The organism is Pseudovibrio japonicus (genome assembly GCF_014651595.1).
GTDB lineage: Bacteria > Pseudomonadota > Alphaproteobacteria > Rhizobiales > Stappiaceae > Pseudovibrio > Pseudovibrio japonicus.
The window spans coordinates 115,344-173,014 of record NZ_BMXE01000001.1 but is presented as its reverse complement, the minus strand read 5'-3'; the positions used below and the strand labels follow the sequence as shown (position 1 = coordinate 173,014).

At 53.1% G+C, this 57,671-nt stretch carries 54 protein-coding genes and 1 riboswitch (2 of these 55 cut by a window edge); of the genes, 33 read left to right on the top strand and 21 right to left on the bottom strand.

What is annotated here, in order from left to right; translation table 11 throughout:
- Positions 1–22: the start of a formate--tetrahydrofolate ligase gene (locus IE076_RS00710; RefSeq protein ID WP_189434458.1), read on the bottom strand. 1,646 nt of this gene lie to the left of the window's left edge; the window shows 22 of its 1,668 coding nt (coding positions 1–22); its start codon is at positions 20–22; its stop codon lies beyond the left edge, outside the window.
- 330 nt (positions 23–352) lie between these two features.
- Here IE076_RS00710 and IE076_RS00705 point away from each other — a divergent pair, with 330 nt between their 5' ends.
- From IE076_RS00705 to IE076_RS00685, 5 genes are all read left to right on the top strand, one after another.
- Positions 353–1,246: a DMT family transporter gene (locus IE076_RS00705; protein WP_189434456.1), complete on the top strand. Its 894-nt coding sequence runs from the start codon at positions 353–355 to the stop codon at positions 1,244–1,246.
- 166 nt (positions 1,247–1,412) lie between these two features.
- A riboswitch (cobalamin riboswitch) is annotated at positions 1,413–1,625 on the top strand.
- Positions 1,626–1,802: 177 nt separating this feature from the next.
- On the top strand, positions 1,803–3,617 hold the full coding sequence (locus IE076_RS00700) for a TonB-dependent receptor plug domain-containing protein (RefSeq protein WP_189434453.1): 1,815 nt from the start codon (positions 1,803–1,805) through the stop codon (positions 3,615–3,617).
- A gap of 99 nt (positions 3,618–3,716) precedes the next feature.
- Positions 3,717–4,583 (top strand): ABC transporter substrate-binding protein, encoded by an 867-nt coding sequence (locus IE076_RS00695; RefSeq protein WP_189434450.1) that lies wholly within the window; start codon positions 3,717–3,719, stop codon positions 4,581–4,583.
- A complete protein-coding gene (locus IE076_RS00690; protein WP_189434447.1) occupies positions 4,580–5,578 on the top strand; it encodes a FecCD family ABC transporter permease in 999 nt (332 codons plus the stop codon). The genes IE076_RS00695 and IE076_RS00690 overlap by 4 nt, the downstream gene beginning before the upstream one ends.
- On the top strand, positions 5,578–6,339 hold the full coding sequence (locus IE076_RS00685) for an ABC transporter ATP-binding protein (protein WP_189434444.1): 762 nt from the start codon (positions 5,578–5,580) through the stop codon (positions 6,337–6,339). Before IE076_RS00690 ends, IE076_RS00685 begins: the two co-directional genes overlap by 1 nt.
- A gap of 9 nt (positions 6,340–6,348) precedes the next feature.
- Here IE076_RS00685 and IE076_RS00680 read toward each other — a convergent pair whose 3' ends face one another.
- The 8 genes from IE076_RS00680 to cofG all read right to left on the bottom strand — a co-directional run bounded on the left by IE076_RS00680 (position 6,349) and on the right by cofG (position 13,759).
- Positions 6,349–6,978 carry a TetR family transcriptional regulator C-terminal domain-containing protein gene (locus IE076_RS00680; RefSeq protein ID WP_189434442.1) on the bottom strand — a complete coding sequence of 210 codons (630 nt, stop codon included), beginning with the start codon at positions 6,976–6,978 and terminating at the stop codon, positions 6,349–6,351.
- A gap of 203 nt (positions 6,979–7,181) precedes the next feature.
- Positions 7,182–8,216, bottom strand: a complete 1,035-nt coding sequence (locus IE076_RS00675; protein WP_189434437.1) for a TIGR03842 family LLM class F420-dependent oxidoreductase — start codon at positions 8,214–8,216, stop codon at positions 7,182–7,184.
- 94 nt (positions 8,217–8,310) lie between these two features.
- Complete coding sequence (gene npdG, locus IE076_RS00670; RefSeq protein ID WP_189434435.1) at positions 8,311–8,979, bottom strand: NADPH-dependent F420 reductase; 669 nt, start codon at positions 8,977–8,979, stop codon at positions 8,311–8,313.
- On the bottom strand, positions 8,976–9,746 hold the full coding sequence (cofE, locus tag IE076_RS00665; RefSeq protein ID WP_189434433.1) for a coenzyme F420-0:L-glutamate ligase: 771 nt from the start codon (positions 9,744–9,746) through the stop codon (positions 8,976–8,978). The genes npdG and cofE overlap by 4 nt, the downstream gene beginning before the upstream one ends.
- A complete protein-coding gene (cofC, locus tag IE076_RS00660; RefSeq protein WP_189434430.1) occupies positions 9,746–10,396 on the bottom strand; it encodes a 2-phospho-L-lactate guanylyltransferase in 651 nt (216 codons plus the stop codon). Before cofC ends, cofE begins: the two co-directional genes overlap by 1 nt.
- On the bottom strand, positions 10,393–11,376 hold the full coding sequence (cofD, locus tag IE076_RS00655) for a 2-phospho-L-lactate transferase (RefSeq protein ID WP_189434428.1): 984 nt from the start codon (positions 11,374–11,376) through the stop codon (positions 10,393–10,395). The genes cofC and cofD overlap by 4 nt, the downstream gene beginning before the upstream one ends.
- Complete coding sequence (gene cofH / locus IE076_RS00650) at positions 11,373–12,623, bottom strand: 5-amino-6-(D-ribitylamino)uracil--L-tyrosine 4-hydroxyphenyl transferase CofH (protein WP_189434425.1); 1,251 nt, start codon at positions 12,621–12,623, stop codon at positions 11,373–11,375. Before cofH ends, cofD begins: the two co-directional genes overlap by 4 nt.
- Entirely contained in the window at positions 12,620–13,759 is a 1,140-nt protein-coding gene (cofG, locus tag IE076_RS00645) for a 7,8-didemethyl-8-hydroxy-5-deazariboflavin synthase CofG (RefSeq protein WP_189434422.1), read from the bottom strand. The genes cofH and cofG overlap by 4 nt, the downstream gene beginning before the upstream one ends.
- An 839-nt stretch (positions 13,760–14,598) precedes the next feature.
- On the opposite strand from cofG, the gene IE076_RS00640 reads away from it, so the two are divergent.
- The 4 genes from IE076_RS00640 (at position 14,599) to IE076_RS00625 (ending at position 19,446) form a co-directional block, all read left to right on the top strand.
- Entirely contained in the window at positions 14,599–15,870 is a 1,272-nt protein-coding gene (locus IE076_RS00640; protein WP_189434419.1) for a Zn-dependent hydrolase, read from the top strand.
- 41 nt (positions 15,871–15,911) lie between these two features.
- Complete coding sequence (hydA, locus tag IE076_RS00635; protein ID WP_189434416.1) at positions 15,912–17,366, top strand: dihydropyrimidinase; 1,455 nt, start codon at positions 15,912–15,914, stop codon at positions 17,364–17,366.
- Between the two features lie 214 nt (positions 17,367–17,580).
- Positions 17,581–19,080, top strand: a complete 1,500-nt coding sequence (locus IE076_RS00630; RefSeq protein WP_189434413.1) for an NCS1 family nucleobase:cation symporter-1 — start codon at positions 17,581–17,583, stop codon at positions 19,078–19,080.
- Between the two features lie 78 nt (positions 19,081–19,158).
- Entirely contained in the window at positions 19,159–19,446 is a 288-nt protein-coding gene (locus tag IE076_RS00625) for a DUF1330 domain-containing protein (RefSeq protein ID WP_189434411.1), read from the top strand.
- 76 nt (positions 19,447–19,522) lie between these two features.
- On the opposite strand, the gene IE076_RS00620 is transcribed toward IE076_RS00625, so the two are convergent.
- Both IE076_RS00620 and IE076_RS00615 read right to left on the bottom strand, forming a co-directional pair.
- Complete coding sequence (locus IE076_RS00620) at positions 19,523–21,157, bottom strand: AMP-binding protein (protein ID WP_189434406.1); 1,635 nt, start codon at positions 21,155–21,157, stop codon at positions 19,523–19,525.
- Between the two features lie 59 nt (positions 21,158–21,216).
- On the bottom strand, positions 21,217–21,885 hold the full coding sequence (locus IE076_RS00615) for a TetR/AcrR family transcriptional regulator (protein ID WP_189434402.1): 669 nt from the start codon (positions 21,883–21,885) through the stop codon (positions 21,217–21,219).
- 130 nt (positions 21,886–22,015) lie between these two features.
- Here IE076_RS00615 and dctP point away from each other — a divergent pair, with 130 nt between their 5' ends.
- From dctP to IE076_RS00595, 4 genes are all read left to right on the top strand, one after another.
- Positions 22,016–23,014 carry a TRAP transporter substrate-binding protein DctP gene (dctP, locus tag IE076_RS00610; RefSeq protein ID WP_189434399.1) on the top strand — a complete coding sequence of 333 codons (999 nt, stop codon included), beginning with the start codon at positions 22,016–22,018 and terminating at the stop codon, positions 23,012–23,014.
- Between the two features lie 57 nt (positions 23,015–23,071).
- A complete protein-coding gene (locus IE076_RS00605; RefSeq protein WP_189434396.1) occupies positions 23,072–23,560 on the top strand; it encodes a TRAP transporter small permease in 489 nt (162 codons plus the stop codon).
- Positions 23,557–24,819, top strand: coding sequence for a TRAP transporter large permease (locus IE076_RS00600; protein WP_189434392.1), 1,263 nt, complete (start codon positions 23,557–23,559; stop codon positions 24,817–24,819). Before IE076_RS00605 ends, IE076_RS00600 begins: the two co-directional genes overlap by 4 nt.
- A gap of 191 nt (positions 24,820–25,010) precedes the next feature.
- Positions 25,011–25,712 (top strand): HD domain-containing protein, encoded by a 702-nt coding sequence (locus IE076_RS00595; RefSeq protein ID WP_189434389.1) that lies wholly within the window; start codon positions 25,011–25,013, stop codon positions 25,710–25,712.
- A 3-nt stretch (positions 25,713–25,715) separates the two neighbouring features.
- Here IE076_RS00595 and IE076_RS00590 read toward each other — a convergent pair whose 3' ends face one another.
- A complete protein-coding gene (locus tag IE076_RS00590; protein ID WP_244649576.1) occupies positions 25,716–26,864 on the bottom strand; it encodes a LacI family DNA-binding transcriptional regulator in 1,149 nt (382 codons plus the stop codon).
- 110 nt (positions 26,865–26,974) lie between these two features.
- Between IE076_RS00590 and IE076_RS00585 the strand changes: the two genes are divergently transcribed.
- The 17 genes from IE076_RS00585 to rbsK all read left to right on the top strand — a co-directional run bounded on the left by IE076_RS00585 (position 26,975) and on the right by rbsK (position 47,973).
- On the top strand, positions 26,975–28,225 hold the full coding sequence (locus IE076_RS00585) for an ABC transporter substrate-binding protein (RefSeq protein ID WP_189434386.1): 1,251 nt from the start codon (positions 26,975–26,977) through the stop codon (positions 28,223–28,225).
- 96 nt (positions 28,226–28,321) lie between these two features.
- On the top strand, positions 28,322–29,233 hold the full coding sequence (locus IE076_RS00580) for a carbohydrate ABC transporter permease (protein WP_189435562.1): 912 nt from the start codon (positions 28,322–28,324) through the stop codon (positions 29,231–29,233).
- On the top strand, positions 29,233–30,114 hold the full coding sequence (locus IE076_RS00575; protein ID WP_189434383.1) for a carbohydrate ABC transporter permease: 882 nt from the start codon (positions 29,233–29,235) through the stop codon (positions 30,112–30,114). The genes IE076_RS00580 and IE076_RS00575 overlap by 1 nt, the downstream gene beginning before the upstream one ends.
- A 5-nt stretch (positions 30,115–30,119) precedes the next feature.
- Positions 30,120–31,235, top strand: a complete 1,116-nt coding sequence (locus IE076_RS00570; protein WP_189434380.1) for an ABC transporter ATP-binding protein — start codon at positions 30,120–30,122, stop codon at positions 31,233–31,235.
- Between the two features lie 787 nt (positions 31,236–32,022).
- Complete coding sequence (locus IE076_RS00565) at positions 32,023–32,655, top strand: TolB-like translocation protein (protein WP_189434377.1); 633 nt, start codon at positions 32,023–32,025, stop codon at positions 32,653–32,655.
- 288 nt (positions 32,656–32,943) lie between these two features.
- Complete coding sequence (locus tag IE076_RS00560; RefSeq protein ID WP_189434375.1) at positions 32,944–33,465, top strand: MarR family winged helix-turn-helix transcriptional regulator; 522 nt, start codon at positions 32,944–32,946, stop codon at positions 33,463–33,465.
- 63 nt (positions 33,466–33,528) lie between these two features.
- Positions 33,529–35,679: a thiamine pyrophosphate-dependent enzyme gene (locus tag IE076_RS00555; RefSeq protein WP_189434374.1), complete on the top strand. Its 2,151-nt coding sequence runs from the start codon at positions 33,529–33,531 to the stop codon at positions 35,677–35,679.
- Positions 35,680–35,681: 2 nt separating this feature from the next.
- Entirely contained in the window at positions 35,682–37,244 is a 1,563-nt protein-coding gene (locus IE076_RS00550; protein WP_189434372.1) for an indolepyruvate oxidoreductase subunit beta family protein, read from the top strand.
- A gap of 581 nt (positions 37,245–37,825) precedes the next feature.
- Complete coding sequence (locus IE076_RS00545; RefSeq protein WP_189434370.1) at positions 37,826–39,103, top strand: aromatic amino acid transport family protein; 1,278 nt, start codon at positions 37,826–37,828, stop codon at positions 39,101–39,103.
- A gap of 70 nt (positions 39,104–39,173) precedes the next feature.
- A complete protein-coding gene (locus IE076_RS00540; RefSeq protein WP_189434369.1) occupies positions 39,174–40,544 on the top strand; it encodes an L-serine ammonia-lyase in 1,371 nt (456 codons plus the stop codon).
- Between the two features lie 150 nt (positions 40,545–40,694).
- Positions 40,695–41,783 (top strand): endonuclease/exonuclease/phosphatase family protein, encoded by a 1,089-nt coding sequence (locus tag IE076_RS00535; RefSeq protein WP_189434368.1) that lies wholly within the window; start codon positions 40,695–40,697, stop codon positions 41,781–41,783.
- A 380-nt stretch (positions 41,784–42,163) separates the two neighbouring features.
- Positions 42,164–42,583 (top strand): D-ribose pyranase, encoded by a 420-nt coding sequence (gene rbsD / locus IE076_RS00530; RefSeq protein WP_189434366.1) that lies wholly within the window; start codon positions 42,164–42,166, stop codon positions 42,581–42,583.
- 42 nt (positions 42,584–42,625) lie between these two features.
- The gene (locus IE076_RS00525; protein ID WP_189434364.1) at positions 42,626–44,119 is read left to right on the top strand and encodes a sugar ABC transporter ATP-binding protein; all 1,494 of its coding nucleotides are present in this window, start codon (positions 42,626–42,628) and stop codon (positions 44,117–44,119) included.
- A gap of 5 nt (positions 44,120–44,124) precedes the next feature.
- Positions 44,125–45,069: a ribose ABC transporter permease gene (rbsC, locus tag IE076_RS00520; RefSeq protein ID WP_189434362.1), complete on the top strand. Its 945-nt coding sequence runs from the start codon at positions 44,125–44,127 to the stop codon at positions 45,067–45,069.
- Between the two features lie 28 nt (positions 45,070–45,097).
- Entirely contained in the window at positions 45,098–45,979 is an 882-nt protein-coding gene (gene rbsB / locus IE076_RS00515; protein WP_189434361.1) for a ribose ABC transporter substrate-binding protein RbsB, read from the top strand.
- 71 nt (positions 45,980–46,050) lie between these two features.
- On the top strand, positions 46,051–47,052 hold the full coding sequence (locus IE076_RS00510; RefSeq protein WP_189434359.1) for a LacI family DNA-binding transcriptional regulator: 1,002 nt from the start codon (positions 46,051–46,053) through the stop codon (positions 47,050–47,052).
- Between the two features lie 3 nt (positions 47,053–47,055).
- Positions 47,056–47,973, top strand: coding sequence for a ribokinase (gene rbsK, locus IE076_RS00505; RefSeq protein ID WP_189434357.1), 918 nt, complete (start codon positions 47,056–47,058; stop codon positions 47,971–47,973).
- 61 nt (positions 47,974–48,034) lie between these two features.
- Here the strand turns inward: rbsK and queF are convergent, their stop codons facing one another.
- The 4 genes from queF to queC form a co-directional block, all read right to left on the bottom strand.
- Complete coding sequence (queF, locus tag IE076_RS00500; protein WP_189434355.1) at positions 48,035–48,502, bottom strand: preQ(1) synthase; 468 nt, start codon at positions 48,500–48,502, stop codon at positions 48,035–48,037.
- Between the two features lie 71 nt (positions 48,503–48,573).
- Positions 48,574–49,296, bottom strand: a complete 723-nt coding sequence (gene queE / locus IE076_RS00495; protein WP_189434353.1) for a 7-carboxy-7-deazaguanine synthase QueE — start codon at positions 49,294–49,296, stop codon at positions 48,574–48,576.
- The gene (queD, locus tag IE076_RS00490; protein ID WP_189434351.1) at positions 49,293–49,649 is read right to left on the bottom strand and encodes a 6-carboxytetrahydropterin synthase QueD; all 357 of its coding nucleotides are present in this window, start codon (positions 49,647–49,649) and stop codon (positions 49,293–49,295) included. Before queD ends, queE begins: the two co-directional genes overlap by 4 nt.
- Entirely contained in the window at positions 49,649–50,347 is a 699-nt protein-coding gene (gene queC, locus IE076_RS00485) for a 7-cyano-7-deazaguanine synthase QueC (protein ID WP_189434349.1), read from the bottom strand. Before queC ends, queD begins: the two co-directional genes overlap by 1 nt.
- Before the next feature lie 329 nt (positions 50,348–50,676).
- On the opposite strand from queC, the gene IE076_RS00480 reads away from it, so the two are divergent.
- A complete protein-coding gene (locus IE076_RS00480) occupies positions 50,677–51,663 on the top strand; it encodes a zinc-dependent alcohol dehydrogenase family protein (RefSeq protein WP_189434348.1) in 987 nt (328 codons plus the stop codon).
- Here IE076_RS00480 and IE076_RS00475 read toward each other — a convergent pair.
- From IE076_RS00475 to IE076_RS00455, 5 genes are all read right to left on the bottom strand, one after another.
- Positions 51,653–52,531: an urea carboxylase-associated family protein gene (locus IE076_RS00475; RefSeq protein WP_189434347.1), complete on the bottom strand. Its 879-nt coding sequence runs from the start codon at positions 52,529–52,531 to the stop codon at positions 51,653–51,655. The two genes, IE076_RS00480 and IE076_RS00475, sit on opposite strands and share 11 nt — an antisense overlap.
- A gap of 84 nt (positions 52,532–52,615) precedes the next feature.
- On the bottom strand, positions 52,616–54,058 hold the full coding sequence (locus IE076_RS00470) for a ferredoxin reductase family protein (RefSeq protein ID WP_189434346.1): 1,443 nt from the start codon (positions 54,056–54,058) through the stop codon (positions 52,616–52,618).
- Between the two features lie 125 nt (positions 54,059–54,183).
- The gene (locus tag IE076_RS00465; RefSeq protein WP_189434345.1) at positions 54,184–55,497 is read right to left on the bottom strand and encodes an ATP-binding protein; all 1,314 of its coding nucleotides are present in this window, start codon (positions 55,495–55,497) and stop codon (positions 54,184–54,186) included.
- The gene (locus IE076_RS00460; protein WP_189434344.1) at positions 55,494–56,162 is read right to left on the bottom strand and encodes a response regulator transcription factor; all 669 of its coding nucleotides are present in this window, start codon (positions 56,160–56,162) and stop codon (positions 55,494–55,496) included. The genes IE076_RS00465 and IE076_RS00460 overlap by 4 nt, the downstream gene beginning before the upstream one ends.
- A gap of 188 nt (positions 56,163–56,350) precedes the next feature.
- The gene (locus tag IE076_RS00455; protein ID WP_189434343.1) at positions 56,351–56,878 is read right to left on the bottom strand and encodes a P-loop nucleotide/nucleoside kinase family protein; all 528 of its coding nucleotides are present in this window, start codon (positions 56,876–56,878) and stop codon (positions 56,351–56,353) included.
- A gap of 213 nt (positions 56,879–57,091) precedes the next feature.
- Here IE076_RS00455 and IE076_RS00450 point away from each other — a divergent pair, with 213 nt between their 5' ends.
- Entirely contained in the window at positions 57,092–57,553 is a 462-nt protein-coding gene (locus IE076_RS00450; protein ID WP_189434342.1) for a (2Fe-2S)-binding protein, read from the top strand.
- Position 57,554: 1 nt separating this feature from the next.
- Positions 57,555–57,671: the beginning of a xanthine dehydrogenase family protein molybdopterin-binding subunit gene (locus IE076_RS00445; RefSeq protein WP_189434341.1), read on the top strand. 2,073 nt of this gene lie beyond the right edge of the window; 117 of the gene's 2,190 nt are visible here — the first part of the coding sequence; its start codon is at positions 57,555–57,557; the stop codon falls past the right edge of the window.

The following is a 57,671-nucleotide window of genomic DNA, read 5'->3' as shown; positions in this document are numbered from 1 at the left end:
GGGCGATTTCAATATCATTCATGGAAAACCTCCAGATTGGAACACCTAATAAAATGAGCCGATAGGAGCGCCGAAACGCAAATCAGGCAGGGGCAGTAATACATTCTTCCCGTTGAAGATCTACCGACTGCGCGTAAAAAGTTCAAGGTTGCGCGGGGTCACCTGAAGAAAACTTAGTTAACGCTGGTTGTGATCTGTGACTGAAACGGGAAACATTATTGCGTGATTACCTGTTGGTCCGTTCCAGATATCACCACACTGAGCTTGCGCAGCACACACAAGAGAAGTAGATCTTTTCGGGTTTCATAATCTTTCTACGCCAATGCCGTAGTCTGCATGCATAGGCCACCCCATGTATTTATTCGAATTTGCCGCGCTCGGTGCAGCTGCCACCTGGGCCATCGGCGGCCTCATTTCTGCAAAACCCGCTGCGCATCTGGGAGCCATCGGCTTCAACTGCGTGCGCATGTTGTTTGTTGTGCTGTTTCTGGGCATCTATGTCTTCGCAGCAGGTACTTGGAGTACGGTTGACTCAGACCATGCATCCCTCATTTTCTTGTCAGGGTTTGTCGGAATTTTCATGGGGGACACCCTGCTGTTTCTCACCCTCAACCGCATGGGACCGCGCCGCACCGCCATTCTGTTTTCTATGAACGCCCCTATGTCTGCGCTTCTCGGCTGGCTGTTTCTCTCAGAGGAGCTATCGCTTCAGGCTGTGCTTGGCATCGCGAGTGTTTTGACAGGTGTTATTCTCGCCATCGCATTTGGCAAACGTAAAACGCAGCTCCACAGATGGGAGCAGATCAGAGGGCCTGTTGCTGTCGGAGTTCTATTTGGGACATTGGCTGCACTCTCACAGTCGGTCGGGTCTATTATCATTCGTCCGGTGATGGAAAGCGGAGCAGATCCCGTAGCCATCTCCCTGATGCGCTGTTCCATTGCTGCCGTTGGGTTGCTTGTGTTGTTTTATCTGCCTGGGCGCCCATTCAAACTGGCAAACCCAATCACCAAAGAAATCGCTGCAAGGGCGGCGTTCTCAGGAATGCTGGGCATGGGCGTTGGCATGACTCTGATCCTCTTTGCCCTCAGCGGAGGTGAAGTTGGAATCGTTTCAACGCTGTCAGCAACCACGCCCGTTATCTTGCTGCCGGTTCTTTGGTGGCAGACCAAAGAGTTCCCGGCCATAGGAGCATGGGTTGGTGCCTTCCTCGTTATCGTTGGTTGCTCACTCATTTTCACAAGCTAGGTGCAGCTTCGATTGAGCGGGCACAAGTAGGTGCGGCCATAAAAGGCCGCGCCACTAGATCTGGTAGTATGTTGCTCATCTGCAATTCCTGTGAGTTACATCAGAAATTCCCAAAATCCTGACCCGCTTCCCGCCTTAGGCTGTTGACGGAAGCCCCTTAAATCTGATCAATAGCCATGCATTTGGTATTTTTGTCGATCCGATGAAAATGAAAAGGGAACACGGTCCAATTGAATAAGCCGTGGCTGCCCCCGCAACTGTAAGCGTAGAGTTGTTGCCCACACATGCCACTGATGCCGTTGCTTAAAGCGGCGTTGGGAAGGCGGAGCACCAGTAAGGACGCGCAAGCCAGGAGACCTGCCAGATGCAGTCACTCACCCAAGGCGCGGGGCGTGCTAAGGGGCGGTATTCCGTTCAAGTGACATTCACAGTGCGCCTGAACGGCAGTAAAACGGCTTCCCCCTTAAGCGGCTAAGTCAGGAGCTCCCCAACGGCGCACAATGCATTCAACAGCATGGCATCTTAGATAGATGCTGTGAATGGTGGACTATAATTCGTGCGTAACACACCTTGGCTCACAGCTACCCTCAAATCCGGCGTAGCACTCTCAGCTCTCCTCGGCTCCACAATAGCCCCCTCTGCAAACGAGACCGAGCTGGGCGAAATCATCGTCATCGCCAGCAGAACAGAAACCGAAGCAGGCAAAGTCGGTTCCACAACACACGTGGTCACCGAAGAAGACCTTAAAAACGACGGTGCCATCTTCGTCTCCGAATACCTCACCAAACTCCCCGGCATCTCCTTCTCGCAAAGCGGTGGCGCAGGTAAGGTGAGTTCACTGCGCATGCGCGGGATGAATAACTACTACACCAAGGTTCTGGTGGATGGGATTGACATCTCTGATCCAAGTTCTCCTCAGGTGGAAGCTCGTTTGGAGCACATGCTGCTCAATGATGTGGAGCGCATAGAGGTTCTCAAAGGTTCCCAGAGCGCGCTGTATGGTGGCCAAGCGGTTGCTGGTGTGGTCAATATCATTACCAAACATGCAGAACCCGGCACAGTGCAGCACAATGCTACCCTGGAAGGGGGCAGTTACGGCACAGTCAATGCATCTTATGGCTTTAAAGCTGCATCTGATCGAGCTGATATTGCAGTGAATGTTGAGCGCTTTCATACCGATGGTTTTAGCGCAGTTGCGCCGAAAGGGCGTCCGGCGGATGACGATGGCTATGACAATATGACACTGTCCGCAAAAGGTTCTTTCGATTTCACCGACGAACTAAACTTCTATTTTTCTGCTCGTGGCCTGCAGGCTACAAATGAATATGATGGGACCGACGAACCTGCGGCAAAAAACAAATCCGATTCCGAGCAGTACTTCGGAAAGATCGGAGCGAACTACAGTTGGATTGATGATCGTATGACGACTGACGCGTCCATTCAGTTTTCAGATGTGACACGCGAATATACCGGTTACACCGCGAAAGGTAACCGCACCAAACTTGAGCTTTTGAATGATTTTGATCTCAGCGAGAACTTCCGATTGAATTTTGGTGGTGATTGGAGCCGTGAAAACGTAAAAGGTCAGTCTAAAGAGATTGAAGTTATTGGAGGTTTCGTTCAAGGGCTTTGGAATCCTACTGCGCCGCTTAACGTAAGTGGTGCTCTGAGGGTAGACCATCACAATGCCTATGGATACTACCTGACCGGCCGGGGTACCATATCCTATCAGGTTTCTCAGGGCACACGAATTCGTTCAAGCCTCGGAAATGGCTTCAGAGCGCCATCCTCCTACGAGCTTTATGACAGTTATGCTGGAAATCCGGACTTTGAGCCAGAAACCAGCCTAAGCTATGATGTTGGTATCGATCAGAACCTCTTCGCTGATAAACTCAGACTTTCCGTAAACTATTTTCAAATCCTAACTGAGGATCTAATCCTAAACGATCCTACTACCTATAAGTACGAACAAATCGACGGCCTATCCCGCAGCCAAGGCGCAGAGCTTTCTGTAAACTGGGATGCGCTAACCAATCTGAGCTTCAACGGTGCCTACACCTATACATGGGCTGTCGGACCAGACAAAAAGCGCCTGAAACGCGTGCCGCTGCATGATGTAAATGTCGGTGTTACCTACAAGCCGGTGGATGTGCTCTCACTTAACCTCAACAGCAGCTACGTTTCTGGTATTGAGGATGTAGGTGAGCTTGACGACTTCGTTCTAGTCAATGCAAAAGCGGCTTATCAGTACAACGAGAATTTGACGCTCTATGTCCGCGGTGAAAACCTGCTTGATCAGGATTATGAGCGGATCAGGGACTATCAGACGCCGGGCCTCTCCGTTTACGCTGGTCTGACCGCAAGTTTTTGATTAAGTATGCCGCTCGGTCACAGCTGAGCGGCATCGTTTTGCTGCAAAATCCGCTTCAGTAATGCGCCGCCAAGTGCTCTCGCCTCTCAAGAGGTCTAAATGCGAAATAAGATCAAAAAGCTCATGCAGATTGTTGCGCTGATGGCGCTGGCAATCAGTCCAGCTGTCACACACGCAGATGTGAGGAATAGTCCTAAACGGGTCGTCTCCATGAACCTGTGCACCGACCAGTTCTCCATGCTGCTTGCGCAAGAAGGGCAACTCCTTTCAGTTTCCAAACTGGCATCGGACCCAAACCTGTCAGTTATGAGCGAGCAGGCCAAGTCCTATCCAGTCAACTTCGGCGGCGCAGAAGAGATCTACATCATGAACCCGGATCTGGTGATCGCGGGGACCTACACAAACCAGACCACAGTGCAGATGCTGCGCGGGCTTGGGATTGAGGTTGTTCAGGTCCCCCCGGTGCGCACCATCCCGGATATCGCCAGAGAGCTTCGCCGCCTTGGTAAAGTCTTGGGCACACAGCAAAAGGCCGAAAAAATCGCAAGTCAGTTTGAAGCCGACGTGCAGCGCCGGATAGAAGCGCAGCCCAATGAGAAACCGAGGGCAGGGGTCTACTACGCCAACGGTTATACGGCAGGAGACGGTAGCCTCGTGCACGAGGTGATTACGACCGCTGGCCTGCAGAATATTGCCAGCAATCTCGGCCTGAAGGGCACAAGCAAACTTCCGCTGGAGCTGCTGGTTCTGGAAGCTCCTCAGTTGCTTGTTGAAGGAACAAAGTTCTCCGACAAACCTGCACTCGCCTTTGAACTGCTAGCTCACCCAGCGCTGACGCATACACTTGGCAACAGTGGCCGGGTACTGGTGGAAGACAAATACACCATCTGCGGACTGCCATTTGTGACCGAAGCGATCACAAAACTGGCGGATCAATCCAAAAAGCTAGGGGCGCAAGCCGAATGACTAAGCACCCTGATGCCCCGCTGATTGCGATCCTATGCCTGCTCGCTGTCGCATTGTTCTTCACATCCCTAATGATTGGCGCTGCAGATCTGACATTTGCGCAGTTGTTTGACGCTGTCATCTCTGCAGACGAAACACCAGTCTCCACTGTCTTTTGGGAAATCCGCATCCCACGCGCATTGCTGGGTCTCATCACCGGCGCCACGCTTGGCTTGTCTGGCGCCGTGTTGCAGGGACTTTTGCGCAACCCACTGGCCGAGCCCGGCCTGATCGGCGTCAGCTCCTCTGCAAGTCTGGGCGCGGTGATCGCAATCTATACGGGCCTGACCCTCACCGTGCCGTTTGCTCTCCCGGCATTTGCGCTGCTCGGAGCAGGAACAGCAGCAGTCCTCCTGCCAATGCTGGCGGGCGGTAGAGGCCAGACGTTGACGCTCATCCTCGCAGGTGTCGCCATTTCCAGCATTGCAACGGCGCTCACATCTCTCGCGCTCAACCTGTCGCCCAACCCGTTTGCGGCCATGGAGATTGTGTTCTGGATGTTGGGTTCTTTGAACGACAGATCCATGCAGCACCTTTACATCATTGCCCCGTTCATTCTCGTCGGCTGGAGCCTTTTGTTCATCACGGGAAGAGGTCTCAACGCTCTGTCTTTGGGTGAAGAAACGGCACACACCATGGGTGTCTCATTGCCGCGCCTGCGCTTTTGCGCAATCGCCGGAACCGCCGCCAGTGTTGGCGCTGTTACAGCTGTTACGGGCACCATCGGCTTCATCGGTCTGATTGTCCCTCATTTGCTTCGTAGGCTTGTGGGCGGAGAGCCGCAACGTCTGCTCCTTCCAAGCGCATTGGCCGGAGCGTGTTTGTTGACACTGGCAGACATTACCGTGAAGCTGTTTGGCCCCCAATCCAACCTGAAACTCGGCGTACTGACTGCTCTTGTTGGTGCACCGTTCTTCCTTTGGTTGATCATCAAACAAAGAAGGGCCCTGATCTGATGCTGCTCCAACTCAAAGACCTTAGCGTCAGGTATGGCCCCAAAACCATTCTTTCCTCTGTCAATCTGGAGATCGGGAAAGGCGAGATCGTCGGTTTGATCGGCCCTAACGGCTCGGGAAAATCCACACTGATGAAGGCCATGGTAGGCCTCATTCCATCCCGTGGCGCAATCAACTACAATAGCAAACCACTCAGGAGCATTTCCGCAAAACACCTCTCTAGGCATGTTGCTTACATGGCGCAGGAGCGAGATGTCGCTTGGGATCTGTCCGTAGAACGTGTTTTAGCCCTGGGTTGTGAAGCGGTCGGCGGATCAATACGCATGCCAAAACATAAAGCAGAGCTGGAAGAAACCATCGTCAGTTTGGGGCTGGAGGCCATCCGAAATGCCTCCATTCTAGAGGTTTCAGGCGGTGAGAAAGCTCGTGCTCTGCTTGGCCGCGCCCTCATGCAGAAAACATCACTGATCGTTGCAGATGAACCCACCGCAGGGCTGGACCCGGAACACCAGCTGGAACTTCAGGAGATCTTTCAGAACTTGCAACAGCAGGGCACATCAATGCTGGTTAGCCTGCATGACTGGACCTATGCAGCGCGACTGTGTACCCATCTGGCCTTGCTCAATGAAGGAAAGCTCGTCGCATACGGCACTCCGGCAGACGTGCTGACGCAAGCACGCGTTGAAGAGGTGTATCGCGTAAAAGCGCACATTCTGGAAACGGAGCAGGGACCCGTCATCACTCCAACAACACGCCTGTAGATTCAGACCCTACTCCGGAGCAAGGCTCTTGCGGAATAACCGGTCAAGATGAGCAACTGCCTCCTTAAACCGGTCCTTGGATTTATCAGCGGGAAGCAGGGTCTGCACCTGACTGTCAAAGTCGGCATAATGCTGCGTTGTTGCCCAGATGGAAAACAGCATGTGATACGGGTCGGTCTCCGCGATTTTGCCTGCATCGATCCAGCCTTGAATGACATTGGTTTTTTCATCTACCAGCGACTTCAAAGGTCCTGCAATGAGCGAACTGATACGCGGCGCACCCTGTAAAATCTCATTTGCAAAGAGCCGACTTTCCCGTGGATAGTCGCGCGCCATCTCCAGCTTGCGGTGCACATACGCACAGATTTCGTCAATCGGCTCCCCCTCAGGGTTGAGCTGATGGAGCGGATCAAGCCAAGTGTAAAGCAAACGCTCGATCAGCTCGGCGTGAATGGCATCCTTGCTGTCGTAATAGTAGAAAAGATTTGGCTTCGACAAACCGGCCTGCTGAGCAACCTGATCGATTGTGGAACCGCGAAAACCATAGGTGGAGAACACATCCAGCGCAGCGGCGAGGATCTTTTCGGTCTTCTCCATCTGTATTCGGGTTTTACCCTTTGCCTCAGAAGCTTTAGCCATACTCTTTTCCAAGTTACCTGAGTGCCGAACCATAAAAATCTGCCCGGCTCATGAGTTGGTTAGCACCTACGAAACCACAGGACCCAAATCAAGCTCGACACTTGTAGAAAGGCCGTTGTGTGCCAGCTCTCTGTGATGACTGTGTCGTTTCAGCAATAGACACCGAAAGGGCCGAGCTTGCGGTAAGCCCGGCCCGTGAGCAATCAGCTGACAGCTTCCGGTGTTTTTGCGTTGCCCGCATCGAAGACCGGAATGATCTTTTCGCCGTAATCCGCGATGATCTTTTCCTCATCACCACTGTCCAGATAGATGTTGAACTGAGTGATGCCTGCATCCTTCAGCTTGTTTAGCTTCTTGATGTGATTTTCAGGTGGCCCAAGAACCGCAAAGCTCTCGACAATATCATCGGTGATGAAGTCAAGGAACGGATTGTCGCTTTGACCGTGCTTGGAATAGTCATAGCCGCGGCGATTTTCGATGTAAGACGTCAAAGACGCAGGCACCTGATCCGTGTTGGAACCGTATTTCTCAACAATATCCGCCACGTGATTGCCGACCATGGCCGGGAACCACTTGGTCTTCTCGATGCCTTCTTCCAGAGTTCCAGTATGCGCAGGAGCAGCAGCCATGATGCCAAAGTTGCTCATGTCGCGGCCAGCCTCTTTCCCGGCTGCGATTGCCTGCTCGCCCAACCATTTACAAATTCCAGGATCGGCAATCTGCAAGATAAGACCATCACCAACACGCCCAGCTGAGTTCAGTGCTTTGGGACCATACGCAGCCACCCAGACAGGAAGCTCATAGCCTTCCGCCCACGGAAATTTCACTGGCTCCGGGCACTCGCCGTAGTGTGCTTCATCACCGCGTACGAGCGCTTTGACCACGTGGGTAAACTCTTCAAGACGCTTCAACGGAGCTGGCTTCTTACCCATCACTCGCACCGCACTGTCTCCGCGGCCCAGACCAATGTCGAAACGGCCACCGGACTGCTTGGCAAGGGACCCGAACAGGCTGGCCGCATGAGACCAGTCGCGAGTGTTAGGATTGGTCACACAGGGGCCAAAGCGCATGGTTTTTGTGTGTTCCATGCACATTGCCATGGCCACAAAGCTCTCACGCCACAGGATATGACTGTCATAAAACCAGCAGTACTTAAAGCCAGCATTCTCGGCCTGACGAACCAGTGCCCTTGCACGATCAGGTTCCACAAACCCTTTAAAGCAAATACCAAAATCCATGTGTCTCTCCTCCACATTAGATAGTTCTTAGATCCAGACGCTTCCCCGAAAAGTGACAAGTGGCTTTCGGATAAGGCCTTATTGCAAACGTGTGCTAGTGATCCGGCGCCCAGATGCGGATGCCCGCATGGGTGAACGGCACAGCTTTTGAAATGTTCTGTCGAATGAGAATTGGCGTGATGGCCTCGATACAGCGCGCAGCTTTTGCATTGCCGCTATTATAGGTTTTCACATCCAGCTTGCTTACCAGGTCCATCACCACTTTGCGCGCAGCAAGGCTATCACCACACACGAGGATGTCGCAGTTGATCGCCCAGTCCAGATTGTTCAGTGTTGTCGCAGATACATTGTGCAATGCACCGACAACCGGAATGTCCGGCCCAAGCAGGGCCTGTGCTGCCTCTGTCGCTGACCCTTCCGGCGGCATTTCCACGGTCTTCGGGTCGCCCGGCGCAAGTGGAACCACAATGTCAATTAGGATCTTACCAGCAAGATGCGGCTTCAACGCACTAAGTGTTGCATCGTGCGCAGAGTAGGGCACTGCAAGCATCACGCACTCATCTGAAGCTGCCACAGCATCTTCGTTGCCCATGCCCTCGATTTTTGCTGCCCCCACCGGAAGCTTTGTCATCAGCTCATCGGCAATACTCTTGCCGCGCGTAGCATCACGGGAGCCGAGAGCAACAGGCACACCTGCACGGGCAAACCTGAGTGCGAGCCCCTGACCCTGCGGGCCGGTTCCTCCGATAATCGCGAGTGTCATCGGAACATGTCCTCCTTCTTCGATCTTATTAAATCCTGTGCGGAGCTTTCCTCGAAGGACCAGTTGAGCCCACGAAACAGAACCACAGGGGTCTGTCCGGCTTTACTGATCACCAAACCGGAAGCAGCCGCTATTTCATCGGCAAAGGCCGGTTCCGTCACACTGAGTAGGCGCCCATGAGCATCCTCATTGCCTTGTTCTTTGATAGTGGCCGGTACACCGGCAAGACCGACAGCCACATTCACCTGACCAAGCCGCCAGGGCCGTCCGAACGTATCTGTGATGGCAAAGCCAATCCGTGCATTGAAACGAGCTGAAAGCGCCTTTTGCATGCGTGCTGCACTGGCATCGGGATCCTCGGGCAGCAAGATCAGTATTTCATCTGCGCCACTGTTGGATTCATCCACCGCAGCGTTGGCGGAGATGAACCCCAGCTTATGCTCACAGATCATCGTTCCTTCATTCTGTGTCGGACGCTTGAAATGTCGCACCACACGGCTGCTTTGCTGCAAAATTACTTCGACCTTGCGCGGATCCTTGTTCAGCTCCTGTGCGTAGCGCTGAGCGTCTTCGGAAGGCGTGACATCCGCCAACCTCACGATCCGGCCTTCCGCCTTGGAGAAAATCTTATGCGCGGAGGTCAGAACATCACCATCCTGCAAGGATAGCCCTGCCGCCTCAATCACATCGCCAAGAATGGCTGCAAGATCATCTCCCGGCTTAATCTCCGGAATATTCGGGATCGCGTGTAATGAAAGTGTATGCATCAAACGGCTCTCCGATGAGGATGTTTGCCAAGGAGCCGGTGCCGATGTGCACTCAGATCTTCCATGTAATCAATGTCTTTTGAAAATGAGGGGGAGGGGGCGATGATGCAGTCCAGCCCAAGTTCTGCCGCCTGTTTCTGGTGCTTCAAAAATGATCCTTCACCGAAACTAAAGGGAAGTGCATCCGGCGGCGTAGCAATCAGAACATTGGTGCCAAAGTCGTGTGCCGGACACAGCACCAAGGAGCGCGGCGATCCAGCAAGCCCAAGAAGGCGTTCGAACTCGTCAAAATCAGGTGCCGCGATGTCCGCAGGCAAAACGCAGAGCCTCTCATAGCCGTGCGTTTTCGCCCAGTCCGCTGCTGTAGTGAGCGCTGCGTTAAGCCCGTTCTCCTGATCTTCGAAAATTAAATGAACACGCTGGTCTTTCACCCGTCCCGCAATATCTTGCGAGCTGGTCACCACCGCAATATCAAATCCCGTCTGGCTGCGTGTCTGTGTGTCCAACAGAAAGCTGAGGGTCTGTTCAAACAGGTTCGCCGCAACGATTGCCCGCTCATGTACGCTAAGCTGCGGCCCAAGCCGGGACTTTGCCCGAGCAAAATTCTTGACCGGAACCACAACGAGCATTTTGTGAAGCGACTCTGTCATGTCTCTGGCTCCTGAGCCGGAGAAACCCAGCTTCCCATTACCCCGGAAACAGCAAGCACCTCAGAGGCAAGCCGCACCTTGTCTTCCCGGCTCTTCATCAATATCGCCTTCATAGAGGACATCATGCCAAGCTGGTTGATAGCAGACACATGCTGTTCATCTGCGTGATCAATGACAAAGCAGTCCAGAAACTCCGCATACATCTGCGCCACGCCAAGAGCAGTCGCCTCATGCCCCAGCGAGGCCAGCATCCGGTCCGCCGGGCCTTTCACAACGCCGCCATTGATGATCGGCGACACGCCAATCTTCACAGCATTCGAGGCTTTTATAGCTTCCAAAATGCCAGGGATTTGCAGGACCGGCAAAATGCTTACCAACGGATTGCTGGGAGCCATCACAATCACATCAGCCTCTGAAAGTGCGCTCAACGCCTCGTCCGTCGCATGCGCCTTTTCGATCCGGTCGTAGCGTAGCTCCCGAACATCAGGCGCACAGCGCTCCCTGACGAAATACTGCTGAAAACTCAGCCAGCCCGCATCGGTCTTCACACGTGTCTGAACCACATCGTCCGTGGGCAAGATTATCCGGCAGGTTAAGCCAAAGCTCTCCGCAATGTCCTGCGCAATGTGTGTTGGGCGGTGTCCTTTGCGGCGGCGGTGCGTGCGATAGATGTGCAGGCCAAAATCCCGGTCCCCCAGAGACATCCATGTATCATCACCAAGTATAGAGAGCGTTTCCAAAGCACGGTGGCTTTCATCCTTCACACCCCAGCCCTGCTGACGTTCAATCACATCCGCAAGCGTGTAGGTGAGGGTGTCGATGTCCGGTGAGACCCAAAGCCCGTGAAAGGCTTCATCATCCGCAATATTGCCGATGATAGAGAGCTCCACATTCTCCAGCTGGTAGAGCCCCTCCGCCATTTTGGCGCCGCCCACACCTCCGGCAATCAGCGTAACTTTAATGGGCGCAGTCTGTGTCATGCAGCACCTCCAACCACTTGAGTTGGCACATTTTCGCTCTCGTCAAGAAAGGTCAGGAGATCGGAGTTTACGCGCTCAACCAAGGGAGCCTGTTGCTCTGGCAGCCCCTTAGAGAAGTCGTCAATGACGCCGTAAATGGTGTTGCGTTGAACTGGCTGGCGTCCCGCCTCCTGAATTATCCGGCACATCTCATGGGCGGTGATCTCCTGTCCATGCGCCGCACCGGCAGAGCGGGAGATGCTCTCGTTCATCAAGGTGCCACCCAGATCATTAACACCGCATTGCAGCAGGTCCGAGGCAAACTCGGGCCCCAGCTTGGTCCAGGACACCTGAATGTTGTCGATCCAGCCATGCAACATGATCCGCGAAACCGCATGCATCTTGCGCACTTCCAGATCTGTCGGGCCGGGGCGCACCGTCGTCGGATCCATCGCATAAAGCGGGCTTTCCGAATGCACAAAGCTCAGGGGCACCAGCTCGGTAAAGCCGCCGGTTTCCTTCTGAATATCCCGCAGCAACGCAATGTGAGCAGCCCAATGCTCCGGCCCGTCTATATGGCCGTACATAATCGTTGCAGTGGTTGGAATTCCCACCTCGTGAGCCGTTTTGATGATCTCCACCCACTTGTCGGTGCTCAACTTGTTGCGAGTCAGTTGCTGGCGAATGTCCGTATCCAGAATCTCAGCAGCTGTGCCGGGCAAGGAGCCCAAACCGCAGTCCTTCAGATCCTGCAAGAAAGCCCTGTAGGATTGCTTGGTCTTCGCCGCGCCGTACCAGACTTCAAACGGGGAGAAGGCATGGATATGCATATCCGGAAGTGCTTTTTTGATCGCGAGCACAATCTCTCGGTAATAACTGCCTTCCATCCTCGGGTGCAGCCCGCCCTGAATGCAGACCTCCGTAGCTCCGCGGTCCCACGCCTCTTGCGCGCGGGCCACAATTTGTTCAGGCACCAGCCATTCAGCCTCCGGATCCTCGGTCCGCTTGGCAAAGCCGCAAAACTTGCAGCCCATGTAACAAACATTGGTGAAGTTGATATTCCGGTTGACCACGAAGCCAACGGTGTTGCCATTGGCGCGCTGACGAAGCGTATCGGCCACATGGGCAATTGCAGGAAATTCAGAGGCACTTGCGCGAAACAGTTGCTCACCCTCAGCCTGCGAAACTTCTTGACCAGCCAGTGCCTTATTCAGGATATCGCGCACGGAAGTGTCATTGGTCGATTGAGGGAAAGGGTGTAGGGTCATTGCGAGCCTCCAGAATGCAGCGCGGCAGAGGAACCCATCTGTTCCCAAAGCCCCTGAGATTTGGAAAGCACAGCCGGATCAACAAACTCGCTGTTCTCGCGCAGATAACTTGGATACACAGTCAGACGCTCCTCCAGCCTCTGTCCGGCCAGCCGAGTAGACGTGGCAAGCTCATCAATCACGGGCCAGCGATGCTGCGGGTTGATAAAGTCGATGGTGACAGGTGAAATCCCGCCCCAGTCGTTGATACCTGCACTCAGATATTCCATATGCCGCTCGCTCAGATTTGGCGGTGCCTGCAGACTGATGTCAGGGGAAAGGACAAGCCGCGCAACAGCCAGCGTGCGCAACATGTCGTCCAACGAAGGCTCAGGGTGGTTCTCCATCCCGATACCCGGTTTACGTTGAAAGTTTTGGATGATGACTTCCTGAATGTGCCCGTAACGAGCATGGCTTTCATTGATCGCCTCAAGCGCCTCAATCCGCTCTTTCCACGTCTCGCCAATGCCGATCAAAAGTCCTGTTGTGAACGGGATTTTCTTCTGTCCGGCCCGCTCAAGGGTGCGCAGGCGCTGGACTGGCGTTTTATCTGGGCACCCGTAATGTGGCTGGCCTTCTTTCATCAAACGGCGGCTGGTTGTCTCCAGCATCATGCCCATGGAAGCGGCGTAAGGGCGAAGCTGATCAATCTCTTCATCGCTCAAGGTCCCCGCATTCACATGGGGCAAAAGCTCAGTCTCCCGCAGCACCATCTTGCAGGCATCTGCCAGATAACTGGTCATGGACCCATAACCAAGCTCTCCGAGCGCAGCTTTTGCCTGCTCGTAGCGCAGCTCCGGCTTCTCACCCAAACTGAAAAGCAGTTCCTTGCAGCCGGTCTCTTCGCCTTGGCGCGCTGTCCGCATCACCTGCTCAGGTGTCATGATGTTTGCTTCAGGAGAACTGGGGTGTTTGACAAATGTGCAATAGGTACAGGTATCTCGGCACATATTCGTCAGTGGTACAAAAACTTTACGGGAGTAGGTGACAGTCTCGCCCCAATACTGAAGCTTTACTGCGGCAGCGGCTTGCATCAGATCCCGAAGGTCTGAGCCTTGCACTTTCCCCAGATGTCGCGCTTGCTCGGCAGTCAGCATATTTTTTACCTCTCGGTCAAAAAAATATCTGCAACTCGGAGTTAGTCAAGGGAGAAAGATATCTTGAATAGAATAAATCATGTGAGCTGCAAATAAACTGGCTACAATGAAAGGTTCACGTGAGCAATAAAAAGCTCTGTCTTACAAGGTACTTGGTAAATGCACTCTGCAATATTTATTTCAGTAAAGTTGATCTGCTTAAAAATTTAGCAGTATCAGAGAAAATATGCACATTTCCGGATTAACGTTTACAACTACAAGGAGATAGAACGACTTTGATTCTATTAATTTGAATTAATTCATCAAAAATCTTAGGAAACTGTGGAGCTTTCTCTTCTGGTCGGGACCCTTCTTAGGGATTTTAGGGGGCTCTCAGCTGCTTTACCCGTTGGGATGTCAAATGTTTTTCTGAAGTAACCGACGAATTTCATCCATTTTTGCAGGTGGGTTGACAGATAATTGACTGTTTGGTCCAATTTACCCCAAGTTTTGGGAGGGGAATTTCCAAGATTTAAGCTGACCTATTGTGTCGACTGAGTGAAACATCTCAACAATGTGCGACGATTTCTTCCAAATGGGAAAAATAACCCTGCGGGATATCTAGTAGATTGAATTTTTGACATATTTCGCCTGCACCCTGTTAGGGTGTGGTTGCAAACTGTTTGATATGTCAAAACATGAGATACAGCTTGAATTCTGTGAAAGTCCTCATCGGTTTTATCAGTTCTACCGCTCCTTCGGGAGGCCAGATAACTATGGCAAGTCCGCTGTAATTTTGAAGGATTTTGCATCGGTACGCCAAATAAAACGACGTTCAAAAAGCGTTATCGGAGAGACTTATGAGTAAACTTGGCTCAAATCATCGTATTAATGGTGACAGACTGTGGCGTAGCCTGATGGGTATGGCCCGGATCGGACCCGGTGTTCGTGGCGGCAACAACAGGCAGACACTGACCGATGAGGATGCCGAGGGCCGAAAGCTTTTCGCCAGTTGGTGCGAGGCGGAAGGCATGACAATGCACATCGATAGTATGGGCAACATGTTCGCCCGCCTTGAAGGGGAAGACCCGGATCTTGATCCGATCATGATCGGCTCTCACCTCGACACACAGCCAACCGGTGGCAAGTATGATGGTGTGCTCGGCGTACTCGCAGGTCTGGAAGTGATCCGCTCCATTCGGGAGCGCGGCATCAAAACAAAGCGCCCGATTGAAGTGGTCAACTGGACCAACGAAGAAGGCACCCGCTTTGCTCCGGCCATGCTCTCCTCTGGCGTATTTGCTGGCATGCACACACAGGACTGGGCATATGATCGCGAAGATGCAGAGGGCAAGAAGTTTGGCGATGAGCTCAAGCGCATCGGCTATGTTGGTGATGAGCCAGTCGGCAGCAGAAAACTCCACGCCATGTTTGAGCTTCACATCGAGCAGGGGCCAATCCTTGAAATCGAAGGCAAGGACATCGGGGTCGTCACCCACGGGCAGGGGCTTTGGTGGTTACAGGTCACGCTCACAGGCAAGGATAGCCACACCGGCTCCACCCCAATGCCAATGCGCAAGAACGCAGGCCTCGGAATGGCGCGCATCACCGAACTGGTGCACCAGATCGCTATGGAAAACCAGCCGGAAGCCGTCGGCGCCATTGGTCACTGCGACGTCTATCCAAACAGCCGCAATGTAATCCCGGGGAAATGCGTCTTTACGATAGATTTCCGCTCCCCACATCGGGAAGTTTTGGATGGTATGAAAGCAAAGCTGGAGGCGGAAGCGCCTAAGATTGCTGAGGACTTGGGTCTGGGTATCGAGATTGAAGCGGTCGGGCACTTCGATCCAGTCACTTTCAACGAGGACTGTGTCACCGCAGTGCGCAATGCCGCAGACCGTCTGAGCTACTCCCATCGCGACATTATCTCCGGAGCTGGCCACGATGCCTGCTGGATCAACCGTGTCGCCCCAACTGCCATGATCATGTGCCCCTGTGTGGATGGCTTAAGCCACAACGAAGACGAAGAAATTTCCAGAGAGTGGGCAACCGCAGGCGCCGACGTGCTCTTCCACGCCGTGCTGGAGTATGCCGAGATCGAGCAGGATACCACCGAGCCAGCCGAATAACCCGTTGACCCTATAGATCCAAAAGAGTTGAGAGCTTCGATATGTCTACAGTTATTAAAGGCGGCACAATCGTAACTGCCGATAGAACCTACAAGTCCGACGTCCTCATCGATGGTGGCAAGATCATCGAAATCGGCGAAAACCTTTCCGGTGATGAAACGCTTGACGCCGATGGCTGCTACGTCATGCCGGGCGGCATCGACCCGCACGTGCATCTGGAAATGCCGTTTATGGGAACCCATTCAGCAGATAACTTCGAGATTGGCACCAGAGCAGGCCTTGCTGGCGGAACCACCATGGTGGTTGACTTCTGCCTGCCATCTCCCGGTCAGTCCATGATGGAAGCTCTTGCCATCTGGCAGCAAAAATCAGGGGCAGCTTGCGCAGATTACTCCTACCACATGGCAGTCACGTGGTGGAGCGAGCAGGTCTTTAACGAGATGCAGGAAGTGGTGGACCGCGGTATCAACACCTTCAAGCACTTCATGGCCTACAAAGGCGCGCTTATGGTGGATGATGACGAAATGTTCGCCTCCTTCCAGCGCTGCGCCGCCCTTGGCGCAATGCCGCTCGTCCACGCAGAAAACGGCGACGTGGTCGCCACCATGCAACAAAAGCTGCTGGCAGAAGGCAACAATGGCCCTGAAGCCCATGCGTATTCCCGCCCGCCGGAAGTGGAGGGCGAAGCCGCCAACCGCGCCATCATGATCGCAGATATGGCAGGTGTGCCGCTCTACATCGTGCACACAAGCTGCGAGCAGGCCCATGAAGCCATTCGCCGGGCCCGCCAGAAAGGCATGCGCGTTTACGGCGAGCCGCTCATTCAGCACCTGACGCTGGATGAAAGCGAATATTCCAACCCGAGCTGGGACCACGCCGCACAGCGTGTCATGTCACCACCATTCCGCAACAAACAGCATCAGGACAGCCTTTGGGCTGGCTTACAATCCGGCTCCCTGCAGGTGGTGGCAACCGACCACTGCGCCTTTACATTGGAACAGAAGCGCCTCGGTGTCGGCGACTTTACAAAGATCCCAAATGGAACCGGCGGACTGGAGGACCGTATGCCAATGCTCTGGACAACAGGTGTACGCACTGGCCGCTTAACCATGAACGAGTTCGTAGCTGTCACTTCCACCAATATCGCGAAAATCCTGAACATGTATCCTAAAAAGGGTGCAATCTTAGAAGGAGCGGACGCAGACATCGTGGTCTGGGATCCAAACCGCTCCAAAACAATCACTGCCGCAAAACAGGAATCTTGTGTCGAATACAACGTGTTCGAAGGCAAGGAAGTGGTTGGTTTGCCACGCTTCACGCTCACTCGTGGCAAAGTCGCAATTGAGGAAAGCACGGTCAAAACTGAACCAGGACACGGTGAGTTTGTTGCCCGCGACCCAAATGCTCCGGTCGGCGCAGCTCTGTCCAAGTGGAAAGAAATCACAGCGCCGCGCAAAGTTGAGCGTAGGCCTGACCTGATGCCGGCAGGCGTTTAAGTCTGTCTGCATAGTACGAAGCACACCGTCGATAAGCAGGCTCTGGCTTTCGGAGAACGATGTGCTTGAGGGCAAGAATTAATTACCTGTCGCGGTGCTGCCAAGCGCTGCGAGAGGACGGGGCGCCCGCGTGGGGTACGTGGGCTGATCATTAAATGCAGCGGAGTTTTTTCTAGGGACTCTGCTGTCTTTAAGCTGAGGGGGGAATTTTTCAATGTCGGATTCGACTATAGGCTCCACCGCGACTTCTGTTGCGGATGAGTTTGGTATTATCCATCAAGAACTCGTCGGAATTGACGGCGAACTTTACAACGAAGACCAGTTACCTACCGCACCTATAGCCCGCACATGGAACTGGGTTTCCATCTCCGCGCTCTGGGTGGGTATGGTGGTCTGTATCCCAACCTATTTGTTGGCGTCCTATCTGATCGGCTCAGGCATGAGCTGGGATCAGGCAGTCATGACAATCCTGCTGGCAAACGTGATTGTTCTTGTGCCGATGGTCCTAATCGGCCACGCAGGCACCAAATACGGCATTCCGTTCCCGGTTCTGTTGCGTTCGTCCTTTGGTCCTGCCGGTGCAAAAATTCCGGCTGTTGCCCGTGGTATCGTGGCGTGTGGCTGGTTCGGTATTCAAACATGGGTTGGCGGGTTCGCCATCTACGTGATCTTGAACACGCTCACCAGTGGCGGACTTGCAGGAGACCCACTGCCAGTGCTTGGCATCAATGCGGGCCAGTTTGCCTGCTTCATGGCGTTCTGGGCCCTGCACCTGTACTTCATCAAAAATGGCACTGAATCCATCCGCTGGCTGGAAACTTACGCCGCTCCATTCCTGCTCGCAATGGGTCTGGCGCTCCTCGCATGGGCCTATGTTAATGCAGGCGGTTTTGGCGCAATGCTTTCCACGCCAAGCCAGTTCGCGGAAGGCCAGCCAAAAGAGGGGCAGTTCTGGTCTATCTTCTGGCCAAGCCTGACAGGTATGGTGGGCTTCTGGGCAACTCTTGCTTTGAACATTCCTGACTTTACCCGTTATGCAAAAAGCCAGAAAGACCAGCTCATGGGACAGGCCATTGGTCTTCCAATCCCAATGGCATTGTTTGCTTTCATTGCATCTGCAGTAACATCTGCAACCGTTGTGATCTTTGGCGAAGCTGTCTGGAACCCGATTGACCTAGCTGAAAAAATGGGCGGCACCAGCATCATCGTTGCTCTGTTTGCGCTCATTGTTGCAACGCTAACCACAAACCTCGCAGCAAACGTCGTCGCCCCAGCACACGGTTTCTCCAATCTGTCTCCTAAGGCCATCAACCTGAGGCAAGGTGGTTACATCACGGCCGCCATTGGTGTCTTGATGTTCCCCTGGATTCTGGTTGATCACATTCAGGGCTGGCTGATTGCGTATTCAGCGCTGCTGGGGCCTATCGCAGGCATCATGCTGGCAGACTACTACCTGCTGCGCAAAACCAAGCTCAACGTGGAAGATCTGTTCAAGCACAACGGCATCTATTCTGGCTCAAACGGTTGGAACTGGGCAGGCGTGCTGGCGCTGGTCATCGGCGTCCTGCCAAACCTTCCGGGCTTCCTTGCAAGTGTCGGTCTTACCGGTGAAACCCAGGAGGTTTTCCGGACGATCTATGACTATGCATGGTTCGTTGGTTTGTTTGTAGCAGGCATTGCTTACCTTGCTCTGGCCAAAATCCTGAATAAGTAACAGGTCAATACACCGTAACGACAAGATGAGGAGGCGGCGTATCACGCGCCGCTTTCTCCTGTTTTAAAGGAAGAGAAGATGCCAAAAGCCTACTGGGTCGCTCACGTAACAGTCAAAGATCCTGAGCTCTACAAGCTCTACGCGGAAGGCGCTACGGCTGCCTTCAAAAAATATGGTGCTAACGTCTTGGCCCGCGGCGGCAAATTTGAAGATCTGGAAGGCAACAATCGCCCACGTAATGTGGTGATTGAGTTTCCCGATATGGAAACAGCAAAGGCTTGCTACAACAGTGTGGAGTATCAGACCGCCAGAAAGTACCGGGAAGATGCTGGCATCGCAAACCTGATCATCGTGGAAGGCGCCTGATGCAAATCACTTGAACACGCAAAAAAAGCCGCAGCAATCAAACTGCGGCTTTTTTCATATCTTCTGGAGAGAGTGCTTACTTGTCCCGCAGTTCCCTGCGCAGGATCTTACCCACTGTGGATTTTGGCAGTTCCTCCAAAAACTCAACATGCTTGGGCACTTTGTATGCAGCCAGCGCATCATGGCAGTAGGCCTTCACCGCTTCTGACGTCACTTCTTCAGAATTGCGAACCACAAATGCCTTCACCGCTTCACCGGTTCGCTGATCAGGAGTACCTGCAACGGCCACTTCAACCACACCGGAAATCTCCGCAATCACGGCCTCGACTTCAGCAGGATAAACGTTGAAGCCGGACACAAGCACCATGTCCTTCTTACGGTCCACGATCTTGAAGTTGTTGCGTTTATCCATGATAGCGATGTCACCGGTCCGGAAGAACCCGTCTGCGGTCATCACACCAGCAGTAGCATCTGGTTTGCGCCAATACCCCTGCATAACCTGCGGACCGCGTGCGCAAAGCTCGCCCGGCTGGCCCATAGGTACTTCATTGTCGTCCGCATCCAACAGCTTGATCTCGGTCATTGGCACGACCTGACCAACGGTCTCCGTAAACTCCTTGCTATCAAACGGATTCACGGAAAGAATTGGAGAGGTCTCGCTGAGGCCATAACCTTCAATGATGTGGTGACCAGTCACCTGTTTCCACTTATCCGAAACTGCCCGCTGAATGGCAGAGCCTCCACCCATGGCGAACTTGTAATTGCTGAAGTCCAGCTCATCAAAGCCCGGCGTATGCAGCAGCCCATTAAACAGCGTGTTCACGCCGGTAATCACACTCAGCTTGTGCTTCTTCAGCTCAGCCACAAATCCAGGCATGTCGCGTGGATTAGTGATCAGCACATTCTGCGATCCCAGCCAATAGTAGGAAAGACAATTCACCATGAGCGCAAAGATATGGTAGAGCGGCAACGCCGTGATAACCACTTCCTCGCCAGCCTTCATGAACCCGTCAGTTGCTGCATCAAATTGCATGACGTTTGCAACCAGATTGCCATGGCTCAGCGCCGCGCCTTTGGAGAGCCCAGTGGTTCCGCCAGTATATTGCAGGTAGATTAAATCGCTACGATTGATCTGCGGCGGGTCAAACTCCAGTTTCTCGCCCTTCGCGATCACGTCATTCACCGTAATGCGATCCGCAAACATCTCGTGCGCAGGCGGGGAGGGCAGGTCCACACCTGAGGCATCCCCCACGTTGGCAATCACCACATTCTTCACGGGCGTGTCTGCAATCACCTCTGCTAACGTGTTGCTGGAACCGGAGAAGATAAAGATGGTTTCGGTGTCTGCATCATTCAGCTGATGCTTCAGCTCACGCGGCGTGTAAAGCGGGTTGACGTTGACCTGAACCAGTCCGGCACGCAAAATGCCAAACATCACTACCGGGAACGCCAGAATGTTTGGAAGCATAATGGCAACGCGGTCGCCTTTCTTTAGCCCCAGCTCATTTTGCAGATAAGCAGCAACGGCGCGGGACTTTTCGTCCACGTCTTTATATGTAAGCGACTGGCCAAAATTGGTGAACGCCACATTATCTGGGAACCGGCTATTTGCCTCCTCAAATATCTCGACCACAGATGTGTAGGCATTCACGTTGATTGGCTTGGTAAATACAGTAGGTGTCCATGTTGGAGCACTAAGTGTATCAGTCATAATTCCTCCCAAAATTAAAACCTCTACGGATATCTTAGTATATTCTTACAGCGTTTGCCTCAGGAATATCGATCATCCTCAAGGATTTGATGGATCTTTTCTTTTTCGTTTTCAAAGTCTAGCGGCGGTGCAAGGCCAAGCACACCCATTCCGGCCCTGAAACCCACATCAACCATTGCCTGCGACCCGAAATGGGCAGGGCCTGCATTGCGTATCGCCTGATTTGCCGCAAAGCTGCTTATGAGCTGAATTGCCTCCCGAACCGACATCTCCCAGTCATCAGAAGGAATTTCGTCCCTATAGGGCTCACATAGTATCAGAATACGTTCAGTCGCTTTGATTGTTATTTGTTGAAATCTCTTCCAAATTTCCGGTTCCCGAGCGGAGATCTCATGAGCAGCGCGGTAAAGGCCGATGTTGTTCTGAAGCACCTGATGGTTCAAGGCAGCCATAAAGTAGATGGTACTTGCCAATGACCCCAAAGGATCTTGTAGGTCTTTACGAAGAGCTTCCATCTGCTCCTCATAGATCTCAAACAACCGCTCGAACAGCATTTCCTTGTTCTTGAAACGAAAATAGAAATTACCGGTCGAGGAACCCGCAAGCTGAACAATGTCTGAAACCCGTGCCCGTGCCACGCCCTCCTTGGCAAAAATTGTTTTTGCAGCCTCCAGAAAATTCTGCTCAGCCTCATAGCCGCGTTTCTGCTTTGGCTTATAAGATTTCATTTTACACTCAAACTAAACGGTAGGTCCCACTCGGAACGCAATAATAGTGTTGCCAAACTATAACAACTCTTGGCATTGAGCTATAGATAATAGATGAATGTAGCTGTGAATTGGGAATATCGGGGGGACAATGAAACTACGTGGTTTTTTGCTCGGGGCAGTGCTGTCCCTCACTGTGCCCGCAGGCGCAGCTGAAGCTGCCAAAGAGCTGAGATTTGCAACCAGTGCACCTCTCGGCACCCCCTGGGTAAATCATGTAGAACGCATGATAGAAAAGATGTCCGACAATTCGGGCGGCACTCTGCAGGCAGAACTCTTTCATGCTGGCCAGCTCGGAACCGAGCCGGTGATGGTGCAAAAAACGGTTCGGGGACGCATTGATGTGCTTGGCTCTTCCCTGACCGCGTTCTCCACCGTGGTTCCTGAACTTGCTCTGTTGGGTGTCCCGTTCCTTTGGGACAATTACGCCCAGGTTGATTGCGCGATGGAGCAACACCTGATGCCGGTTTTTGAACCTCTCTTTGAAGAAAAGGGCCTCAAGTTCCTTCAATGGAGTGAGCTGGGCTGGGTTCACACCTTTGGCACAAAACCTTTTCTCTCTCCTGACGATGTAAAGGCGGTCAAAGTGCGCGCCGCACCCGCAAAATATTCCGTCAACTTCTGGACAGGGATGGGGGCCAACAGTGTGGTGCTCCCTCTAGCTGAAACGCCGTCTGCATTGCAAACCGGCATGGTGGAGGGGGGAACCTTGCCAGCCGTCACCTATGTTGCCATGGGCATGGGCAAACTTGCGCCGCACCTGACACTGTCTTCGCATCTGCACCAGCCCGCAGCCGTGGTGATGAGTATGCGCACATGGAAGAAGCTAAGCCGCGAAGAGCAGACCAGCATCACCAATGCACTCGTCCCTTTAAAGGATGTTCGCAATGACGTGCGTACCATGGCAGAAAGCATGGTCGCCGACTTTAAACAAAGCGGCGGTCACGTCTATGAGCTGTCCCCGGAACAACGCGAAGAGTGGAAGAACGCTGTCTTGCCACAACGCGACGAACTGGTGCGTTCAATTGGTGGACGAGCCCAAGAGATCTGGCCGAAAATTATTGCGGCGAAGCGAGCCTGTGCGCTCTAAGACCTGACACCCGAAAGGAAGAGCCCGGCGGATTTTAAGGGCTCTTTTCATTTTTTTATGAAGCGATTCTTCCATCTGTTGTACCGGGTAGAAGCAACACTCGCGGCAACGGCCTACGTCATTGTTGTTCTTGCCATGCTGATAGATATCATTGGCCGGGAGTTCTTTGATCTCTCACTGATGCACAGCAGTAAGGTGGCTCTATTTTCCGCCATTGTCGCAGGCATGCTCGGCCTTGGCCTTGCAACCTCATCCGGCACACACATCCGACCAAGGATCACTGACCACCTGTTGCCGGAAGGCTGGAAAATACCTTTGCAAAGGCTGGGGGATGCCATTAGCGCTGGTGTCTTCCTCTTTGCCGGCTACATTTCATTCGAGCTGGTACGCTCCTCTTATGAAATCGGCTTTTTGGTTCCCGTGGTGGATTGGCCGCTCTGGTGGTTTCAATCCATTATGCCCTACGCCTTTTGTTCCAACGCCCTCCGGCATGTCAGTTTCGCTTTGTCGCCCGCATTAAAACCAGCGGAGAAAGACGCCGGATGACCTATCCAATCCTCCTCTCACTCACCGTATTGGGAATGCTCCTGCTGCGGCAGAACCTGATCGTGATCCTGATGGTTCTCGGCGGCGCATTACAGCTCCTCTACAGTGATGGCGATCTGCTCTTTATGGCAGAGGATTTCTGGGCAGCAGTTGACCGCGAGGTGTTGCTCTCGATCCCGGTGTTTCTCCTTTGTGGTTCCATCATGAGCCGCGGGGCAATTGCAGAGCGCCTTGTCATGGTCCTCAAGGCGTTGACAGGTTCACTTGCTGGTGGGCTCGGTGTCGCAGCAATCCTCGCCTCGGCATTTTTTGCAGCAATCTCCGGCTCATCCATGGTCACCCTGCTGGCTGTGGGATCAGTGCTTTATCCGGCACTGAAAGAGCAGGGTCATACAACACGTTACTCTCTTGGGGCTTTGACGAGCGCGGGAACACTGGGTGTTGTCATTCCCCCCAGCATCCCCATGATTGTCTATGGTCTGGTTACAGAAACATCCATCACAGATATGTTTCTGGCTGGCATCATTCCGGGACTATTGCTCACACTTCTTCTAGCGCTCTACTCTGCATGGACAAACAGGTCCATGCCCCGGATAGGGTTTGATTTCGCTGCCCTGCGGCGTGCAGTGACCAATGGAATATGGTCTTTGCTCATGCCCGTCATTCTGCTTGGCGGCATCTATTCTGGCTACTTCACCGCAACAGAGAGCGCTGCCGTAGCACTGGCATATGCGCTGGTCGTTGAGCTCTGCATCTATAAAGAACTCACGTTGGCCGGACTATGGGAAGCAGTCATTCATACAACGCAACTGCTCGGTGGCTTGCTGCCGATTATCGCCATCGCTGCTACTTTGAATATGGTGCTGACCACCGAACAGGTCCCAAGCCAGCTGGCCGAGTGGATGTCGTGTCATGTAGACCAAAAATGGATATTCCTCATTTGCCTGAACCTGCTGCTGTTGCTGGTTGGCATCTTCATGGAAATCATCTCCGCCGTGCTGATCATGGCGCCCATTCTGATGCCCATCGCCAGTGTCTATGGCATAGATCCGGTGCATCTCGGCATCATCATGATCATCAATCTGGAAATCGGACTGCTGACGCCGCCCGTTGGTATTAATCTGATTGTGGCCTCGCAGGCATTTCGGGAGAGCTTCTGGACAGTTACCAAATCAGTCATACCATTCGTCCTGCTTATGCTTGTTGCACTACTTCTCGTCACCTTCCTGCCAGTCCTTTCCCTGGTCTTTGTGCGCTAATCATTTAGCAAGCCTCAATGAAGACCAGAAACGGTGCAAAAGTACTCCGAAGAATAACTGCGTCATGCATCACTCCAGCAGTCACTCCATCGGGCATGGATAGATTTTTATAGGTAGTCAGAACAGTTTACCCTCGAAATGTTAGGTGACCTGACGTAGGATTTGGGTTCGTTCAATAACTGCGAGTTCATATGATTGAGTTTGAGAAGAATTTGGAAGCTGCGCTGAAAGCGTATGATCAAAGTGAAGATGCCAGCCACGATCTCTACCACGCCCGCCGCGTTAAACTGGCCGCGCTGGATATCGCGCAGCGCCGCGGGGAGGGGGATGAGGAAGTGCTCGTTGCAGCCGCCTACCTGCATGATCTGGTCAACGTGCCCAAGAATTCCCCTGAGCGCTCAAAAGCCTCAAAACTGTCTGCTGAAGCTGCCGAGCCAATCCTCAAGGAGCTGGGCGTCTCTGCCCAGAAGATCGAACAAATCAAACATGCCATTGAAGCCCACAGCTTTTCTGCAGAGATTCCACCACAAACCATTGAGGCCAAGATCCTGCAGGACGCCGACCGGCTTGAATCCCTCGGCGCAATCGGCATTGCCCGTACGTTTTACATAGCAAAGATCATGAACTCCCACCTGTTCCACGGTGGAGACCTGTTCGCCAGCGAACGCGAGCTCAACGACAAGTCCTTCGGTGTCGATCATTTTGCGCTCAAACTGCTCAAGCTGCACAAAACCATGCAGACCAAGGAAGGGCGTGACGTTGCCCGTGAGCGTACTGATTATATGATCGGCTTCTTAAAGCAGTTGGCCGCTGAAACAGGCTTTAACTATCCTGAGGGCGATGAGTTCTGGATTGAACAGGAAGCCTCCCAAACCTCCAAGGCTGCTTTCTGACCCTCAGTTCTGAAAAGAATCGAGGGACGGGAAGGAAATATCTGGGTCCTGAATGGTCTGTTCAAACGGACCATCAGGCTGCTGCATGGTTTTAAGCAGGTTGGTGCCCAACAAAATACCTGCCTGCCGAATATCCTCACCGATATTATCAATATGCGGATCAATTTGACTGAGCGTCTGCGAACTTGATTTCACAACCGCATCAAAATCCACACCGCGTTCTTTGCCTGCCTGACGATAGCCGTTGGCAATAGCAAGGAAAGAAGTCTCACCCGGACATATAAACCCGTCGGGTGCATCAGTGGTTTCCGCAATGGTGCGCGCCCATTCAAAAACCTCCGGCATACCAGAATCGAGACTGATCCCTTCAGGAATATGAGACTGTAGCCCCTCCTGACGAATAGCCCGCATGTAGCCATAGTTCAGATGCTGATAGAAGGTGAAATGGTCAGGCGGCAGGATAATGCAGATTCGCCGACGGCCCTTTTGCATCAGTCGCAACACAGATTCGTACGCAAACTTCTCGTTGTCATAGTCAACAAAGGCGTGCTGATAGCCAAATTCTGTCCGCCCATGTGAGGTGAATGGAAAACTTCGCTCCCGTAAAAAGCGTACTCTCTCATCAAATGGTCGAGTTCTCGAAAAAATAATCCCGTCAGCCAGCTGGTTTCGCACGATGTATTCCACAGGTTCCATGGGATCACCGCCCAAAAACTGTGGAGTAACATTCAAATGATAGCCCGTCCCGGCCAGTGTATGCGCCACACCGGTGATCAATGAGTTCCCGAAACCCAGAATCTCGTTGTGAGGATCCAGAATCAATGAGATAACTTTGGTCTTGCCGGTCCGCAATCTTTGCGCTGCACGGTCCGGAACATAGCCGATTTCCTCAGCAATTTTGCGTACGCGACGCCGGGTTGCCTGCGCAATTTTCTCATCGCCCTGCAGCGCGCGCGAGACAGTTGTCACCGCAAGCCCGGTCATCTCTGCAATTGTTTTCTGCGTAGGTTTCGTCGCGGCATGAGTGGAGGAAATTGGCGGTTTTCGTATGGGCATGTGAAACCAGTTTACCTCCCTAAGATCAACTGAATAGCATTTGTAACGATGCAAAAAAAAATGCGATCTCCATTTGTTACGAAAAACATCATTCAAGTCAATGGGTTCACATTTGGGATTGACATATCTAATATTTGTAACGTTATAAGTTCTATGTTAGTCGTATTTTTGTGTAGAAATTTAAAGTTGTGATCGGGAGGCAACACATGCACAAACTTCTAGTAAAAACCACATCCGCTTTGGCTCTGCTGGCAGCAACCGCTGGTACATCTGTGGCAGCAGACGTGGAGGTGCTGCACTGGTGGACGTCGGGTGGCGAGGCAGCTGCACTGAACGTTCTGAAGGATGACCTGGAATCTCAGGGTATCGGTTGGGCAGATATGCCTGTAGCAGGCGGTGGCGGCGAAAGCGCGATGACCGTTCTGCGTGCACGTGTAACCGCTGGTAACGCACCAACAGCTGTTCAGATGCTCGGCTTCGACATTCAGGATTGGGCAAAAGAGGGCGCCTTGGCAAACCTCAACGAAGTTGCAGCTAAAGAAGGCTGGGACGACGTTGTACCTGCTGCGCTTCAGCGCTTTGCTAAGTTCGATGGCAAGTGGATTTCCGCGCCTGTTAACGTGCACTCCACCAACTGGGTATGGGCAAACAAAGCTGTTTTGGACAAAAACGGCATTGCAATGCCAACCACTTGGGAAGAGTTTACTGCAGCGCTTGATAAGCTCAAAGCAGCTGGCGTAACACCGCTCGCACACGGCGGTCAGCCTTGGCAGGATGCAACCCTGTTCGACGCAGTCGTCATGAGCACCGGTGGTCCGGACTTCTATAAAGCTGCCTTCATCGATCTTGACGAAGAAGCTCTTGGTTCTGACACCATGAAAGAAGCGTTCGATCGCATGGGTGTTCTGCGTGCAAACGTTGACAAGAACTTCTCCGGTCGTGACTGGAACCTTGCAACTGCAATGGTCATCAACGGTGACGCTGGCTTCCAGATGATGGGTGACTGGGCAAAGGGTGAGTTCCTTGGCGCAGGCAAGAAGCCGGGCGAAGATTTCCTTTGCTTCCGCTTCCCTGGTACTCAGAACCAGGTAACCTTCAACGCTGACCAGTTCGCTATGTTCGATCAGGGTGGTGAAGTGTCTGCCGAGCAGGCAGCTCTTGCAAGCGCGATCATGTCACCAAACTTCCAGTCTGCATTCAACGTTGTGAAGGGCTCTGTTCCTGCACGCACCGACGTCTCCGACGAAGCGTTTGATGCATGTGGTCAGAAGGGCATGAAAGATCTGGCAGCAGCTGCGTCCTCTGGCAACCTGTACGGTTCCATGGCACACGGCCACGCTGCACCAGCATCCGTCAAAAACGCCATTTATGACGTTGTAACCGCACACTTCAACGGTGAGTACGATTCTGCTTCCGCAGTTGAAGAGCTGGTCGACGCGGTTTCCATCGCGAAGTAATTTCTGGTGGGGCCGATACGTCGGCCCCATTTTCCCAAAACAACATATAATCTGGGGGCAGGGATCATGGTCGATCAGACCAACTCATCCGTTGCCATGGCCGCTGACTATGCGACGCCAACGGCAGTAAAACCGGACCTTCGGACAAGACTCCAAAATCTCATTCCAAAACTGGTGCTATCACCCTCCTTGGCTCTGATGTTGGTCTTTGTCTATGGATTTATCGTTTTCTCCGTATACCTTTCCTTCACAGGAAGCCGCATCCTGCCAAGCTATGAGTGGGTCGGACTGGAGAACTATGAGAAGCTATTCCGGCTGCGGCATTGGTCCATTGCCATCACAAACCTAGGCGTTTTCGCCAGTTTGTACATCGCGATCTGTATTGCAATCGGCTTGAGCCTTGCAATTTTTCTGGACCAGAAGATCCGCGGCGAGGGCTTCTTGCGCCCAATCTTCCTGTATCCGATGGCGCTTAGCTTTATCGTGACAGGTACTGCATGGAAGTGGTTCCTCGATCCGGGCATTGGCCTTGAGCACACAATGCATCTGTGGGGCTGGGAGAGCTTCCAGTTCGACTGGATCAAAAACCGCGATTTTGCAATCTACACCGTTGTAATCGCAGCTGTCTGGCAAACGAGTGGCTTCGTCATGGCCATGTTCCTTGCTGGTCTGCGCGGCATCGACAACGAGATCCTGAAAGCAGCACAAATCGACGGTGCCTCCAACTGGAACATGTACCGCCGCATCATCATCCCGCAGCTGCGTCCAGCGTTCCTGTCTGCCTTCGTGATCCTGTCGCACCTGGCCATTAAGTCCTACGACCTTGTCGTGGCACTCACAGGCGGCGGACCGGGCCGGGCGACTGAGGTGCCGGCGACCTTCATGTACTCCTACACCTTCACGCGCAACCAGATGGGCATCGGCGCCAGCTCCGCTGTGATCATGCTCATGACCGTTGCTGCGATCATGGTGCCATATCTTTATGCCGAACTGCGGGAGAAGAAATAATGTCCGTAGCCTCGACAGAAAATGCCATCAGCACAGGGCGCATCACCCGCGCCTTCATTTACCTGATGCTGATCCTGTTCGCCACGTTCTACCTGCTGCCCTTCGGCATCATGCTCATCAACTCCGTCAAGCCTCTTTCAGAGATCAACGGCGGCAACATGATGGCACTGCCGCAGGTCTTCACGCTTGAGCCATGGTTCAAGGCCTGGAACAGTGCGCAGATCGGTGTGGAACCAACAGGCCTGCAGCCATATTTCTGGAACTCCCTGAAAATGGTGTTCCCGGCAGTGGCAATCTCAACCGTTCTGGGTGCGCTCAACGGTTACGTGCTGACCAAGTGGCGTTTTAAGGGTGACACCATCCTGTTCGGTCTGATGCTGTTTGCCTGCTTCATTCCATTCCAGATCGTTCTGATCCCAATGGCCCGTGTGCTCGGCTTCCTTGGAATTGCTGGTTCAACACCGGGTCTGGTGCTGGTGCACGTGGTCTACGGCCTTGGCTTCACCACGCTCTATTTCCGGAATTACTATCAGGTGTTCCCGACAGAGCTGATCCGTGCAGCCCAGATCGACGGGGCAGGGTTCTTCCGTATCTTCTGGCGCATTATGCTGCCAAGTTCCGGTCCGATCATCGTTGTTTCTGTCATCTGGCAGTTCACCAACATCTGGAACGACTTCCTGTTCGGCGCGTCTTTTGCGGATCTTGACAGCCAGCCAATGACAGTTGCGCTGAACAACCTTGTCAGCTCTTCAACGGGCGTCAAAGAATATAACGTTCATTTTGCCGGAGCGATCCTCGCCGCATTGCCGACACTGCTCGTGTACATCGTGGCTGGCCGCTACTTCGTAAGAGGCCTGATGGCCGGATCGGTAAAGGGATAAGACCTATGAGCTTTCTCAAAATCAACAATGCGACCAAGTCTTACGGCTCTACCGAGGTACTTCACAACATCGATATCGATGTAGAGGAAGGAGAGTTCCTCGTTCTCGTCGGGCCGTCCGGTTGCGGAAAATCCACGCTGCTCAATATGATTGCTGGTCTGGAGGACATCACCTCCGGCACCATCTCCATCAAAGGGCAGACCATGAACGGGGTTCACCCGTCCAAGCGCAACATCGCCATGGTGTTCCAGTCCTACGCTCTGTACCCGAACATGACGGTTGGTCAGAACATCACCTTCGGTCTGGAAATGCATGGCATTGCCAAGCCAGAGCGTGAAAAGGCAATGAGCGAAGTTGCAGAGATGCTGCAGATCAAACCGCTGCTGAGCCGCAAACCGGGCCAGCTCTCCGGTGGTCAGCGCCAGCGTGTCGCCATGGGACGCGCCCTTGTGCGTGATCCGGACGTCTTCCTGTTTGACGAGCCGCTCTCCAACCTTGATGCCAAGCTGCGCGTTGATATGCGCACGGAAATCAAGAAGCTGCACCAGAAGCTTGGAACCACTATTGTTTACGTGACCCACGATCAGATCGAGGCAATGACGCTGTCCACGCGCATCGCCGTAATGAATGGTGGTTACGTGCAGCAGCTGGGAACGCCAAAAGAGATCTATGACACCCCGGCAAACTTGTTTGTCGCCAGCTTCATGGGCTCCCCAAGCATGAACCTCGTTCCGGCTAAAGTGGTCGCCAACGGAGAGGGCATCTTCGCGCAGCTCCCGACTGGCCTGAGCGAACAGGTGAACCTGAAGTTCTCCAACCCCACTGAGGCGCTCAAAAGCTTTGATCAGAAAGAGATTGTTCTGGGTATCCGCCCTGAAGCGATCACTGATCCTGATGGTGCAGACCAAAAAGCCAACCACATTGAGCAGATTACAAACCGCGTTATCGTAACCGAGCCAGCAGGCTCGGATACCTACGTGATGTCATCTCTGGGCGGAAAAGACTGCAACGCACGTATGCGTGCAGACGCACAGGTTATTGCCGGACAGGACGTGCCTTTCGCGATCAACATGGACAAAGCTCTCCCGTTTGATCCGTTCTCCGAAAAACGCATCGCGTAAGTTTTTGAGAGAAAGAAAATTTGAAAAGCCGGAGTGGAAACACTCCGGCTTTTTTGCGTTTTCTGGATGGAGGAAGCAGAGTAACCGTGCAGCACCCAGCTTGCCGACCGGCTTGTAGTCTGTGCCAAAGCCCATAAAGTGCAAATGGTCCACCAACTTGGCACCCGCGATATAGCGCAGGTGAAAAGCTTCCTCTCACATATTATTGAGGCGCTCGAAACCGAATGACCTAATATTCACGCAATGACCTGGCGTTCTCTAAGGAGCTTTTGATGGACCAATTCTCCAAATCGAATAGGGCGTTGCCTTCTGCCTTCAGAGAATACCTAGTTTTAGGCTTTCTTATTGTAGTCGTAGCGCTCTTGGGCAATGGACTATGGTTATACGTCAATGCAAATTCTGAGCCTAAGCAAAATACTTTCGGAGTCTATTTTGATGCCAACGAAACATACTTTGCATTCTTCCACGTCCTATCTGAGACGGAGTATGGAGTAGTCCTTTACAATACTGACACGGACGAAACAAAGTTTTACACCTCGTCAGAAAAAGTAATCCGGTCTCCACGCTTTAGTCACAACTCTGACGAGATATACCTTTCTGCAGATTCACTTTTGAATACCGACGCCACCAATAGTGATGCCAATACCGGAACTTTCACGAGCCATCTATATAGATGCAACATAGCAAACGACAGTTGTGACCGACAGTTCGACTTTCCCGGAAGTATCCGCGATACAGCAGAGCTCGAGGATGGCAATATTCTTTTCTCCGGGGCACGCCCTAAAATGTGGCGAGTCCCTGGACGCCCGACAAAGTTTATGTCGGCTATCGCAATTCTGATTTTTATCTTTTTAATCAAGACACTCGCGCAATCGAAAAACTAACAAACCTTAATGTTTCTGTGCTGAGGCCAATTAGTGTCGCCGGACGCCTTGTCGCATTTCGGATGCTTCCCACAATTCAAATGCGAATGAGAAATGATGACATCACTAGTGAGATCTATTTAGCCAGTTTGAACAGCTATAACCACTTTGAAGACCTATCGAAAGCCATAAGTAAGCCCTTTATCTCCTATGGAACTCGGACCAATATAGATCCTTCACTATCTCCCGACGGTCGATACCTTGTTTTTGAGGCTGCTACCAGTGAGCCTGGGGTCAAGAATTGGGTTTATATATTTGTTATAGCCGATGTGCAGTCCAAAAGTATTGTCAAAGTGTTTGCCCCAATGAAGATTGCCAACGCCTACAAACTTTCTATGCCGGTGTTCGTCGATAACACTACCATCCGATATATGCAGATTGAGCGGGATGAATATTCTCTATGGGAATACTCTCTTCAGAGCAGAGAAGCAGAACTCATCAAGCGAATAAAAATGAGCGATATCGCACTTCAGCAACGGATCGATATCTCAAGATAGCAACGTTGGTATCCTGCCTGGGTAGATAAGATGTTCAACGCTTCTGGAGAGCACATAATCTTATCGACATTAACTGACCCACTATCGAGATCAGCTCAAAAGATAATTGGATGAAGCCTATCAGCAGCATGACACCACTTATAACCGCGATGACCCGCATCAGGCCTACAAAGCCACTAAGGAAATAACTATAGAATTGCAGTTGCTATAAATATGTAAATGCATATAGTTGCGTGCAGGCTCGGCAAATCAAATGAGGCCTGCTGAAAACAAGAGAGAGTGCACCACATGAATGAGATGCCCGGTGAACAAGCTCCCGAGAGTGAACAGAGCGGACAACATGCAAAACCGGTCTCTGCCCCAAGAACGCTGGGAGAGGTCGGGCTAAGCCACTTTGCGCCTTATCTCATGAACCGGATCATGGGCAGGTACAATGAGAGTTTGCGGCAAAAACTGAATAAATCAGGGCTGTCTGTCGCCAAGATGCGAGCGTTGGCCGTGCTGTCCGTGGTGGACGGGCTAATGATCAACGAACTCTCGGTCTATTCGGTGATCGAGCAATCGACCCTGAGCCGCACGCTGGATGCCATGGAAAAGGAAGGCCTGATCCATCGTCAAGCCAGTGAGCAGGACAACCGCGTGCGTCATATCTTTCTGACCGAAGCAGGACGCACGTCATTTGCAAAAATGTGGCCGCATATGCGTGATGAGTACAGCACAATGTTCAAAGGCGTCTCACAAGCCGAGCATGACGCCTTTTTGGTGACACTGCGCAAGATGCTGGCAAACATACGAAAGCACGACTTCTAGCGCGGTTCTTTAAAGACAAAGAACACGGCACAGGATCTGTCATGCTTTCCGGAAGGAGGGAGTATGGCGGAAAGATCCTTTGTCAAAGAGGTTGAAAAACTTCGGGCTGGTGAGGGCCAGTTGTTTCGTGGTGAGGGCATTCTGGCCATCACCAAAGCGCTTCTTGAAAACGGCGTTGGCTATGTGGGCGGCTATCAGGGCGCACCGATCAGCCATCTCATGGACGTACTGGCAGATGCTCAGGATATTCTGGGCGAGCTTGGCGTGCACTTTGAGGCCAGTGCCAGCGAAGCTGCCGCAGCTGCTATGCTGGCGGCCTCTGTTCATTATCCCATTCGCGGAGCAGTCACCTTCAAATCAACTGTGGGCACCAACGTTGCCTCTGATGCGCTGGCTAATCTGGCATCGGGCGGTGTCACCGGTGGTGCTCTTGTCATTGTTGGCGAGGACTATGGCGAAGGTTCCTCAATCATGCAGGAGCGCAGCCACGCCTTTGCAATGAAAAGCCAGATCTGGCTGCTCGACCCACGCCCCAACTTACCCTCCATCGTCAAAGCGGTTGGTGATGCCTTCGACCTCTCCGAAGCATCAAACACACCCGTCATGCTGCAGGTCCGCATCCGCAGCTGTCATGTCCACGGTGAGTTCACCACAAAAGACAATCGCCGCCCAACAATGACGGTGGCCGATGCGCTGGAAAATCCCAGACGCGACTTGGATCGCATCGTCCTGCCTCCAGCCTCATTCCGGCATGAGCAGGAGAAGGTGACCAAGCGTCTGCCAGCAGCACTTGAGTATATTCAATCGCATGGGCTCAACGAGTTGTTCGGCCCAAAGGAGCATAAGGTCGGCATCATCCTGCAAGGCGGCATGTACAACGGTGTCATCCGTGCGCTGCAACGCCTCGGCCTTGCCGACATCAACGGCGAAACCGAAATCCCGCTCTATGTCATGAACGTGACCTATCCACTGGTGCCAGACGAGCTTATGCAATTCTGCAAGAGCAAGGACGCAGTGCTCGTGGTTGAAGAGGGCTACCCCGATTATATCGAGCAAGCCATCGGCGCCATGCTGCAAAAGGAAGGCCTGAGCACCAAACTGGAGGGCAAAGGCCCATTCCCGCAAGCAGGCGAATACACCGGGCAGGTGATGCTGGACAGTATCCAGACCTTCCTTGCAACCCACTCAGATGTCTTGCCCGGAAAAGGTCGCGCGCCCAACACCCCCGGACCTTCGCCAGATGTGGAGCAGCTGCAAGACGTGGTGCCCATGCGCCCGCCGGGCTTTTGTATCGGCTGTCCCGAGCGCCCGATCTTCGCCGCAACGAAACTGGTGGAGGAAGAACTTGGCCCCCACCACATCGCCTCTGATATTGGCTGCCACCTGTTCTCCATCATGCCACCGTTTGGCATCGGCTCCACCACAATGGGCTACGGTCTTGGACCTGCTTCAGCCTCCGCGTTCAATACGACTGAAACGGATAGGCGCTCCATCTCGTTCATTGGAGACGGCGGCTTCTGGCACAACGGCCTCACCAGCTCCATCAGTAATGCGGTCTTCAACCAGAATGACGGCGTCATTGTCATTGTCGATAACTACTATTCGGCGGCAACTGGCGGGCAGGATGTCCTGTCCTCGCGGGCAGACAACAAACGCAAATCCACCAAACACCCCATCACAGAGGCGGTGAAAGGCGTCGGCGTCAAATGGGTCCGCCAGATCGACCGCACCTATAACGTCCCGCAGATGCAAGCAGTATTAAAGGAAGCGCTGACAACCTCTGTAAAAGGTCCGAAAGTCATCGTTGCTTCCTCAGAGTGCATGCTCAACAAACAGCGCCGTGAAAAGCCGATCATCAATCACGCTATCAACGAGCAGAAACGTGTCGTCAAAACCCGCTTCGGCGTTGATGAAGATATCTGTACAGGCGACCACGCCTGTATGCGCCTGTCCGGTTGCCCGTCTCTCACACTCAAAGAACTGGATGACCCACTGCGCGATGATCCAGTTGCCTACATCGATCAGAACTGCGTCGGCTGCGGCAACTGCGGGGAGGTCGCCGACGCGGCCATCCTATGTCCTTCCTTCTATCAGGCAGACACCATCCATAATCCAAGCAAGTTCGAGCGCATCGTCGGCAAGATGCGCGCTGGGTTCATCAGCGCCCTACAAAACTGGCGTGAGCGCCGCTCATTGACCATTGAGGAGGTGTAATCATGCCAGATACTATTTTCGGCGAGACCTTGGGAACCGGAGAAGACGCCACCCGCACCATTACCAAGATAGCCATCTTCGCCGTTGGCGGGCAGGGCGGCGGCGTCCTCACAGACTGGATCGTCAATCTGGCTGAAGCCAACGGCTACAAAGCCCAATCCACCTCCGTAGCAGGCGTCGCACAGCGCACCGGCGCCACCATCTACTACGTAGAAATGGCACCCGATACCGGAAAGGCACCCGTCTTCTCCCTCAGCCCGTCACAGGGAGACGTGGACATCGTCATCTGCGCCGAGCTCATGGAAGCAGGCCGCGCTGTCATTCGCGGCTTCGTCACAGCCGACAAGACAACACTGATCACCTCCTCACACCGCATCCTTGCTGTTTCAGAAAAAGTTGTCCCCGGCAAAGGCGAACAGGACAGCAACGCAGTCCTCTCACGTCTAGGAGGTGCCTCGCAAAAACTCGTCGCGTTCGATATGGAAGAGATTGCCACGAACAACGACAGCGTCATCTCCTCCAGCCTCTTTGGTGCTCTTGCCGGTTCCGGCGCACTGCCATTTCCCAAGAGTACCTATGAGGATACCATCCGTAATGGTGGCAAAAGCATCACCGCGAGCCTCGCCTCCTTCAACGCCAGCTTCGAACACGCTCAGTCCGCCCCTCCAGCCAAAAACACCGCCGAGGCAACCACACCGAAGGCCAAACCGACTAAGACACTCAAAGCCCGCGGACCAAAACGCAAACTCGCTGCATGGAACCAGCTCCTATCGCGCATTGAGGCGCTCCCCGAACCAACCCGCGAAATGGCGCGGGCAGGGCTGCGCAAGACAGTCGAATTTCAGGATCTCAAGTACGGTGAAGAGTATCTCAACCATCTGGAAATCGTTCTCGCCAGTGATACCGAAAAGGAGAATTGGGAGCTCACGAAAACGGCAGCCAAGCACATTGCAAATGCCATGTGTTATGACGACACTATCCGCGTCGCCCACATAAAAACGCAAAAATCACGTTTTCAACGCGTTGAAAACGAAATCCAGCTCAAAACCGGAAACCAGCTGTACCTGATCGAATATCTCCACCCCCGCATGGAGGAAATCAGCGGCACCTTGCCAACCCGCCTCGGCAAATGGATTGAGGAACGCCCGAACTTGTTCAACTGGCTCGACCGCCGGGTCAACAAAGGTCGCCGCATCAAAACCCGCTCAGTGCGTGGCTTTCTCACCCTATGGCTCATATCCAGTTTGAAACCCTGGCGCCGGAGTTTTCTGCGTCATAAAATCGAGACACAGCATTTCCATACCTGGCGGGATCTGGCACTGAAGACAGTCCACTCAGATTACCGGCTCGCCATTGAGATCCTTAAATGTCGCCGTCTGATCAAAGGGTATTCAGATACCCATACCCGCAGCCACTCAAAATTCGACCGGGTCCTATCCTCCCTGCCTCTGTTGCAAGGCCGAGAAGACGCTGCAGATTGGCTCCGTCGCCTCAGAGAGGCATCTTTGCTGGATGAAAAAGGGGAGGCTATGGAAGGTGCGTTGAAGACAATTCAGACCCTCTGATTGTATTTTGATGCAATTAATAGTGCAGAAGAAAAAAATTCTTCCAATTATAATTAATGTATGCGTTTGTGTGCCTTAGCCAAAATGGCTAACTTTACAAGGCGCACAGAGTGCGCTTATAAAAGACATATTGTCCCAATTTCTGATTGAGTGCTTTTGCTCAAGATTTACGTGCATGATATCGCAATAATACTTATGCGTTGAACTGAGACTGCACTTGAACCTTTCTAGACTTGAGAAATACCTTTGTTAAACAGTATGTTGATTGCATATATTAGGTAATTCGCATATTTGAGGTGCCCGGACGTTAAAGCGGCACAGATCTCAATTGCCCCGGTTGTACCGGAAATTCCCGTTTAATTTCATTGCTTAGGTTTGCGCGGCAGATTGTTGCACCATCATGGAATGCTCGCATCATTAAACTGAAGTCGTAGATCATATCGCTGCGTTATTATGGCGCGCATGCTGTGTATTTAAACGTATAGTCTTAAAATTTTAAGATAAGTATATCAGGTCCCCGTCCTTGAGAGACAGGGAAATTCTCCTGGGACGCATGAGTGGCACATGGGGAAATACAAAAAATGTCAAGCATTAACGTAACCGAGGTCGACGTCGACCCGCAAGAAAAAGTCAAATATACAAAGCAAGACCTGACATGGTCTTTGTCCATGTTCGGTACCGCAGTAGGTGCCGGTGTTCTGTTTCTTCCAATCCGTGCAGGCCTCGAAGGCTTCTGGCCGCTGATCCTGATTGCAGCTCTCGTAGGTCCAATGACCTACTTCTCTCACCGCGCACTGGCTCGCTTCGTTCTCTCCTCCAAGAACGCAGGCTCAGACATTACAGACGTGGTTGAAGAGCACTTTGGTAAAGCAGCAGGGCTGCTGATTACGTTCTTCTACTTCTTTGCAATCTATCCAATCGTTCTGATCTACGGTAACGCGATTACCAACACCATTGACAGCTTCATCGTAAACCAGCTGGCAATGCCTGCAGTTCCAAGGTGGCTTCTCTCCGGTGTTCTCGTTGCAATGATGATGGGCGTGATGATCCTTGGACGCCGCCTGATGCTCGTCGCAACCGAGCTGCTGGTGTATCCACTGGTGCTCATCCTCTTCGGCATGTCCGTATACCTGATCCCATCCTGGTCGTTTGAAGCAATGAGCTTCAGCAACATCCCGGAAACCGGCACTTTGCTGGCAGTGGTGTATCTCACCATTCCAATGCTTATCTTCTCCTTCAACCACAGCCCGGCCGTCTCTTCCATGGCTCTGGCTCAGCGTGAAGCACATGGCGATAATGCAGTTGCAAAGTCCGACATCATCTTGAAGCGCGCATCCGTTATGCTCCTCGGCTTCGTTATGTTCTTCGTATTCAGCTGTGTTCTCGCACTGACACCTGAACAGCTGATGGAAGCTAAACAGCAGAACCTGCCTGTCCTGTCTTACCTTGCAAACGTGTTTGAGAGCCCACTGATTTCCGTCATGGGTCCACTGGTCGCATTCCTTGCAATCTTCTCATCCTTCTTCGGCCACTACCTTGGCGCAAAAGAAGGTCTTGCAGGTATCGTCAAGAAAGCATCTCCTAAGACTGTAGAAAGCCTTGGTGAGAAGAAGTTCAACACTCTCCTTGTTGCATTCTTCTTCTTCTCCGTATGGGGTGTTGCAATCATCAACCCATCCGTTCTTGGTATGATTGAATCTCTGGGTGCTCCGTTTATCGCAGCAATCCTGTTCCTGATGCCAATGTACGCAATCAAAAAAGTCCCAAGCATGAGGAAGTACGACGGCGCGCTGTCCAACATCTTCATCACTGTAATGGGCGTCATTGCGATCTCCGCGATCGTAAAAGGCCTCTTCTAAGACGGCTGACTGACAAAATTAAACCGGTGTCTGAGGACACCGGTTTTTCTCTCCCACTAAGGTTCTCGTTATGTTCAGTGTTTTCGACATCTTTAAAATCGGTGTAGGTCCATCCAGCTCTCATACAGTCGGACCAATGAAAGCGGCAAAGCAGTTTATTGATAGCCTACGCGCTATGGATCGGCTGCGTGATGTGACGCGTATTGCAGTTGACGTTTATGGTTCTCTTTCCCTCACAGGAAAGGGCCATCACACAGATACCGCAATCATCATGGGTCTTGGTGGCAACTCTCCTGAAACAGTTGATATCGACGCCATTCCTGAGTTTATCCAGCGGGTCGCACAAACCGAACGCCTGCCGGTCGGTATGCATTGCCACGTTGTCGACTTTCCAAATGATGCAATTACATTCCACCGCCCGGCGCTGGAACTGCACGAAAACGGCATGTCTATTCATGCCTTTGCAGGTGAAGAGAAAATCTTCTCCAAAACCTATTATTCCATCGGCGGTGGTTTCATCGTGGATGAAGAGAATTTTGGCAAGGCATCGGAAAACGAAGTCACCGTTCCTTACCCTTACCAGTACGCTGCAGAGCTTCTGAACCATTGTCGGCAAAACGGCATGAGCATTTCCGCTCTGGTTCTGGAAAACGAAAAAGCATACCGCAGCGAAACAGAATTGCGCGACAGCTTTGGCCGTGTCTGGAACGTGATGCGTGATGGCATTGAGCGCGGAAGTAACACAGAAGGCCTTTTGGCAGGCCCGCTCAAAGTACCACGGCGCGCAGCAGCCCTGCGCCGACAACTCACCGCAACCGAACGCAGTAGCAACGATCCCATGGCAACGGTCGATTGGGTCAACATGTTCGCGCTCGCCGTATCAGAAGAAAACGCTGCCGGTGGCCGTGTTGTAACAGCCCCAACCAACGGCGCAGCGGGCATTATTCCGGCAGTTCTTGCGTACTACGACAAGTTTGTTGAACGCCTTGAGCCAGAGCACTACACCAAATTCTTCCTTGCTTCAGGCGCTATTGGCGCGCTTTACAAGACCAACGCCTCCATCTCCGGCGCTGAAGTCGGCTGTCAGGGTGAAGTGGGCGTGGCCTGTTCCATGGCCGCAGCAGGTCTTGCGGAACTGCTCGGAGCAAGCCCTGCTCAAGTCTGCATCGCCGCTGAAATCGGCATGGAGCACAATCTTGGCCTCACATGTGATCCTGTCCTGGGGCAGGTGCAAGTACCTTGCATCGAGCGCAATGCCATTGCATCCGTCAAAGCAATCAACGCCACCCGCATGGCAATGCGCCGAAACTCTGATCCGTGCGTTTCCCTCGATAAGGTCATTGCGACGATGTATGAAACCGGCAAGGACATGCTGTCAAAATATCGCGAAACCTCACAGGGCGGTCTTGCGCTGAAAGTGACACCCGTCGCTGCAGAATAAGAATGAACCATATTTCAAAGATTTGAAAGCTGGCCCTCGGGTCAGCTTTTGTGTTTTGTCTTGCTGAAATGCTTAAAACTGCAGGGGCTGACGGAACTGGCCACTAACGCATATTTGGTACTCCAAAAGGACAATTAACTGGAGAAACCCATGAAGTCCTTGTTACTGGGCGCAACGATCCTCGGGTTGGTCTTACCGGTAGCCTATGCTCAAGACAAACCGGTCACGATCGTCAGCTACAACGTGCAAAACCTCTTCGACACGATTGATGATGCCAATAACCCACGCGACGATACTTATCTGCCCAGAGCAGAGAAGGAAGCGCGCGGCGAGGACCATGAAGACACCTGTGCAAGCTATAACGACAAGGGCTCTCACTATTACAGGCAATGTATCGAGCTGAACTGGGGTGATCAAACCTATCAGCAAAAGCTGATGTCACTGGGAGCGGTCATTCGCTCTTTCCCGGAAACACCGGATATTCTTGTCCTGCCTGAAACTGAAAACAAACAAGTACTGGATGATCTGGTCAACAAAGCTTTGGGCGGCCTCGATTACAACACCGTCGTTCAGCTGGATACCTCCAATAATGAGGAGAACCGGGGCATCGACGTTGGCATCATTTCGCGCCTTCCGTTGAAAGGAGAGCCAGAGGCAATCACGATCTTCGGGGAGGGGCATCCCAATCCAAATGGGTGCAACGCAACCCGTGACATCCTGAAAGCCAGTTTCGAAATGCCAGACGGCGAAACCATGTATGTCTTTGGTGTTCACTTCCCCTCAGGTTCAGCTTTTGAGTGTCGCAAGGATGCCATGGAAGTCCTGAACAGGGAGCGGGAAAAGCTTCCCGAGGGTGCGAATGTCGTCGCGGCGGGCAGCTTCAACTTCACCTGTACAGATATCCAGACTGGTGAGTTTCAGGCTCTGACAAGGGAAGGGAACTGGAGCTACCCACCCGAGATCATCGGCTGCGCGTCTCCCGGCAGCGCCTTTTATTATCGCGACCAAAGCTGGTCGTTTCTCGATCTGGTTATTGTCTCCAACTCCTTGCGGCCTGATCAGGAGAGCGACAGCACGTGGTTTGCTGACCTTGGCAGCTTCCACACCGTCGTAACCCACCCCAGCCAGTATGCAAGGGATACCCGAAGCCGCGTGCATCCACGGCGCTTCAACCCCGATAACAATCAGGGCGCCAGCGACCACTGGCCCGTCCTCATGCGCTTCCTCAGACGTTTTTAAAGGCACCAGAGATAATCAATATAAAACCGGCCCGAGTGTTCTGGCCGGTTTTTCTCTGTGACCTCGCAGAGCGCGAGCGAGCACATATCCCCAGCTGCCCAACATGGTGACTGACAAAAAAACAGTGTCAGGGAGCCTGCATACACACATGTTCAGCTCGTTCCACGCCGCCATTGCGTATCCTCTATAACATCAGAGAACCGCTGATATTTTTGTGACTTCGCACGCTAGGGAAGGGCGTCAGTCTATTCAGCACTCCTCGAAACGAACTGGAAAAATTCCAGAAAACGAACAAAGCAAACGTTTGCGCAAACGGTTGCGCGACTCGAATAACACTGTTAATCTCCTCTAAATTGAGACAACTTAGAGGAATTGCTGCAATGAAGAAGGGCGTACTTTTAAACGCTCCGGTCTCGAGCATTATCTCGCAGATGGGTCATGGAGATGGCCTGTGTGTTGGAGATGCCGGACTCCCGATTTCCAAAGATGTCGAACGCATCGACCTTGCGATCAAAAAGGGTCTGCCGGGCATGTTGGAAACAGCACAAGCAATCACAAATGAGATGCAGGTGGAGCGGATCGTAATTGCTGAAGAGCTAATCGAACAGCAGCCAGCCTTTCATCTGCGTTTGCTCTCACTCCTATCTGAGGTCGAGAAAAGTCAGGGCAATAGCGTAGAGACCACAACTGTCTCTCATGAGGAATTCAAGGCATTAACTGGCAAATGCCGGGCGGTGGTGCGCACGGGAGAATGCACACCCTACGCCAATGTGATTTTCTATTCAGGCGTAACGTTCTAAGGGAAATCAGGAAACCATTCGGGCTTTGGGAGAGAACACCCAGTGACAATCCTTCTTGAACTTCAGGGTATTGAAAAATCCTTCTCCGGGATCAACGTGCTCAAGTCCGTTGATCTGACGATCCGTGCTGGGCGTGTGGTGGCGCTCGCCGGAGAAAACGGAGCCGGCAAATCAACCCTGATGAAAATTATCTCGGGCATCTATCAGCGCGATGCAGGCACTGTTGTCTACAATGGCAAGGAAGTGACATTCGCCAACGCGCGCCAGTCCATGGATGCCGGGATTGGTATCATTCATCAGGAGCTCAACTTGCTTCCTGAACTTTCTGTCGCCGAAAACATCTATCTGGGCCGGGAACCCACCAAACTGGGTAAAATCCAGTGGGACGTGATCGAGAGTCAGTCCAAAAAATACCTTGCCCAGCTCAAGCAGGATATTGACCCTAAAACTCCACTAGGAAAACTCTCCATCGCACAGCAGCAAATGGTTGAGATCGCGAAAGCGCTCTCCCTGAATGCTGAAGTGATCATCATGGATGAGCCCACCGATGCGCTCACCGATATTGAAACGGCAGTCTTGTTTGAAGTGGTTGATGAGCTGCGCGCGCAGGGCAAAGGACTTGTTTTCATCTCTCACCGTTTGGGCGAAATCTTCCAGATGTGTGATGACATTGCCATCTTGCGTGATGGCGAGATGGTCCATCAGGGACCTGTTGCCGAAATCACCGAGGACGAATTGATCCGCCACATGGTGGGCCGCGAACTCTCCGACCAGTATCCGTTTGTGCCAGCCACTCCCGGTGATGTGCGCATCGAAGTAGAAAACCTCACAGCTCATGGCGCGAAGGAAATTTCCTTCTCCGCCCATGCAGGCGAGGTTGTGGGCTTTGCCGGTCTCGTCGGAGCAGGGCGCACCGAACTTGCAAAGGCAATCTTTGGCGAAAACCCGATCCAGAGCGGCACCGTCAAAATCGACGGGAAGCCAATTCGCCTCAGATCACCCCAGGACGGTGTGAAAGCGCAGATCGGCTACGTCACAGAAGACCGCAAGCAGGAAGGTTTGGTGCAGTCTCAGGAACTCGGCACCAATATGACACTGACAGGTCTAGACCGCTTCTGCAATGTGCTCGGCTTCGTCAATAAAGCCTCAGAAGCAGTCACCATCAGTGAGTACATCGAGGCTTTTGCCATCAAGACCAGAGATGCAAATACAATCATCTCCAACCTGTCCGGCGGAAACCAGCAAAAGGTCTCTATCGCCAAATCACTGGTGCCAGAGCCCAAGGTTCTTATCCTTGATGAACCAACACGCGGTGTGGATGTTGGCGCCAAGCGTGAGATTTACACGCTCATCAATAAGCTGAAAGCAGAAGGCCTCTGCATCCTTCTCATTTCCTCCGACATGCCAGAGCTTCTGGGCATCTCTGACCGTATCCACGTCCTGTCCAGTGGCAAGCTGACAGGCTCGTTCGACAGAGACGAAGCAACACAAGAAAACATTATGCGCTGCGCCGTTGCTGGCCAAACAAACGGGTAAAACAGATGAAGCTCAACACCTTTATCAGTGAAAACAAGTCTCTGATTGGCCTAATTATCCTGATGGCCGCCGTGTCCTTTGCCAACGCCAACTTCCTTGGCGTTGATAACATGCTCAACATCCTGCGGCAGACCTCCATCAACGCAGTGATCGCAATGGGCATGACCTTTGTGATCATCACCGCCGGTATTGATCTGTCCGTCGGCTCCATTCTGGCCTTCGCAGGCGCCATCTGCGCCAGCCTTATCGGCATGGACACTCCTCTGGTGATCGCGCTGCTGGTGACCATCATTGTTGGCGCGGGCTTGGGTGCGACCAGCGGCGTCATTATCAGCTACTTCAACGTCCAGCCGTTCATCGCCACACTGGTCGGAATGACCATGATCCGCGGCGCAACGTTGGTCTACACGCAAGGTCGCCCGATCTCCACTGGCTACTTTGATGTGGCTGAGAGCTTCTATCAGTTTGGCGCAGGCTACATCCTCGGCATTCCCAACCCTGTCATCCTGATGATTGTGATCTTCGCGCTCTGCTGGTTCATCCTCAGCCAGACCCGGTTCGGTCGCCACGTATATGCCATTGGCGGCAATGAGAACGTGGCCCGTCTGTCCGGCATCAACGTCAAGAAGGTCAAGATCCTTGTCTACGCGCTCAGCGGTGCTCTGGCCGCTCTGGCAGGCATCATCCTGACAGCACGCCTTGAATCTGCGCAGCCAACGGCTGGTTTGGGATACGAGCTGGACGCAATCGCAGCTGTGGTGCTGGGCGGCACAAGTCTTGCCGGCGGCAAGGGCCGGATCTTTGGCACCATCATCGGTGCCCTCATCATTGGTGTGTTGAATAACGCACTGAATATTATGGATGTTTCATCCTACTACCAGATGATCGCAAAGGGCGCGGTTATCCTTCTTGCGGTTGTCGTTGACAGTCGCGGCAAATCAAACGCCTAAACAACAAATTGAACTTCGGGAGATTTTTATGAAAAAGATTGTGAGCTTGGCAGCAGGCGCTGCACTTCTTCTCGGCTCTACCGCCGTTTCCATGGCACAGGACACAATGGCTCTGGTTGTGTCCACCCTGAACAACCCGTTCTTTGTCTCCCTCAAAGAAGGGGCAGAAGCGCGCGCCAATGAGCTTGGCTATAAGATCGTTGTTCTCGACAGCCAGAACGATCCGGCAAAAGAACTGGCAAACGTGGAAGATGTGCTCAGCAAGAAAGTTGCGATCCTGCTCATTAACCCAACCGACTCTGATGCGGTTTCCAGCTCCATCCGTGCTGCAAACCGCAAGGACATTCCGGTCATCACTCTGGACCGTGGCGCATCTCGCGGAAATGTGGTCTCTCACGTGGCCTCCGACAACATTCTTGGCGGTGAAATGGCTGGCGAGCTGATCGTTGAAACCCTGCGCGGTGACGGCAAGGTGGTTGAGTTGGAAGGCGTTCCGGGCACTTCTGCGGCACGCGACCGTGGCGCTGGCTTCAAGAAAGCAATGTATGGCGCTTCCGGCATTGAGGTTGTTGCCGTTCAGCCAGCAGACTTTGACCGCACTAAAGGCCTCAACGTGATGGAAAACATCCTGCAGGCGCAGCCGGAAGTTCATGCTGTTTTTGCACATAACGATGAAATGGCACTGGGCGCGATCAAGGCGATTGAAGCTGCTGGCCGTGACATCCTCGTTGTTGGTTTTGATGGCACCGACGATGGCGTCAGAGCTGTTGAAGAAGGCGATATGCTTGCAACTGTTGCGCAGCAGGCTGGTATGATCGGCTCCATTGGCGTGGAGACAGCAGACAAAGTCCTTAAAGGCGAAAAAGTCGATACCTACACGCCAGTTGCGCTGAAGCTTGTTACCAAGTAAGTGCACCTAACCTGATTGAAGCTGGGCTTGGCGTATGCGCCTGGCCCGCCCCCTTTAAAACCGGAGCGCAAATGGTCAGTATCAAGGATGTTGCACAGGCTGCGGGGGTCTCCGCATCTACAGTGTCTCACGTGATCAACGAGACACGCCACGTTGCACCCCTGACCAGACAAAAAGTGGAGGAAGCCATCCAGACCCTTGGCTTCCAGCCAAGCATGATGGCCCGCGCGCTCAAGGTCAAACGCACCAACATCATCGGCATGCTGGTCTCCAGCAGCTCCAACCCATTCTTTGCCGATGTGGTTCGCGGCGTAGAAGAGGGCTGCTACCAACACAATTTCAGTCTCATCCTGTGCAATTCAGGTCATCAGTCCGACAGGCAGCTGGCAAATCTCAACACACTGCTTCAGCGCCGCATTGATGCCCTCATGGTGATGACCACTAAAACAGACCCGGCGCTCTACAAACAGCTCAGCAAGCTTGGTGATCTGCCCAAAGCCATTTTGGATTCCGCCCCGCATCCCAATGCCTGCACTTTGCAAGATGACTCAGTTCTCGGCGGAAAGTTGGCAACCGAGCATCTGATCAATCGCGGACTGACCAAAATCGGCTGCCTCATGGGGCCGGGGGATCATCCACGCTCCATCGAACGTTACAAAGGCTTCAAAACCGCCATGGAAGCAGCAGGGCTTTCCGTGGAAACCAAATGGCAAGCCGCCGGTCTTCTCACCGCCTCCAGCGGCTATGAAGGCATGAAGAAAATACTGGAAGCAGACAGCCAGCCAGAAGCCATCTTTGCTTTTAACGACCTCATGGCCATGGGGGCTTATCGCGCCATTCAGGAACACGGCCTGCGCATCCCCGAAGATATCTCGGTCATTGGTTATGATGATGTTGAGTATGCCTCGTACATGGCACCAACGCTCACAACCATCAAACAGCCCAGCTTCGAGCTTGGACTGAGCGCTGCAGAAGCGCTGATCAATCATCTGGAAGAAAAAACAAAAATGCCGCCAGTCATCAAACTGGTGCCAGAACTTATCCTCCGCAGCTCTGTAATTAATCAGGAATAATCCATGTCCATCCTCATTGTCGGTTCCATCAATGTTGATATCACAACCCGTTCCGACCGGTTGCCACAGCCCGGAGAAACGCTGCATGGACACAGCTACGCCATCAATCTGGGCGGGAAAGGCTGCAATCAGGCCGTCGCAGTCTCCAAACTGGGCGGCGACGCACAGTTGGTCGGACGCATCGGCAAGGACGGGTTCGGTGATATTGCAGCTCAACACCTGGCACAGATGGGCGTCTCCACAAAGCACGTGCACACAGATACAGAGCACGGCACCGGCATCGCGGTCATCGGCGTGGATGCAAACTCCGAAAACAGCATTACCGTCATCGGCGGCGCAAACCTAGCCGTTGACGAGAGCGATCTGGAGCGCTCCGCCGACGTGCTGACAGAGGCTCAGGTTCTGCTCTTACAGCTGGAAATTCCCGTTGAGACCTGCCTGAGCGCTGCCAAAAAAGTACGTGCAAACGGCGGCAAAGTGATCTTCGATCCGGCCCCAGCTCCTGTTGATGGCCTGCCGGAAGGCTTCCTTAAAAACGTTGATGTGGTCACGCCAAACGAGACCGAAACCGAAATCCTCACGGGCTTTCGGCCAGCGGGTGCTGAAGAAGCAGCCCACGCAGCAAACCTGCTGCTTCAAAAGGGCGTTGGTGCAGCGGTTGTGAAGCTGGGTGCACGGGGTGTCTACTTTAAGGATGGGGAGAGTGAAGGCTTTGTGGAACCGTTCAAGGTGAACGCAATTGATACCGTCGCTGCAGGAGATTGTTTCAACGGCGGTCTGGCCTACGCACTGGCCAGTGGCAAGTCTCTGGCAGAAGCGGTTCGCTTTGCAGCTGCGTGTGGGGCACTGTCCACCACCAAACACGGGGCAGCCACATCTGCGCCAACTCTTGCGGAAGTTGAAGCTTTGATGGGCAAATAAGGCTTTCAGAAAAATGAAGTTGGGGTTGGCAGCCTTTAGCAACCCCAACTGAAAAACGGCGTTATCCGCGACCGCGATAGGTCGGCACACCCTGTTCAGGGATCCAAACACCCTTTGGCTCTTCACCGGTCTGGTAGAATACGTCAATCGGAATACCACCGCGCGGATACCAGTAACCGCCAATGCGCAGCCAGATCGGGTTCAGTGTTTCCACCAGACGTTTCCCGATGGAAACAGTGCAGTCTTCGTGAAACGCACCGTGGTTGCGGAACGATGTCAGAAACAGCTTCAAAGACTTGCTCTCGACAAGCCATTGGTCCGGCACATAATCAAGCACCAGATGAGCAAAATCCGGTTGGTTGGTGATTGGGCACAGGGATGTAAACTCAGGTGCTGTAAAGCGGATTGCATAAGGCGTGCCCTGCTGCGGGTTTGGAACCCGTTCCAGAACCGCTTCTTCCGGGCTTTGCGGCTGAACCGTATTACCGCCCAGCATGGTCAGATTTTTATAGATATCTTCGTTGCTCATTTTTCTCTCAATTTTTTCGTTCTAAGCACAGGTCCCGCCCGAAAATTACAGGCCGACATCGCAGCCAAGCTTTAAACGCCGCGTTTATTGCCCCACAACAGCACATGCAATTGTGGCAAAATGCGGGGTCTGAACCATTGATCTGAAACAGTCTTGTCCACCAGCCAATGCATGCGATCCATGATGCCGTCCATATCGATCTGCGCATCATCATCATCAGGTGGAGGAGGGGTATGGTTTCCCGGTTGCAGATAAAGCGGCAGGTCAGGGTAGCGCTCGCTCACCTCATTGGCCCAGTGGTAGTCCACATCATCAAACACAACGATTTTCATGACGCTGGTGACCTGGGTCGAAGCCGCCGTCAGACAGGCATCGAACTTGTCCCAATCGACGGTCTCGCCAGAAGAGGGTGGCTTAGGGCTCAATACCAGCGTGTCCAGATCCGCAAACCAATCCCGCGCAATGGAGCCCTGGGTTTCAATGGCGAACCGGTAGCCTTTGGCTTTCCCAAGTGAAATCACCTGAGAAAAGTCCTGAATGGCAGGATTGCCGCCGGAAAGCGAAACGGTGATCGGCTGACCGGAGGAAAGCTCCTCGATCTTGTCCCACACATCCGCACTGTCCATCTGCGCCCAAGTATGCCGGTAAGCACTGTCCACCGCATGCAGCGTGTCACACCAGCTGCAGCGATAATCGCAGCCGCCAGTGCGCACAAAAACGGTTGGTTCCCCCATCAAGGCACCTTCGCCCTGAATGGTCGGCCCGAAGATCTCGCTGATATTGAGTTTACTCATGGTCGGTATTCCGCCCACGTTTTTGAAGTTTCACTCACGCGCACGGCACAGGTTTCAGCCCAGTGCCCCTTGCAGAACTCATAGATGGTCTTGGCCAGAAACTCTGAAGTGACCTGATCGTGTCCGAACACTGTGTTCAGATGACGGTGATCCAGCTCATCATCAATATACTGTTTAAGCGGCTTCAACTCGGTGAAATCCACCACGAAGCCGTATTTATTGAGCTCCTCACTGGCAAGCTCAACCACGACAGCGTAGTTGTGCCCGTGCAAGCGCGCGCAGGGATGTCCCTCCGGCATCTCACAGAGTTGGTGCGAGGCCGAGAAGTGAAATTCCTTAGTGATTTTGTACATTATGTTATAGCTCGCTCCACGGCGGCTTTCCAGTAATCAGGGTCTGCGTATTCTGTGGGGTCTTCAACGCCTGCCAGATCAAAGGCTTCTCGCCGTTCAACGCAGGTGCCACACCGTCCGCAGTGCTTCTCGCCGCCTTTGTAGCAGGACCACGTTTCCTCAAAAGGCACGTTGATCCTGGCACCTTCGGCAACGATGGCACCCTTGGAGATTTCCACGAAGGGGGTGTAAAGGCTCACATTTGCATAGCCGTCCAAGGCCTGCTTCTGCATGGCTTCAAAGCTTTTGGTAAAGCCCGGGCGACAGTCCGGATAGATGAAGTGATCACCCCCGTGAACCGCCGCAGCCACAGCATCGGCCTGCTGAGCAGCCGCAATGCCAAAGCCGATGGACAGCATGATTGCGTTTCGGTTGGGAACCACTGTGACCTTCATGTTCTCTTCGGCATAATGCCCGTCGGGAACATCAACGTCATCAGTAAGAGCAGACCCGCTCAAATGCGTACCTATCTGGCTCATGTCCAGAATATGATGAGGCACTCCAAGCTTTTTTGCAGCATGTGCCGCATAGTCCAGCTCTTTTTTGTGCCGCTGGCCATAGTCAAAAGAGACGAGGCCGAGCAATTCGTGTTCACGCGCAACCTTGTAGGCAAGCGTGACCGAATCCAATCCGCCAGAGCAGATTACGATAGTCTTCATAAGGTTTAGTCCTTGTTTTCGCTGTTGCCGGGTAGGCTGCGACCGGCACTCATTGCTGAGCAAGTTGGTAACTACCAGACTGAAACCAGAAGGAAAAGATTAAATTGTCGCTTTGCATAGAACTCCTGAATAACCTCTGGGTATCCGGGAAGATGCACTTAACGCCGGCGCAGATGAGCTGTGCAATCGTTCTTGGACCCGCAAGGCATAAACCAGCGCATGAAACGGGCAGGGGCACAACTTCGCGCTGAGGGTACTTCTAGCTTTTCTTAAGAAAAACTGCGTTTAATCGCAGGCAAGCCCATCAGTGGTTCTGAAGGAGAGCTCTCGTGAAAGCAATGGTTCTGACCGAAATTGGAAAGCCGCTTGTTCTTCAGCACAAAGAGGCACCTCCAACGCCCGGTCCCGGCGAAATTCTGGTCGAGGTTGAAGCCTGCGCAGTCTGCCGCACAGACCTTCACGTGGTGGACGGCGACCTCAAACACCCCAAACTGCCACTGATCCCCGGTCACGAAATCGTCGGCAGAGTGCGTGACTGCGGGGCAGGCGTCACTGATCTCGCTCCGGGTACGCGGGTTGGCATTCCATGGCTGGGCCACACCTGCGGATGCTGCTCCTTTTGCCAGAACCACCAGGAAAACCTCTGCGATCATCCAATCTTCACCGGCTACACACGTGACGGCGGCTTTGCCACCCATACCATCGCAGACCGCCATTACGCCTTCCAGCTGGATGAGACAGCAGATCCGGTCTCACTTGCTCCGCTCTTATGCGCAGGCCTGATCGGCTGGCGCTCCTTGAAGAAAGCTGGTGAGGGCGAGATGATCGGCATATACGGCTTTGGTGCTGCTGCTCACATCATCACGCAGATCTGCATCTGGCAGGGACGTAAGGTCTATGCTTTCACAAGAACAGGTGACACGCAGGCACAGCAGTTCGCACGTGAACTGGGCGCCACATGGGTGGGAAGCTCTGAAGAAGAGCCACCGGAGAAACTGGATGCTGCCATCATCTTCGCCCCTGTTGGAGCGCTGGTCCCTGCAGCCCTCAAAGCTCTGCGCAAAGGCGGGCGCGTTGTCTGCGGCGGTATCCATATGAGCGATATCCCGCAAATGCCATACTCGCTCTTGTGGGAAGAACGTCAGGTGGTCTCCGTCGCCAACCTAACCCGCGAGGATGGGCTGGAGTTCTTCCCGATCGCCAGAAAAGCAGGCGTGAAAACCCACTGCGTTCCCTACAAACTGGAGCAAGCCAACACCGCTCTGGATGATCTGCGCGAGGGCCGATTATCCGGCGCCGCCGTTCTCATTCCCTAAGCTTGTGCCCACCGCTATACCCGCTACGCTTGGCAGGCGACCAGTTTGGCAGGCTGCCCTCGGCCGGTTTGAAGATCTCCACCAGCAACGGATAACACGGCGTCTCATCGTCTGAATGGCTGCTGCCACAATCACCACCGGGACAGGTGGACAGCGCACCCAGAAGATCAATCTCGGCAAAAAACTCGATGAAATCCCCGGGACGAACCGGACTGGCCTTCATGAAGTACTGGTGCGTGTCGCGAGTAAAGCCGGTGCACATGAACACATTCATCACATCATGCACATGCGGCTCCGCCCCATCCAGCGAGAGCCCCCGCGCATCCGCCAGCGCACGAGTCAGGTTGGAATGGCAGCATTGGTTATAGTCCACGTGCTTCAGCATATGGTTGGTGTAAGGATCACAGCGCGTGCCAATCACATCATGCACACCAGCCCCATCCTCATCCCAGCCATACCAGTCCAGAGTATCCTGCGTGATCGTCGCCATGGGCCGGAGGTAAGGCATGGTGCTCCATAGCCGGTCACCCGTTGAAAGGTGGGAGGCATGCAGCTGACGTGTTTTGCCGCTGTAGAAACGCTCATTCAGATCATGAGCATTCCAAAGGTTCAAATCCCCCACCTGCGGCCCTTCAACACTCACAATGCGGAAGAAGTGCCCAGCGGGAACCTCAAAGTACCTTCCATCGCGTGGCGGCACCACAACCTCATCAATCTTCTTCATGCTCTCCTTGGCCTGCTGATACAGCTCCGCGTCATAGGCTGGGAGGTGATCAACTTCGTAGCAAACGATGGGTGCCTTGGATCGGCGATCATCAGAAGCAGCAGGGATATTCGTTGAAATGGAGCGAGAAGAAAGTTTTGTCATAAGCCAATGATCCTAAAGACACGCCGGAATGATTGACCTGATTGAACTCTCCAATGCGCGATTAATATATTGATTTAATTTCACCTATCCCTTCAGCCCCCGTAGGCCGTGGTAGGCGGCACGGAAAACACTGACTGAGGCAAGAACGTGTAATCTCCAGCGGCGGAAGAAACGTCTGTATCGCAAGCTACTCATCCATTTCTTAGCCAGAGCGAACACATCGTGATACTTAGGCACATACCGCATGAGGGGAGTGAGAACTGGCTGCAGGTCAATGCCAGAGCGCATCTGAAACTCTTCATAATGGAACTGGCGTAAGGGATACCTGAGCGCTTTCAGATCGCGCATCAACTGTTTGCGCATTGCTTTAGGCCCGCAAAATGCAATTGGCATGGTGTTGAAGTAGGTGCCCTGTAAGATTTTCAGCAGCCGCGCCTCAATGTATTCACCCATATCGGATTCAAAGTACTGCACGTGCAGGTTCGGCAGCCGCTTTTGCAGCTCCTCCAGCTCTTCAAGAAAGGGCGTCTCAAACTTGTTGCGTACACCGTAGTAAAGAAAGATCTGGCCGCCCTCATCTCCAGCCAATGTCTGGGCCCATGCAAGAAACGGGGTAAGCCCAACACCGCCCGCAATCCAGATCTGATCACGGCCCGATGCAATGGGACGAAAGCCGCCATACCCATCACTGAGATGTGCCTTTGTGCCAAGCTGCAACTGGTGGACGCGGGAAGTGTAATCCCCAAGAGCAGAGATACAGAACCGAATTTTGTTGTCAGCCCGCGGCGCACTGGCAATCGTAAAGGGGTGAACTTCCCCCAGTCCCGCCTGTTCAAAGGAAACATAGGCAAACTGACCCGCCTTATGTGAGATGGGCGTGCCCAGCGGCTTTAAGGTGATGGTTGTTGTGCGCCCGTAAATCTCGACAGTCTCCACTTCATAGGATTTGCTGCGGCCCTTCATGCCTTTGTAAGTCAGGTACACAAACGACATGACACCAAGAAGACAGAAGGTGGAGACGTAAAGGCCAATTGGGTCATACCAATGGAAAAGATTTGGGATCATCAGGAAGTGAAGCGCACCGAGCACAAAGAAGATGCCGATCAGCCGGTGCGTCCAACGCCAGATTTGATAGGGAATAAACGTCGCCAATGAGCCGATGCCCAAAGCCAGTATGCCATAATAGGCGATCTCTCCAAGTTCCTCCGCCAGGTCTGCAAGACCCCCACCGCGAAGACTGCGGGAAAGTGCCTCCGCATCAATTGTCTCATGCAGGAAGAGCGCAGCAATCGCGATAATCGCCAGCCATTTATGCAGTACATAGATACGGTCCAGCGGCCCAAACAGAAGCTCGACACCCTTCACCCGTGTTGCCATCACCTGTAGCAGACCCATGAAGATCAGGGCGAGCATTCCAAGGTATTGGCTCATCAGGGCGCCAAAATCTGCTTGCCCTCCATACTGAGAGAAGATCAAAAGCGGGGGCAGGGCACTGGCGAAAAGAAAGATCAGACCAATAGGTTTCATAAGGGGGCGCTCAATCAGAATTGATGATGCGCACGCGATTGAAAACACAGCCGCAAGGCCTGCTTCAATTCGCGTGCCCCCTTCAAAATCACCAGTAAGCTGAAACCAACCTGAAGTTTATAGCCTTATGTTCGCAGCTTGAGCATAAAACGTGCACCGCCAAGCCGCTCGCTTGTACCAACCGATATTTCGATCCCGTTACGCCGACACAGCGTTTGCGTGATGGAAAGGCCAAGCCCTGCACCAGAGGCAGATTGCCCCGGCATGCGGAAAAACCGCTCAAAAACCTTTTCCCGATAGTCCTCCGGAATACCCGGACCACTGTCCTCAACACTCAGGCAAACATGATTCTCTTCCCGGCGGGCATCCACGATCACCTGTCCCTCAGCAGGCGTATGACGAATGGCATTGCCAATCAGATTATTGAATATGGTCGCAAGGTCCTCAGGGTCCACAACAGCCTGCACTGGCTCCGAGTTCAGCAGCTGCAACTCTACATCCTTGGCATGGGCCACGTGAACTTGCTGGGCAAGACTTTCCTGTAGAATTGGCATGACGTCGTGCTCGGAAATATCACGGGACAGATCCTGACCCGCCCGCGCATGTTCTAAAAGCTTGGCAGCCAGATGAGTTGCCCGGTCTACACCCTCAATGATGTTATCAAATCGCTGCCGTGTAGCCTCATCCAGCTTCTCTGGCTCAATCACCTGACACTGGGCTTTGACAACCGTGAGCGGCGTTCTGATCTCATGGGCCGCATCATCAATGAACCGCTGCTCTCTGGCCAGATACGCTTCAATGCGATCGAAAAGAACGTTGAGCGAGTTCACAATCGGAACAAGTTCATCCGCTTGTCCCTGCATGCTCACTTTGCCCAGATTCTCCGGTTCTCGGACCGCCAGTGTTTCAGAAAGGCTCGTAAGCGGTCGCAATCCACGTTTGACGATGAAAACAGTTGCGATGATAGAGAAAAGAAACACCAGTGCCAGTGGAATGGACACAGTTTCAAACGTCTGCTCCGCCAGCTCGTTTGCCTCTTCTAGAACTACTCCCACAATGTATTGTTGATCGGAGTTCTGGCTGGGAAAGCTCCATAGGATCCAGTCTTCGCCCCCGGATCGGATCTCCTGAACGCCCGGGCTCAGATTTTCCGGCAAGGCCACCTGTTTGACGGACTTGTAAGTGTCGTGACCCGCCCCATCCCGGATTGCAATAATATACTCATCCGCATCATCATGCTCCTGCGTATCACCGGGCGCAATGCTATCGCCTTCAAGTTCAGCAACGAGCCGCGCCAGCAAAAAGGTTTGTGCATGATGGGTCTCATAAAACTCTTCCGCTGTTATGAAATAGACAATGGCGGAAAAGACACCCCAGACCACCAGCAGCAGCGGGATCAGCAGGATGAGAATACGGCTGCGGATTGAGGAAAACGTCATAGGGTACTGTCCTCATCAACGATGTAGCCAACTCCGCGAATAGTCCGGATCAGCTTGGACGTGATCTTTCGGCGGATCTGCGAGACATAAACCTCAAGCACATTGCTCTCTGCATTCTCGTCCCAGCCATAAAGCTTCTCCATAAGATCCGACTTGGAGACCACCCGGCCACGGCGCTCCAGTAAAATAGTCAAAAGCCGGAAGGCGAGGGGCTGCAGCACCACCTCTTTGCCATCGTAGGAGGCTTTCTTCTGGTCCAGATCCAGCGTCAGCCGGCCATGCTCCAACAACATGCGGCTACGTCCGGCAGAGCGGCGCACCAGCGCACGGCACCGCGCCAGCAACTCTTCCATATCAAACGGCTTGGTCAGATAGTCATCCGCACCCAGATTAAGCCCGTCAATCCGGTTCTTCGTGGTCTCCCGCGCCGACAGGATCAAAACCGGCACATCTGCCTTGTCATCACGAATAGCCCTGAGAAAGTCCAGCCCATCCTGACCGGGCAATCCCAGATCCAGAATGACCAAATCAAACTCTCCGGTGTGCAGAGCCTCTTCTGCCACCAGCCCGTCATCAACCCAGTCCACCCTGAATTCATGACGCTCTAGAAATGCCTTGATGGCGTCGGCAATCAGCCGCTCGTCCTCAACCAACAAAACGCGCATATGTTCCTTCCGGCACGCCCACGTGCTCCATGCAGTTGCCCGAACTGTGTCACACCGACAAATAACTTGAAACTGAATTGTACCTGAAGAAATCTTACAGGGAATTATTAGTGGGCAAAAATGGCTAAGCAGCCCACAAATGGCCCTAAAAGCCGCCTCAAACCCAGATAACGAACCGTGTTCGACTGTTAATAAGACCCGAAGCGCACAAGCTGACTAAAGGCGTTGAGAATATCATCCACGCTGTCCTGAACCTGCCGCTGGAAGGTATCGATCACCAGCCGGTGCCGCGTCCACGGCTCAAAGCGCCGCCGCTTCACCTCCTCCCAGCTGGGAAGGGTCAACGCGGAGATATCGTTGCGTCGGGTTTCAATGCGTTTCTTGTGTTCCTGCTTGTCTGAACAAACCACCTCAACGTTCAGCGCCTTCACTTTGGCAGCAAACGCAGCCTCCATCCAGATGTTGCGGGTGATCTCGATCGGGTTCACCGCATCCGCAATCACGTTGTTGCCCAACAGCAAATTGTCTCTGGCAACGGCAGCAGCGGCCACATACCCCGCATCCTCGCTTTTGGAGATGGCGAGCACACTGGTCTTCAGCGCCGCCTCAACAGAATCCAGACGCAGGTGCACGGCCTGCAAACGCGGGGCAAGGGTACGTGCCAGTGTGGTTTTACCGGTGCCGGGCAATCCCGAGAAAATGAATAGAACAGCCATAGCATGCTCATAATGGAACAAGGTTGCATGAGGCTATCATAACAACCTATGCCCATCCCAGTTGGCGGAAAATCACAACAGAATCCGGTCAGAAAAATGCCATCTGTATACAATGATGCCCCATTCGTAGTTTACCTAATGTCTCTTCCTAATTTCCCTTACGTTAAGTTTGGGGGCAGCCACTCTCGATAGATCAAAAGAGGGATCTTTTTGATGGCAATTACGCTAAAATTGAACGGTGATACGCACACCGTCGACGCTGAACCGGGAACCCCGCTTCTTTGGGTCATCCGGGATAAGATGAAACTCACTGGCACCAAATTTGGCTGCGGAATTGCAGCATGCGGGGCGTGTACCGTACACTTGGATGGCGACCCGGTACGCTCCTGCCAAACTTACATTGAAGATGTGGGCGATTCTGAAATCACCACCATTGAAGGCTTGAACTCTGCCCCGGCGCAAGCTGTGCAGCAGGCGTGGATTGAAGTCGATGTTGTGCAATGTGGGTATTGCCAGTCAGGCCAGATCATGTCTGCCGTTGGCCTGTTGACTAGCAACGCTACTCCGACAGTGGACGAGATTAACGATTACATGAACGGCAATGCCTGCCGCTGTGTCTCCTATGAGCGGATCCGCGCGGCCATAAGACGTGCCTCAGAGATTATGGAGGCCTAAGATGAACCTTGTCACCTCTCGCCGCAGCTTCCTTCAGGGGGCAGCAGCCTCTTCCGCTGCCGTTCTGGTTATCGGTATCGCGCCATCTGGTCTCATGGCTGCAACAAATGGTGCTGAC

What these genes read in the sequence shown, in the direction of transcription:
- IE076_RS00705 (WP_189434456.1), top strand. Translation starts at nt 353, where the DNA reads ATGTATTTATTCGAATTTGCCGCGCTCGGTGCAGCTGCCACCTGGGCC.
- IE076_RS00695 (WP_189434450.1), top strand. Translation starts at nt 3,717, where the DNA reads ATGCGAAATAAGATCAAAAAGCTCATGCAGATTGTTGCGCTGATGGCG.
- IE076_RS00690 (WP_189434447.1), top strand. Translation starts at nt 4,580, where the DNA reads ATGACTAAGCACCCTGATGCCCCGCTGATTGCGATCCTATGCCTGCTC.
- IE076_RS00685 (WP_189434444.1), top strand. Translation starts at nt 5,578, where the DNA reads ATGCTGCTCCAACTCAAAGACCTTAGCGTCAGGTATGGCCCCAAAACC.
- IE076_RS00680 (WP_189434442.1), bottom strand. Translation starts at nt 6,978, where the DNA reads ATGGCTAAAGCTTCTGAGGCAAAGGGTAAAACCCGAATACAGATGGAG.
- IE076_RS00675 (WP_189434437.1), bottom strand. Translation starts at nt 8,216, where the DNA reads ATGGATTTTGGTATTTGCTTTAAAGGGTTTGTGGAACCTGATCGTGCA.
- npdG (WP_189434435.1), bottom strand. Translation starts at nt 8,979, where the DNA reads ATGACACTCGCGATTATCGGAGGAACCGGCCCGCAGGGTCAGGGGCTC.
- cofE (WP_189434433.1), bottom strand. Translation starts at nt 9,746, where the DNA reads ATGCATACACTTTCATTACACGCGATCCCGAATATTCCGGAGATTAAG.
- cofC (WP_189434430.1), bottom strand. Translation starts at nt 10,396, where the DNA reads ATGACAGAGTCGCTTCACAAAATGCTCGTTGTGGTTCCGGTCAAGAAT.
- cofD (WP_189434428.1), bottom strand. Translation starts at nt 11,376, where the DNA reads ATGACACAGACTGCGCCCATTAAAGTTACGCTGATTGCCGGAGGTGTG.
- cofH (WP_189434425.1), bottom strand. Translation starts at nt 12,623, where the DNA reads ATGACCCTACACCCTTTCCCTCAATCGACCAATGACACTTCCGTGCGC.
- cofG (WP_189434422.1), bottom strand. Translation starts at nt 13,759, where the DNA reads ATGCTGACTGCCGAGCAAGCGCGACATCTGGGGAAAGTGCAAGGCTCA.
- IE076_RS00640 (WP_189434419.1), top strand. Translation starts at nt 14,599, where the DNA reads ATGAGTAAACTTGGCTCAAATCATCGTATTAATGGTGACAGACTGTGG.
- hydA (WP_189434416.1), top strand. Translation starts at nt 15,912, where the DNA reads ATGTCTACAGTTATTAAAGGCGGCACAATCGTAACTGCCGATAGAACC.
- IE076_RS00630 (WP_189434413.1), top strand. Translation starts at nt 17,581, where the DNA reads ATGTCGGATTCGACTATAGGCTCCACCGCGACTTCTGTTGCGGATGAG.
- IE076_RS00625 (WP_189434411.1), top strand. Translation starts at nt 19,159, where the DNA reads ATGCCAAAAGCCTACTGGGTCGCTCACGTAACAGTCAAAGATCCTGAG.
- IE076_RS00620 (WP_189434406.1), bottom strand. Translation starts at nt 21,157, where the DNA reads ATGACTGATACACTTAGTGCTCCAACATGGACACCTACTGTATTTACC.
- IE076_RS00615 (WP_189434402.1), bottom strand. Translation starts at nt 21,885, where the DNA reads ATGAAATCTTATAAGCCAAAGCAGAAACGCGGCTATGAGGCTGAGCAG.
- dctP (WP_189434399.1), top strand. Translation starts at nt 22,016, where the DNA reads ATGAAACTACGTGGTTTTTTGCTCGGGGCAGTGCTGTCCCTCACTGTG.
- IE076_RS00605 (WP_189434396.1), top strand. Translation starts at nt 23,072, where the DNA reads ATGAAGCGATTCTTCCATCTGTTGTACCGGGTAGAAGCAACACTCGCG.
- IE076_RS00600 (WP_189434392.1), top strand. Translation starts at nt 23,557, where the DNA reads ATGACCTATCCAATCCTCCTCTCACTCACCGTATTGGGAATGCTCCTG.
- IE076_RS00595 (WP_189434389.1), top strand. Translation starts at nt 25,011, where the DNA reads ATGATTGAGTTTGAGAAGAATTTGGAAGCTGCGCTGAAAGCGTATGAT.
- IE076_RS00585 (WP_189434386.1), top strand. Translation starts at nt 26,975, where the DNA reads ATGCACAAACTTCTAGTAAAAACCACATCCGCTTTGGCTCTGCTGGCA.
- IE076_RS00580 (WP_189435562.1), top strand. Translation starts at nt 28,322, where the DNA reads ATGGCCGCTGACTATGCGACGCCAACGGCAGTAAAACCGGACCTTCGG.
- IE076_RS00575 (WP_189434383.1), top strand. Translation starts at nt 29,233, where the DNA reads ATGTCCGTAGCCTCGACAGAAAATGCCATCAGCACAGGGCGCATCACC.
- IE076_RS00570 (WP_189434380.1), top strand. Translation starts at nt 30,120, where the DNA reads ATGAGCTTTCTCAAAATCAACAATGCGACCAAGTCTTACGGCTCTACC.
- IE076_RS00560 (WP_189434375.1), top strand. Translation starts at nt 32,944, where the DNA reads ATGAATGAGATGCCCGGTGAACAAGCTCCCGAGAGTGAACAGAGCGGA.
- IE076_RS00555 (WP_189434374.1), top strand. Translation starts at nt 33,529, where the DNA reads ATGGCGGAAAGATCCTTTGTCAAAGAGGTTGAAAAACTTCGGGCTGGT.
- IE076_RS00550 (WP_189434372.1), top strand. Translation starts at nt 35,682, where the DNA reads ATGCCAGATACTATTTTCGGCGAGACCTTGGGAACCGGAGAAGACGCC.
- IE076_RS00545 (WP_189434370.1), top strand. Translation starts at nt 37,826, where the DNA reads ATGTCAAGCATTAACGTAACCGAGGTCGACGTCGACCCGCAAGAAAAA.
- IE076_RS00540 (WP_189434369.1), top strand. Translation starts at nt 39,174, where the DNA reads ATGTTCAGTGTTTTCGACATCTTTAAAATCGGTGTAGGTCCATCCAGC.
- IE076_RS00535 (WP_189434368.1), top strand. Translation starts at nt 40,695, where the DNA reads ATGAAGTCCTTGTTACTGGGCGCAACGATCCTCGGGTTGGTCTTACCG.
- rbsD (WP_189434366.1), top strand. Translation starts at nt 42,164, where the DNA reads ATGAAGAAGGGCGTACTTTTAAACGCTCCGGTCTCGAGCATTATCTCG.
- rbsC (WP_189434362.1), top strand. Translation starts at nt 44,125, where the DNA reads ATGAAGCTCAACACCTTTATCAGTGAAAACAAGTCTCTGATTGGCCTA.
- rbsB (WP_189434361.1), top strand. Translation starts at nt 45,098, where the DNA reads ATGAAAAAGATTGTGAGCTTGGCAGCAGGCGCTGCACTTCTTCTCGGC.
- IE076_RS00510 (WP_189434359.1), top strand. Translation starts at nt 46,051, where the DNA reads ATGGTCAGTATCAAGGATGTTGCACAGGCTGCGGGGGTCTCCGCATCT.
- rbsK (WP_189434357.1), top strand. Translation starts at nt 47,056, where the DNA reads ATGTCCATCCTCATTGTCGGTTCCATCAATGTTGATATCACAACCCGT.
- queF (WP_189434355.1), bottom strand. Translation starts at nt 48,502, where the DNA reads ATGAGCAACGAAGATATCTATAAAAATCTGACCATGCTGGGCGGTAAT.
- queE (WP_189434353.1), bottom strand. Translation starts at nt 49,296, where the DNA reads ATGAGTAAACTCAATATCAGCGAGATCTTCGGGCCGACCATTCAGGGC.
- queD (WP_189434351.1), bottom strand. Translation starts at nt 49,649, where the DNA reads ATGTACAAAATCACTAAGGAATTTCACTTCTCGGCCTCGCACCAACTC.
- queC (WP_189434349.1), bottom strand. Translation starts at nt 50,347, where the DNA reads ATGAAGACTATCGTAATCTGCTCTGGCGGATTGGATTCGGTCACGCTT.
- IE076_RS00475 (WP_189434347.1), bottom strand. Translation starts at nt 52,531, where the DNA reads ATGACAAAACTTTCTTCTCGCTCCATTTCAACGAATATCCCTGCTGCT.
- IE076_RS00470 (WP_189434346.1), bottom strand. Translation starts at nt 54,058, where the DNA reads ATGAAACCTATTGGTCTGATCTTTCTTTTCGCCAGTGCCCTGCCCCCG.
- IE076_RS00465 (WP_189434345.1), bottom strand. Translation starts at nt 55,497, where the DNA reads ATGACGTTTTCCTCAATCCGCAGCCGTATTCTCATCCTGCTGATCCCG.
- IE076_RS00460 (WP_189434344.1), bottom strand. Translation starts at nt 56,162, where the DNA reads ATGCGCGTTTTGTTGGTTGAGGACGAGCGGCTGATTGCCGACGCCATC.
- IE076_RS00455 (WP_189434343.1), bottom strand. Translation starts at nt 56,878, where the DNA reads ATGGCTGTTCTATTCATTTTCTCGGGATTGCCCGGCACCGGTAAAACC.
- IE076_RS00450 (WP_189434342.1), top strand. Translation starts at nt 57,092, where the DNA reads ATGGCAATTACGCTAAAATTGAACGGTGATACGCACACCGTCGACGCT.